The sequence below is a fragment of the Acetanaerobacterium elongatum genome (genome assembly GCF_900103835.1).
Lineage (GTDB): Bacteria > Bacillota > Clostridia > Oscillospirales > Ruminococcaceae > Acetanaerobacterium > Acetanaerobacterium elongatum.
Genome location: NZ_FNID01000016.1, coordinates 1 through 57,671, shown reverse-complemented (window position 1 = coordinate 57,671; position 57,671 = coordinate 1). Strand labels below are relative to the sequence as shown.

The window sequence follows — 57,671 nt, the reverse complement described above, 5'->3', positions numbered from 1 at the left end:
GGCACAAGAAGGGTATTACTACCGTAGAGCAGGCTATGCAGGAGAGCATGGAAAAGCCGCAGGCAGGCGGATTTACCCCCTCGCTGGACACGAATGCGATTGAGAACGAGATTTTGTTTAATACGCCAAAGATTTAGCGAGTAATCGATCTTGAACTCGCTTTTCAAATGAAAGGAATGGTTCTGACGGATGGGGTATTCTAAAGAAGTTTATACTGCGGTTCGATCAAGGCTCTCGCAGCGGCGCCAGTCGGTTCACAATATAGCTGAGAACCGCCGCCGCCAGCTTTACAGTGATATCCCGGAGCTTGAGGTGCTAGACCGCGAACAGCTTGAGGCGGGTGCAACAGCCGCAAAGGCTATGCTTATGCCGGGCGCAGACACCGAGGCTATTCTTAATGAGCTGAATAACCGCAATGTTGAAATAGATGCTGCCCGAAAGGAAATTTTTCTGGAATGCGGCATTCCCACCGATTATCTGGAGATACCATTTTACTGCCCAAGCTGCCGCGATACCGGCTATGTTGACGGGGTGATGTGCGAGTGTATGAAGAAGGAGCTCAAGGCGGAGGCATACAAACGGCTGAATGCGCTCTCCCCCCTCACCCTCTCGGGGTTTGAGCAGTTTAAGCTCGAATATTACTCTGATCAGCCCGATGCTTCTAAGGTGGTTCCCCGCGTAAAAATGCTGGAGATTTACAACTACTGCGTAAAATACGCCAACACCTTCTCGCTGCAGTCTCCCAGCATCCTGATGCTGGGTTCGGCGGGTCTTGGCAAAACGCATCTGTCGCTTTCCATCGCCGCAAAGGCCATCGACAAGGGCTACGGGGTGGTATACGGCTCTGCGCAAAATCTGCTGCGTTCGGTGGAGGTGGAGCATTTCTCCAAGGATTCCGACGAAAGCAACAGCCTTGCCTCACTGCTGGAATGCGACCTGCTGATTATGGATGACCTTGGCACCGAGTTTCAAACCGCCTTTACCTCTTCGGCGGTGTACAATATTGTAAACACCCGCATGCTTACCGGCCGGCCTACCATCATCAGCACCAACCTGACCTTCGACTTGATGAAAAAGGCGTACAGCGAAAAGGTGGTTTCACGGCTCGCGGGCAGCTACAGCATGCTGAGGTTTGTGGGCAGCGATATCCGTGATATTCTTCGCAGGGAGCGGCAAGGTACATAATATTGTAAGCAGGGTTTCTCTTATTACGCTGTGATGATAAAGGGGATTTTTACTCGTCATTATGGTACACCCGTGTTGTTGAAACCATCTGCTAAGTTTTATATAATGTTTACCATTTGTAAGAGTGTAAACAAAGCGGAATTATATAATTGGAGATGATTGATATGAAAAACCTATATCGCATTTATCAAATTGATTCTTTTACGAAAGAAAGGTTAACAGGTAATCCTGCAGGGGTAGTTACCAATGCGAATGGTTTGTCTGATCAGCAGATGCAGAAAATAGCACGCGAATTAAACAATTCAGAAACTGCCTTTGTTTTTAATTCTGAAGACGATACTTATGATGTAGAAGTTCGTTTTTTCACTCCCACTAAGGAAGTGCCGATTTGTGGACATGCAACAATTGCGGCACACTATGCTAGAGCGATTGAAAACCATCTGGGAACAACAAGAGTATTGCAAAAAACAGGCGCAGGCATTTTACCGGTTGATATCGTACAAGAAAACGATGACTACAAAATAGTAATGACACAAGGGAAAATCGAGGTAAGGGAAGCTCTCTCGCCTAAGGTACAACAAGCATTAGCCGCCGCATTGGGTATAAGTCTTAATGACATCATGGAGAACTGCCCTGTTGCAATCGCATCGACGGGACATTCCAAGGTAATGATAGGGATAAAAGAAATCAATATGCTGCATAGCTTACGGCCTAATATGGATATTCTTGCAAATTTGAGCGGTGAAATCGGATGTAATGGTTACTATGTTTTTACCATGAATCAGAATGAAACACCAATGATACATGGCAGAATGTTTGCACCCGCCATTGGCATTAATGAAGATCCCGTAACAGGTAATGCAAACGGTCCTCTTGGCGCTTACCTAGTTCATTATGGCCTTGTACCGCATAATGATACTCAATTCGCCTTCAATATTGTACAAGGCGAAGCTATTGGGCGGGCTGGTACAATGGAAGTACAAGTAAAAATCAAAAATAATCAGCCGATAGAAGTTAAAATAGCGGGCAATGCTGTTATTGCATTTTGTACAGAACTAGTGTTGTAATACAAAATAAGGGCTTTGATTTTGCGCATGCCTCAAGTAATGGAAACGCCCCTTGAACATCGCATAGCTTTTATAATCCAAAAATCAGCAGCCCCGCCGCCATCACAACTATGCCGAAGAGAACACCCAGCAGCGGGATACCGATCTTTACATTTTTGTAGGCGGAAGGTACGAGCTCGGCAAACGAGATGTACAGCATAATCCCAGCCACCACGCCAAAGGTAAAGCCCAGCACGGTGTCGGTGAGAAGCGGGCGCAGTAAAAACATGGCAAGCAGCGCGCCCAACGGCTCGGAAAGCCCCGACAGAAAGGCATAGCGCAGCGCTTTGCCTCTCTTCCCCGTTGCACAGTAAACCGGCACGGCAATCGAGATACCCTCGGGAATATTGTGCAGTGAAATCGCTACCGCTACCGAAAGCCCCAAAGACATCTGCCTGTACCCTGCCATAAAGGTGGCGACGCCCTCCGGCAGGTTATGCAGCACAATAGCAAGCGCGGTGACAACGCCTACCCGAAAAATACCCCGATTGTTCTGCCCGTCCTTAAGCCATGCGCTTTCGGACGGTACTTTTTTTTCAATCAGCGAGGCCAGCAGCATGCCTATCGACATGGCAAACAGCGCTATCAGCCCCGACGAAAGCCTTGTATGCCGCCCGATCAGCCTTGCCGCCTCGGGAAGCAGGTCGGCGGTAGAAACCATAATCATCACACCTGCCGCAAACCCAAGCGAGAAAGGCAGCACGCGCGGGTTTTCTTTTTTTACAAACAGTGCCACTAACCCGCCTAATCCCGTACACAACCCCGCGGCAAGCGTGAGCAAAAAAGGCGGCAGAACCTTCATAAAGTCCATCGGCTTTTCCCCTTTTGGCGCAGCAGACTCATACGCCTGACACAATATACGCGCCGCAGGTTTTTTATATGTTGTATATGGCTGAATTTCATCCGGCATCGTACTGCTCGCTTGCCTGCACAATAAAAACGTAATATAATAAAAACTGCTGATTGCTTTAGAATCTATCATTATCAGGAGGGCCGCATATGGCAGAGCTGAAACAAATTGAAATTTTCACCGACGGTGCCTGCAGCGGCAACCCCGGCCCGGGCGGATACGGCGTAATCCTGCGTTATGGTGATAAAGAGAAGGAGCTTTCGGGCGGCGAACACAGCACCACCAACAACCGTATGGAGCTGACCGCCGTAATTGAAGGGCTTGCGGCACTAAAGGAACGCTGCAGGGTTACACTATATACCGATTCCAAATATGTCGCCGATGCCATAACCAAGGGCTGGGCGAAAAAATGGCAAAAAAACGGGTGGAAGCGCGGAGGCAATGAGCCCGCTTTAAACCCAGACCTGTGGGAACGCCTGCTTGCACTGCTGGAGCAGCAGGAGGTTACCGTGGTATGGGTAAAGGGCCATGCCGGGCACCCGGAGAACGAGCGGTGTGACCGCCTTGCAGTTGCCGAAACCGAAAAACACCGAAACAAATAATTAATCGTTAAAAATTTATTAAGGGTATTGCATTTACTACCTAATTGGTATATATTATAGATGTTGTTTAATACTAAAGCCGTATAATTTAAAAGTCAGTAAGTATACCATAGTATATAGGTTATGATTGACTTTAGGAAAGGACCAGAACAGTACCATGAACTATATAAACGGCAAACCCTTTGTGTATGCGGATAACGCTGCCACCACCAAGATATCGGACGAGGTTTTTGAGGCGATGCTGCCCTACTTAAAAGAAAAGTACGGCAACGCCTCCAGTATATATTCCATCGGGCGTGAGGCGAAGATTGCGGTGGAGCATGCCCGCGCTACAGCCGCCAAGGCATTTAACGCCCAGCCGCAGGAGATTTATTTTACCTCCGGCGGCTCGGAGGCCGATAACTGGGCTATCAAGGGCTGCGCACACCAGCTTGCGAAAAAGGGCAAGAAGCATGTTATCACCACGGTGTTTGAGCATCATGCGGTGCTTCACACCATGGACACTCTGACAAAGGAAGGCTTTGATGTAACCTTTCTTCCCGTTGGAAAAGACGGAATTGTAAACCCCGCGGACGTAAAGGCGGCTATCCGTTCAGATACCGCACTGGTTACCATTATGTACGCCAATAACGAAATCGGCACCATTCAACCGATTGCCGAGATCGGCGCAATCTGCAAGGAGGCTGGGGTGCTGTTCCACACCGACGCCGTGCAGGCCGCAGGTAATGTGGAGATTGACGTAGTTGCTCAGAATATCGATATGCTCTCGATGTCGGCACACAAGATTCATGGGCCCAAGGGTGTAGGCTTGCTCTACTGCCGCAAAGGCGTTATTCTGCCGAACTATATCGACGGCGGCCAGCAGGAGCGCGGTAAGCGCGCGGGCACCGAAAACGTGGCGGGCATTGTGGGGCTTGCGAAGGCACTGGAGCTTGCGACACAAAACATTGAGAAAAAGGTTGCCGTTATTACACCAATGCGTGATAAGCTGATAGATACTCTGCTGAAGATTGACCGCACCCGCTTAAACGGCGACAGAACCCGCCGGCTATGCGGAAACGTGAATGTTTCGGTGGAGGGTGTTGAAGGGGAATCGCTACTGCTGATGCTGGATATGAACGGTATTGCAGCCTCCTCCGGTTCGGCCTGCACCTCCGGCTCGCTGGACCCGAGCCACGTTTTGCTGGCACTGGGCCTGAAGCACGAGGTGGCGCACGGTTCGCTGCGTCTTTCGCTCTCTGACATGACTACCCCCGACGAGGTGGATTATATCTGCGAAAAGCTCCCCCCGATTATTGAGCGTCTGCGCTCCATGTCGCCGTTGTGGGAGCGTATCTGCCGCGAAGGCAACTGATTTATTTGAAGAAAGGTTGATTAAAATGCTATACAGTGAAAAGGTTATGGATCATTTTGCGAACCCGCGCAATGTGGGCGAGCTTGCCGATGCCAACGGCGTGGGTGAGGTTGGTAACGCAAAGTGCGGCGACATTATGAAGATGTACTTAAAGATTAACAACGGCATGATTGAGGACGTGAAGTTTAAAACCTTTGGCTGCGGTGCGGCCATTGCCACCAGCTCGATGGCCACCGAGCTCATTAAGGGCAAATCGATGGACGATGCCTTAAAGCTCACCAACAAGGCGGTTATGGAGGCGCTAGACGGTCTGCCACCGGTAAAGGTACACTGTTCGGTGCTCGCCGAGCAGGCAATTAAGGCAGCGATTTCTGATTATTACACCCGAATGGGTGTAGACCCGCGACCGATTGTGGGCGATATCGGTGACTGCGAAGCCTGCCATACCGGTGATGGCGGCTGCGACCACCACTAAATAAGCATTAAAAAGGGTTGATTGTCGGAAAGAAATCAACCCTTTGTTTTATTGGGAGAGATTCATATGACAGTTAAAGAACATAGCCCAAAGGTATCACTGCGTTATATAACCGACGGGGAGCAGATTCCCGAGGTAAAAGAAATCTTTTTGGAGTATGCACGGTCACTGAATTTTAACCTATGCTTTCAAAGCTTTGAAAAGGAGCTGCAGGAGCTTTTAAAACGTTATGCCCCGCCCGAGGGTGCGCTGATATTAGCGGATGCCGACGGAAAAACGGCAGGCTGCGTGGCGATGCACAGGCTTGATGGCGATATCTGCGAGATGAAACGGCTGTATGTGCGGGAAACCTACAGAAATGCTGGGCTGGGAAAACGGTTGGTAAAGGCAGTAATTGCAAGCGCCAAAAACGCCGGATACAAATACATCAGGCTGGACACCCTCTCCTCGATGAAGGCGGCTCAGCGCCTTTACCTTTCCCTTGGCTTCTATGATATAGAGCCCTATGTTTATAACCCGCTCGAAGGCGCAAGATATATGGAATATAAAATTGATGATTAAGTCAAGACCATCCCTATTAAAGTCGGCGATGATAGCAAAACGTCCTCACTTATTAGTAAGGACGTTTTGTTGTTTTTTAGGCTTTTTGAAATTTAATAACTACCTTTACGGCAGCGAATTTACCGGAACCGTCATTTGCTTTTGCTGTAACTGTAAGAACCCTGCCGTTGGAGGTGACCTTTGTTCCTTCCGGAGTCAGGGTGACAAGCCCGGTTTGGTCTACCGCCGCATATTTCTGGTCGGCTGTACTCAGCAGCCATGTGACAGTATTATCAAACGGCTTGTAATCAGCAGATGGCCCGGAAGCATTTGCGGTAAACTGGATACCTTTCTTATCGGTAGATAGAATCTCAACGTTTGATTTTACAGGTTTCTCATCCTTTAGGATTGCAACTGAGGTGACATATTGCCTTACATCCAAATCGAGCATGTCTAAAGCACCGTTGTTGTCTTTGGCATACGCTACAACGGTAATGGTTCCGTTCTTGACCATTTTCTGAGTTGAAAGCTTACCTTTGTCGTCAATGGCAACACCCAGTTCCTTGCCCTTGGTAATCTCCCAATTTACGCCGGGAGTAACCGGTATTGCAGGGTAGGTTTCGGCACTGAGCTGCAGAGTGGAGCCATTATGGATAACAGGAGCTGTCGGTTTAATGGTTACCTCTGTAACACGTTTTCCAATATTCACCGTTAAGCTTGCTGAAACATTGGTTCCGTCGAGCATGGTTGCAGTAATAACAACACTCTTAACACTTGCGGCGTTAGCAGCAATGGTAAGTATAACAGAATCGCGGCCCGAAAAAGTAACAGCCTTATTTAAGCTTGCAACGGATGGATTGGAGGATTTCCAAGCAACTGCACCGGAACAATCCCCTGCCCCTGCTGCTAAAGCGGAAAGCTCATAAAACCGGTTGGGCTCACCTGTTAAGGTTGCCGGAAGTATCGCTACCTTTTTGGTTACCGGTGCTATGTAAACGTAAATAGGATTGCTTTCAGCAGCGGTAACCTTGTCGGTTGCCCTTGCCGTTACCTTTACAAATCCTTGGTAAACCGTTGCCCCTTTCGCGGTGGGTGCGGTTACCTTTAGTAAACCGCTCTTTTTATCTATGGTTACTCCATTAAATTCGAAATGGGTTTGCCCTGCATTATCTACCGGTTCTACCGAATATACAATTGATTTATTGGGTGCGCTGCTGGGCGTAACTGAAGCGGTAAACTGCATGCTTTTACCCTGCAGCAGTATTTGAGGATAGCTATCACCAGGTATCGTGCTGCACGCTCCATCCTGCAAGGTGGGGTTCTTACAGGCGGAATTGCTGATCATGATTTTCTCAACCGGCGCGCCCAGCTTTACGGTGATGGTCTTTAGCTTTCCGCTTCCGTCGGTTGCGCAGACATCTATCGTTACCGAAGCAGTAGTTCCAACATCTTTAGCGATAGTAAGATAGTTCTGCTCGCCGCTTTTTGTAATATTGTTTGTAAACCAGGCGATGCTTGGACTGCGTGAAACCCATTTGATGCTGCAGGCGGTTTTATCGCAATTCTCTCCGTTTGCCACAAGGATTAGTGATTCTCCCGGTTTGACAGATGGATTTTCAGGGCTTAATTGAATTGCGGTTGCCGCCGGGGCAACATAAAGCTTGATAGTGTCGGTTTTGCCCGAGCCGTCGGTGGCAGCTGCTTTTACCAGAATATACCCTGCACCGGCCTTGTTATCTGCCTTTACATTTCCCGCCGCATCTACGGTAACGCCGCTTACTGCCTTTCCGTCAATATCCGTTACACTATAAGACAATGTTTTATTAATGGCATTCGCAGGCGTAATCTGTGCATTAAGCTTCAGGCTCTTGCCTCTCAGTAATATCGGTGTGCCATTGGTTACAGAATCGCCGCTGATAACAGCTGCTGTGCTCTTTGGAGCGCTGAGAGCGATACCGCTAATATTTCCGGTATCTGCCACAACCACCTCCATGGATTTAAAAGCACCATTGCCGTCTTTGGCCTTGGCGGTAAGTGTGACTGTTCCGCAGTCATTCCCTGCGTATACCTTAATGGTACGAGGATTCGTGCCGCTCGGCATTATTATTTGCAAAACAGGCGTACCGTCATCCAACTTACCGAAGTTTGCGATATCCTTGCCTTTAGCAGCAGATTTAATTGACCAAATAACGCCGTTGTCGGTAATACTTGCTCCGGGTATCGGCGGTTTGGCCGACAGTACGGCGGTTACATCCAGTGACTCTTTGGGTTTTAAAGCAACCTTGGTGTAGTTTAACTCCAGCTTGTTAACCGGTACTGTGGCTGGCCCTACCGTTACCGTTGCTGTGGCCTTTGCACCGCTGCCGTCGAGGGCAGTAACGGTAATTGTGGCGGTACCTTTGCCTACGGCTATAATGTTACAGCCGTCCGCATCGGGCTGAACATCGGCGACTAATGGGTTGGAGGTTGTCCAAACCACATTGCGGCAGTAACCCTTATCACCCAACTCGCCGTTTTTGCACACCCATACCGCACGGGTAGTACCGCCATATGCAAGCTTTCCGCCATTAACGGGCAGATTAATCTTCATTCCCTGCACAGGGCTGTACACCTTAAAAATAGCATGATTGGATACGGGAGAACTGCTGCCCTGTTTGGCGGTAACTTCTACTGCAATGCACTTGCCGATATTCCCGCTATCCTTACCAACGAGCACGCCGGTTGCTGTAATAAGGTTCTTCATTTCAGATTGCCCGGATGTATATGCGCCGGTATTGTCGGCTTCGTAGGCATTCCATGCGCAGGTTATGCCGCTTGGTAGAGATTTTCCTTGGTTATACAATGCAGAAAGTGTTACGCTTTTGCCCACAAGAAGAATATTATTGTTGCTTTGATCTTTATAAACGGAGGTAGGAACCTTTACTTCAACCGCGGTTAGCTCACCCTTGGCGCTAACTGTCTTAAAGGTAAGCGGTTGTGATACTATGCCGGTATTTTCGGTGGAAGCGGCTTTGATTTGGAAATAGCAGCCTGGCAATGCATTGGGGGCAACGATAAAGGACTTGCCGTCTTTGCTTATGGTTATGTAGGTTGAGCCGGAATCTTCGGGTATGGCAGCTACTTCGAGCTTATAGCCTGAATTGGCGGGGGCCGTAGCAGCCGTACCGTTGTTAAAGGTAACAGCCGGAGTAACGGACGTACCGGACTTGGCCAACACATTGCCGTTCAAATCATGCTCCGATTTTGCAGGCTCTTTAAGAAGAATGCCATAAACCTTTTGGGTTGCCACCAATTGAATCGTATCTGATTTTCCTGAACCATCGGTTGTTGTGGCGGTAATGGTTGCTTTTCCCTTTGCATTAACCGTCACTGCTCCGTCTGGTCCCACAGACGCAACCTTACTGTCGGAGGACTTCCAAATAACCTCCTTCGACGCAGAATCAGGGATAGGCGCTGGCTTAAGCTGAACCGCAACAGGAGTATCCTTAAGGTCAACCGACACCGTGTCGTTCTTACTGATGTAGATTATACCTTTGCCTAGATCCTCTACCGCAGTAATCGCCACACTTGATGTAGCCGCTGATACCTTGACATCTACTTGGGCAGAACAACCGCTGCCGTCTGTTGCATAAGCAGTAACCTTTATGCTTTCATCACCTGTCGTCGGCTGTATACCTTTTAAAACGCCCTTTTGATCCACTGTTACATAGTCAGGGTTGGAAGATACCCACTTAAGTGTTTTATTGGTGGCCTCCGGCGGAGTAATCATAGCGGTAAGGCTTACGCTTTTACCAACGCCAACCGTTACTTTGCCGGAAGCAATTGTTACCGCCGCCACGGGAATTCCGCCGGTTGTAACCTTAACGCTCGCCTGTTTGTTACTGCCGTCAAGCGCACGGGCGGTAATGGTTCCCATACCGCTTGCTGAATCAAGAACCGTTATTGTTGCGGTGTTATTGCCGTTATCCCTTACATAAATACTGCTGGGGCCGGAATAGGAGAACGCAACTGCATTATAGGTGTTCTCATTCACTGCTGCACTGAGTGTGAACTTATTGCTGTTCAGGTAATCAAGTGCAACCGTACTATCGTTAAGCAGGCAACCGTTTCCTTCCTTTTGCAATGCTATGGTATTGACAAGACTGCCGTAAACCTTAACTCTTATCTGGGTTTCAAACAGCTTTTTCAGTTTTAAGTCGCCTGGGGCAACCTTTTCGTTTACTGCGGCGGTAACCGTCGCCTCTCCCGCACCAACAGCGGTAATTACCCCTGCACCGCTAACCTTAACAATATTGTTATCACTGCTGGTATAGTTAACCGCAACATCCTTTGATGCCGCGTCGCTAAGCATAAGTTTGGTTGGAACCGAAGCACCGAGCTTATTGTCGCCCTTGATAAGAATATACTGTCCGTCGCTGTTTTTGTTGACTCCCATTGAGAGTGATGCGCCCGTAAGATGTTGTTTTACGGTAACAACTACTTTTTTTGAAATATAACTGCCCGATGCATTCTTGTAATTCGTGGTTGCGATAATATCAGCGCTGCCTGCACCCACTGCTGTCACCAATCCGTCGGCATCCACCTTGGCAACCTTTTCATTGGAGGACTTCCATGTTACCGCCTTAAAGTGCTCCGAATCGGGCTTGGTATACACCATTGCTTGAAGCTTCTTGCTGCCATAATAAACCGTTCCATCTGCAGCAACACCCTTATCCAGCGTAAGCTTATCCACAACTACATTGTCAACTATATCCAAAGAATCGACAACCGCTGAAGGCTTAATGCTCAGATTGCAGGCTTCCTTGATGGGCGGGTAAAACGAGCGCCCGCTTGCATCCACCAGTTCTGCGGTGACGGTTACCTTGCCCTCCTTGAGCGCGGTATATTTTATTGTCGCTTTTTCGTTCACAACAGATACGGGGGCCGCAGTTTGCATAGCGATAAAACTATTCGCTGATATCAGCTTTCCGGAGTCGTCCTTCGCAACAGCGGTAAACCGAACTTTGGCATCTGTTACATTGGTATAAGCAGCCGCTTCAACGCTGCCCTTATCCAGGGTATATACCTCTGAGTCATCCTGAATGATAATATGGTTATGAATTAAGGTAAAGTTCAGTTCTTTGGGAATACCGTTTTCACCGTTCTTTATGTAGCGTGCTACAGTACCGTTCTCTTTCAGCTCATCGGCATCCAGCCACAGCACAAAGGTTTTTGTACCGGTTGCGCCCAATGCTACGGCTCTGTGAATATCCTCAGCGGTAAGTGCGCTCATCAAATTCGGGCTGGTGCCATAGTATAGATCGGTTACATCCGTATCGGTAGTAGTAACCAGCAGGCCAATCCATCTGCCCGCCTTTGGCTTCCAGTTATATTCAAAGTCATAACCGAATACCTCCAGTCTGCCGTTTGCGGTAATGGCGGTGTTGACCTTGTTACCGCTGTTATAAGAGGTATTCAATACAGAAAGCGTTGACTGGTTCTGCTTACTGCTTGCATCGGTTACCCGCTCTTTTGTTATCGCCGAGACATGTACCGTACCAATAGCAGGTGGGATATAGTTCAAATTTAACTTCACTACGGTACCATACTCACCGTTTTTGATATATCGGGCGGCGCTTCCGTCTTTAAATTCCTGCGTTTTAACCCATATAAGGAAGGTTTTATCCCCGGTGGCACCATAGGCTTTGGCAGTATTGATATCGGTTTGGGTTAGTTTCTTCATCCCTTCCGCAACGCTGCTACTGCCAAGGTAGAGATCGGTTACGTTCACATCGGTAGTAACCAAAATGCCTACCCATTTGCCCTCATCGCCGCCGGCAAGTTTATAGTCCTGCAATGAAGAATTCGCTTGAATATTGATATTCAGATAGTTTTTTACATAGGTGTTGGACCAAACCGTTACCGCGTTTTGATTTAATTTATAGGGTTGCGGTTGCTGTGAAACCGCAATTGGCGCGTCAGCGTTTGATTTTGCTGCATATGCGCAGGTAATGGCAGGAGCAACGAAATCGACATATTCTAGCTTTATTTCGGCAACAGTTCCCTTTGCGCCGTTTCTAATAAACCGCGAGATGCTATAGCCGTTTTTCGCCGTGTAATCGGAGCTCTTTGTCCAGATTACAAAGGTTTTAGACCCTTGCACGCCCAGATTGGCCGCCTCCTGAACAGCGGATTCCCCGAGCGGTAACATCTCGGCCTGGGTGGTGCCATAATACAGTTGGCTTACTTCCACATTGGTGGTAACAAGCAGACCGATCCATTGCTGACTGCCAAGCTTTTCACGGTCGGTTCCGGTTGCAACGAACGAGTTAAGCGGTTTATTCACCGTAATCTTTGCTGTTAAACTATTAGTGCCTGTACTGACAGTGATAGCACTCTGATTGAACTTCGAATCGGTATTTGAAACCTTCTCGGCGGAAATTGGGGAGATACTAATGATATTAATTGTTGGGTCGTAAACAGAAACTTCAACCGGCGCGCTTGTACTGGCTGAAAATACGGAGCTGTCGTTCGGGATAAAACCCGCTGAAAACACATAGTTGCCCACTTTATCAAAGGAAACTAGATCCTTTGCTATGCTTGCAGCACCGTCTGCCAATACTGCAGAGCCCCCGGGAATAACCTTCGCTTTCGATTCGCCGGGACGTTGGCAAAAGAGCTCAACGGTTCCTGAAGGCTTAGCGCTGCCGGATGCGGCAGCTACTGTGATGGTAACCGTTCCAAGTTTATCGTTAATCAGATAGTTTGAGTCGATACCGCTAATTGCGGTAGAAGTACCTATAGCTGGTGCTACTATATCCAATACAACCACATCTGCGGCATTACCGCTATTTACAGCGGAGGTGATATCCCTTGCGGTAATTTTATACCTGCCCACTGGTACATCCGCACCGATACTGATATGAACCTTTGTATCACCTGTAACAACAGGAACTTCCCCTAAAGAGAAGCTGATAGCTGTACTGCCGGGGGTTACTGAGGCATAATCGGTGCCGCCCTCATCTATGGCTGACCATCCTAAAGCTACCGCCGACGCGCCGATCAGCTCCTCCGGCATGGCTGCGCTTAGCGTTGCGGCCCCCTTAACAGCAGAAATACCGGGTACAGCACCGGTTACCGGCGGTTCTGGTTCAGCCGCATATACCGGTGAGAAAACCGTTGTCAATAACAATACTAAGGTTGCGATGAGAGAAACGGCCTTTTGAACATGCTTATAATTTGCCATAGTGGTTCCTCCAATAATGAATGTCAATAAAAATAATGGCAGCGGTTTTTAATTACAAATTAATAATTACAAAATGTTGTGGTATTATTACTCCTAATTATACCACTAATCCATAAAAGTACAATCACTTCGATATAATTCCCCATATTTTTACCATCAAACATTTTAAGAAAAATGCAAATAAAAACAACTATAATTCATGTGCACTGCATTTGGCTTTTTACTGCTTCTTCAGAATTATTTCTTTTGCCGATTAGGGTTCTCCGCTCTTTCGAAAAGTTCCTTCTCACAATAATTAGTTCAACTTGTTATTGTAATTTTCGTTGTGTTATAATATTTATTCAAGCAGAGAATTACGCCGAGTATGATGTAAACCGAAAGTAATGCCAAAAACTACATATAAAATTTGAAGAGGTACTTATGAACGAAAAAGAAGTTGCAGAAATTCGCCGTCGTTTTCGTCAAGACAAAAGCAATATCACCCACATTCGCGGGTGCTTCGTTAACGAAAAAAGAGAAATTGTATCTGAGTTCAATCAATCTCTTGCTTTGATGTCACAGGAAGAATCTGAAATGTTTCTCTCCGTAATCAAACGGACGCTATCCGGAACAATCGGAAAAAACCTGGTTGATATTTCGTTTACTACTCAGCAGGTCGTGGACAGCGAAGAACACAAACTGCTCATGGAACTTAAAAATTCGTCTTTAAAGGATGAGAATGCCGTACAGACTTTCTTTCAGCATGTGATTCAGGCGCTCGCCATCGAGGGTAACTATCTGATACTGCTGGCACATGATACTTATGACATTCCCTACCGTTCGCAAGACGGAGAAAAACAGGACGACGCCTCCTCTGAAGTGTTCTCGTATATTCTGTGCAGCATCTGCTCGATTAAGCCACCCCAACCTGCGTTGAGCTACTATGTTACCGAAAACGAATTTCATAATCGCAAGGCCGAATGGATTGTATCGGCTCCGACACTAGGCTTCATGTTCCCTGCTTTTGATGATCGCAGCGCCAATATCTACAACGCTCTTTATTACTCGCACGATATTGAAGACAATCACGCAGAATTTGTTGATGCCGTGTTTAAAACCGATATTCCGATGCCGGCTGCCGCTCAAAAAGAGGTATTCCAATCCCTGCTTGGAGATCTGCTTGCCGATAATTGCAGCTATGAAGCAGTGCTGTCTGTTCACGAGCAAATACGTCAAATGATTGAAGAACACAAGGCCAATAAAGAGGAGGAGCCTCTGGCACTCTCCAAAAGCACGGTTAAAAGTGTTCTGAAATCTTGCGGCGTCTCTGATTCCAGCATGATTGCATTTGATGAAAAGTATGATGCGGAGTTCGGGGCAGATACACAAATCAGCCCGCATAATATTGTCGATGCCAAAAAATTTGAGGTTAGAACCCCCGATGTGACTATCCATGTGAATCCGGAACGCGGTGATCTGGTTGAAACACGTGTGATAAATGGTACTAAATATATACTGATACGTGCTGATGAAGGTGTAGAGGTAAACGGGATAAACATTCATATCTACTAAGACGGAGTAGCAGGCGGGTTTGATGCCGAATACCGTGTGATATACTACCATATGTCCGCGCCAGAGGTTTCTGAATTTCGCGCAGTGAAAGAATAAATATACGGGCGGCTGTTTTTGCAAAACAGCAAAGACCACACTAAAGGTTTTATCCTTCGGCGTGGTCTTTATTTATTGGGCTAGACTTGAAGAGTGTCGATCAGAAATTACTTATTCTGAGTAACCCCTTTATATAATAAGTTCAAACCTGTTTTTTTCAAATTTGATAAGCCCTTCGTCACGCATCTTCGAGAGCTCGCTGGACATGGTGCTGCGGTTTACACAAAGGTACTCGGCAAGCTCCTCACGATTATAAGGAATTTCAAATCGGCTTGAGCCATAGTGCTTTCTTTGCAGCTGCAAGAAGATTAACAGCCGTTCGCGGAGAGAGTGGCTGGATAGAATCGCAATCTTCTCTTTTTGCATAAGGTTCTTTTGGGCCATGATCAACAGCATGTTTTCTACCAACCTTGAGTGAAAGCTGCATGCGGAGTTACAGCTTCTGATTACCTTTTTATAGTCAAAGAACATCACCTCACAGTCTTCGGCTGCCATTACAGTGACCGGGCTGTGAGTTATCTCGGCGCAGGCCAGCGATTCGGCAAACATCTCAGATTCAAACAGAATTGCGTCGATGCTTACATCGCCGTCGGCGGTTTCGTTTAGGATTTTTACGCTTCCCGACAAAACGATACCGATAAAATCCACCCTGTTGCCTGTAAGAAGAATAATTTCGTTCTTTGAAAAACGCTGTACCCTTGCCCCTATACAGGAATGCATCGTTTCAAACTCAGAAAGTGAGATATGATAAAATAATGGGCTGTGCTTTAAAACTTCAAAGAAATCTTTCATAACCATTCCTTTTGTTGTTATAACAACGTAATTGTTGATTTTATTATGATAAGATTACTTCATAAAGTCAAGAGGAGGTAACACTAATCACCCATAAAACCTAAAAATCTTCACAAAAACCATTAATCAAAACTTTTGATTGATTTTTTAAGGTTTTATAATCGTGATTAGTACAAGAACATGATACGCAAGATTATAAAAATCGATGAAGAAAAATGTAACGGCTGCGGGCTTTGTGTTACAGCATGCCACGAAGGCGCAATCGGGTTGGTTGACGGCAAGGCAAAGCTGCTGCGAGACGATTACTGCGATGGGCTCGGCAACTGCCTGCCCACCTGCCCCACCGGCGCAATCAACTTTGAGGAACGTGAAGCAGCCGAATATAACGAGGCAGAGGTAAAGAAGAACGCGGCCAAACCGGCAGCGCCGGCCTGCGGATGCCCGGGAACACAATCAAGAGAGATTAAGCATGCCGCCAGTGCGCAGGAGACCGCCGAACTGCCTGCCGCTTCGCAGCTCAACCAGTGGCCGGTGCAGATTAAGCTGGCACCGGTAAACGCGCCCTATTTCAACAACGCCAACCTGCTTATTGCGGCAGACTGCACCGCCTATGCCTACGGCAGCTTCCACAGTCGCTTTATGAAGAACCGCATAACCCTTATCGGCTGCCCCAAGCTGGACGAGGGCGATTATGCCGAAAAGCTTACCGAGATTTTAAAGAGGAACAGTATTAAATCGGTAACCGTAGTAAGGATGGAGGTTCCCTGCTGCGGCGGTATTGAAAACGCTGTGATGACCGCCCTTAAAAACTGTGGCAGGTTGATTCAGTGGCAGTCGGTTACCATTTCCACCGACGGGCGAATCTTAGAGAATTAAATTCTATACCATCTCAGAAGATTAATACTATGTGCCTGCTATAGCAGGCATCGGCTTACACAATAGAATGTAACTTTGGAGGAATAAAAGATGTCAATGTTTTGTTTTCAATGTGAGCAAACCGCAAAGGGTACCGGCTGCACAGTAGGCGGTGTATGCGGGAAGAAAGCGGATACCGCAAACTATCAGGATGAGCTGACCGGTGAACTGATTGCACTGGCCAAAGCGGCACAGAAAAATACTCCTGGCGTAAGTACCTATACCACTATTATTGACGGCTTGTTCACCACCATTACCAATGTCAACTTCGATAATGAGAGCCTTCAGCGAAAGATTAACAATATCCGAGCCGAGAAGGAGAAGCTGCTGCCCAGCTGCAGCGGATGCGCCGGTGGGTGTGTGAAAGCAGACGGCTACGATATGGGCGAGCTTTGGGGCGGCAACGAAGATATCCGCTCTTTAAAATCACTGATACTTTTCGGGCTTAGGGGTATGGCTGCCTATGCGCACCACGCCTATGTATTGGGAAAGAGCGACGAAACGGTAAACCGTTTCTTCTGCAAGGGACTTGCCGCTATTGGGAAGGATAGCTGCACGGACGAGCTGCTTGCACTGGTGATGGAACTGGGCAATGTGAACCTTAAATGCATGGAACTGCTTGATGCCGCCAACAACGAAACCTATGGCACCCCTGTTCCCACTGCCGTGACCACCAACATTGAAAAGGGCCCGTTTATCGTAATCTCCGGCCACGACCTGCATGATTTAAAGCTGCTGCTGGAGCAGACAAAGGGTAAGGGCATTAATATCTACACCCACAGCGAGATGCTGCCCGCTCACGGCTACCCAGAGCTGAAAAAATACCCCCACCTAAAGGGAAACTTCGGCACGGCGTGGCAAAACCAACAGGTGGAGTTTGAGAATATCCCCGCTCCGATTCTGTTTACCACCAACTGCCTGATGCCCCCAAAGGCAAGCTATGCCGACAGGGTATTCACAACCAGCGTGGTAGACTACCCTGAAATAAAGCACATCGGCGACGACAAGGACTTTACGCCCGTCATTAACAAGGCGCTGGAGCTTGGCGGATATGCCGATAATCACGCGATGACAGGCATTAACGGCGGCAGCACCCTGACTACCGGCTTTGCGCACGGTACGGTTTTATCGGTTGCCGATAAGGTAATCGACGCGGTGAAGGCCGGGGCAATCAGGCACTTCTTCCTTGTTGGCGGCTGTGACGGCGCGAAACCCGGCAGAAACTACTACACCGAGTTTGTGAGGCAGACACCCAATGATACCGTGGTGCTGACTCTTGCCTGCGGAAAATACCGTTTCAACGACCTTGACCTCGGTGAAATCGGCGGCCTGCCGCGTATGATGGATATGGGACAGTGCAATGACGCCTATAGTGCCATACGGGTGGCGGTGGCCTTGTCGCAGGCCTTCAACTGCACGGTAAACGAGCTGCCGCTGACGCTGGTGCTCTCATGGTATGAGCAGAAGGCGGTCTGCATCCTGCTTACCCTGCTAGCGCTCGGCATTAAGAATATCTTTATCGGGCCCAGCCTGCCGGCATTTATCTCTCCGAACATACTCAAGGTACTGGTTGATAACTACAACCTTACTCCGATTTCCACCCCTGAGGCGGATTTAAAGAAGATACTGGGGTAAGCAGTAAAAATTGATATATCCCTACAACGTCTGCGGTTTGATGCGCAGACGTTGTTTTCTTATATTATAGTATAATTGTAATCATCTTACATCTGGCTAATTATGTGATTCAATACAGTGTTTGACACCGGCAATGAGATACAGTATAATACTGGTACTATTTAAGGCTATACGTTCCTTACTGCTCCTCAAAAAGTGATAAGGAGGATTATTGTGTATCAAATACGCAAAGCTGTACCCGATGACGCATTGGGAATAGCCCTTGTAAAGGTATATACCTGGAAAACAACCTACACCGGATTGATACCCGACAATATCATTGACGAACTGATTCTTGCAATAAAGGCACAAGCCGAGAGGTTTAGCAACGACATCACACTATATAATAATGCTACTGTTGCGGCAGTGGAGAACACCATTGTCGGTTTTTGTGTTTATGGGAAGTCCAGAAACGAGGATTTTCCGGATGCCGGGGAAATTTACGCCTTGTATGTGTTAAAAGGGTTTCAGGGAATGGGACTTGGTGAAGCGTTGTTTGGAGCAGCAATAGACGAATTGCTTTTTCAGGGGAACAATTTCATGATTATTAACTGTTTAAAGGGCAACCCTTCCTTAGACTTTTATAAACACATGGGTGGTAAGGTTGTCGGCCAGCGGCAGGATGAGATAGCGGGCGCAAGCATTACGGAGGATATCGTCTTATATGATAATCTGCCGCAACTACGGAAAAAACGCAGACAATAGAGTTTACATTATATATAGAGAAAGAGGCAAAGGATATGATAAAGCCGAAACGATTGCAAAGCGGAGATAAAGTTGCTGTTGTAAGCCTATCCTGGGGCGGGCTTGGTGACAGTGCTTTCATCCACAAATATAATATCGCCAAGGAGCGGCTGGAAACCGAATTCGGCCTTGAGGTTGTGGCTATGCCTCATGCGCTTAAGGGCAGTGATTTTGTGGCAAAGCACCCGGAGCTTCGCGCGCAGGATTTGATAGAGGCTTTTAAGGATTCGTCTATTGCGGCGGTTATCTGTGCAATCGGCGGCGACGATACCATACGTTTGCTGCCATACATTGACTATGATGTGATAAAAAACAACCCCAAAGTATTTATGGGTTACTCTGATAGTACCATTAACCATTTCATGATGTTCAAGGCGGGGCTTGTTTCATTCTACGGCCCGTCGGTGATGTGTGAGTTTGGCGAATATGTTTCTATGTTTGATTATACAAAGAATGCCGTCAAAAATGTTTTGTTCGGTGATACGGCGGGTTATAAAATAATGCCGAGTTCTGAGTGGTCGGATGATTTTGTACCGTGGAGCAAAGAGAATATACATACCTCTAAAAAAATGAGGCCGGAGGAACACGGCTATGAGCTTTTACAGGGAACAGGTACAGTAAGCGGTCGACTGCTGGGCGGCTGTTTGGATGTTTTTACGATGTGTATCGGTACCGAGATCTGGCCGGCAATCGAAGCATGGAAGGGCGCAATCCTGTTTTTTGAAACCAGCGAGGACAAGCCCTCCCCCACCTTTGTAAAGTGGATGCTGCGAAACCTCGCAGCACAGGGCATTTTAAATATGTTAAGCGGAATTATTGTCAGCAAGCCGCAGGATGAGACCTATTATGAAGAATACAAGGCGGCGATTCTGGAGGTTGTGGCGGGGGAACAGCATTTAACGAATCTGCCGATACTCTACAATATGAATTTCGGCCATGCCGCACCGATAGGAGTACTGCCTTACGGTATTATGGCTAAGATTCACTGCGAAGAAAAAACGGTTACGCTTTTGGAAAATGCAACAGAGTAAACGGCAGTTTTTAAATTCCTAACTTTCTATCTAAAAGCTACCCGATAAGTATAGTACTTCATTGACAGATATATGCTATATTAAGTATATTAAGGTTTCCATCTACTCCTTTAAATAATCTATCGGAGGCAATAATAAATGAAAAAACTATTGGTTGTATTATCATCTCTTATGTTGCTTGTAACTTTAGCAGCCTGCGGCAACGGCACCCCTAAAAATGACGCCTCTGCCGCTGTTCCGAACCCTATTGCCCCAAGCACCGCAGAGGAGATTCAGTCAAAATTAGGAATAAGTATTGCTGTACCGAAGGATGCGACAGAGGTTGCTTACACCATTATTGCCGATAAAACCGCTCAGGCTGATTTTACACTGAACAATACTGCCTGCAACTACCGCATTGAAAAAGCCGACGCACTTTTGGATATCTCGGGTATGTATTATGAATGGACTACAAAAAAGGATTGTAAGGTTGGCTCTTATAACGGTCAGCTGCGTTTGATTGATGGCAAGCAGGGGTATTGCTCCTGGTTTGACGATAGTCAAAAGCTCTTACACAGTGTGAGTGTTGAGTCCGGTGCTTCGGAAGAATCCCTTCTGGCAGTTGCGAACTCGCTGCTTTAACCTGAAAAGCGCCCTGAAGCTATTGTTTTAAATGATTCTTTGGCTTGGACCGAAATGTATATTCCTATCAGGGATATGCCTCTCTTTTATGCCCCGCCGCTTCTTCTATAACCAGTCATAATTTGACAGATAAATTGCGCCGTCTTATAATAATATAACAAGCATTTCTGCTAAAGTGCTTAATTCATCCATTGCAGGACGTGACTTATGATTATTGATTTTCATACGCATATCTTCCCGGATGAGCTGGCCCCAAAGGCGCTCTCCGCATTGCTGTCGAATATAGACGGAATCTATCCCCCCGTAACCAACGGAACCAAAGACAGTCTTTTAAAGAATATGGACGACTGGGGCATTGATGTCTCGGTGGTTCAACCGGTTATTACAAAACAATCGCAAACACTAAAAATTAATGAGTGGGCAAGGAGCATCTGTTCTGATCGCCTGATATCCTTTGGCGGAATCTACCCGCATACGGATGATTATAAACGGGATATTGATTATGTTGCGGGCCTGGGCTTAAAAGGGTTAAAGTTTCACCCGGAATACCAGAGCTTTATCCTGGACGACAAGAGCATGCTGAGGATATATGATTACGCGCTGAGCAAGGGGCTTATCCTGTTTTTTCATGCAGGGTTTGACCCCGGCTTTCCCGCTCCGTTTAAGAGCAGCCCCAGGCAGTTTGCAGCGGTTGCCGATGCGATGCGAGGCGGCGTGATAGTTGCGGCCCATCTTGGCGGACACGCACAATGGGATGATGTTGAACGGTACCTGGTAGGGACAAATATTTACCTGGATACCGCAATGGGGTTTGACTATTACCCGCATGAACAGTTTTTGCGAATTGTAAACGGGCATGGCGCCGATAAAATTTTGTTTGCCTCCGATTCCCCCTGGAGCAGTGCCGAGAAGGAAATTACCGTATTACAATCACTGCCGCTCTCCAAACAGCAGAAGGAAATGATTCTGGGGCAAAACGCGAAACGGGTTCTAAGGATATAGGTAAAGCTAAAAGCAGTTTTGTATTTTTACTTAGTAAGATGATATCAATCACTTACTTTGGGAACTATCCAAAATTGCTTTTTTCTTTTGGGTTAAAAAATTCTAGGTATAATCTGCCTGTTGTGTGCAAATAATAATCTTTTTGCGTTTACACAAGTAATAAATTTACTATTCAAGCGCAATATAATCCATTGACAGCTTTACATAATGTAATATTATAAAAAATCGCGGTCAATTTTGTCCATTACCCGGCAGAATCTTTAACGTAAAAATCGCCTGTAATCAAGTAAATATAGTTCTATATCTTCGCAATAAACTCCATTGACCGTTTTTACTTTTAGTATTAAAATTTAGTACGGAAGCTAACAATCGACTATAACGTGTGCAGTTAAAATAAGCATAGTCTTTGTTATGCTTTTATTTTGCCATTCTATTGTGCTCGGGCACAAAATCTCCCTCTATTGGTGTTACTTTCAGGATTGTAATCTGACGGACATTCTCCGTCAGTAGCAATAAATAAAGAATCAGGAGTGAAAAGAATGAAAAAAGTTTTAGCAGTTCTTCTCGTGGCTATAATGATGCTTACATTAGCATCCTGCGCACAGACTCCTTCCCCTGCAAGTTCCGCAGCTGCTTCCGAAGCAGCCAGTTCCGCAGCGGCAAGTGAAGCTGCCAGTACTCCCGCAGCAGCAGCCGGCACCAAGATTGGTATCTCGATGCCTACACAGAGCCTGCAGCGTTGGAACCAGGACGGCGCCAACATGAAGGCAGAGTTTGAAAAGGCCGGATATACCGTTGATCTGCAGTATGCAGGCGACAACGATATCCCCACCCAGGTTTCCCAGATTGAAAACATGATCACCGGCGACTGCAAGGTACTTGTTATTGCAGCTATCGACGGTTCTTCTCTTACCGAAGTTCTTAAGACCGCTAAAGAGAAGAAGATCTCCGTTATCGCTTATGACCGTCTTATCATGAACAGTGATGCGGTTTCCTACTATGCAACCTTCGACAACACCAAGGTTGGTACCATCCAGGGCGAATACATCCGCGATACCCTGAAGCTTGACACCGAGAAGGGCCCGTTCAACATCGAGCTGTTCACCGGTGACCCCGCTGACAACAACGTTAACTTCTTCTTCGGCGGTGCTATGTCCGTTCTGCAGCCTTACATCGACAAAGGCGTTCTCGTTGTTAAGTCCGGCCAAACCACACTTGCTCAGTGCGCTACCCCCAGCTGGTCTACCGAGGAATCTCAGAAGCGTATGGAGAACCTGATTACAGCAAACAACTACGGCCCCAAGGGCACCAAGCTTGACGCTGTTCTCTCTTCCAACGACTCCGTAGCCAACGGTATCACCAACGCACTTGTAGCAGCAGGCTACACCAAGGATAACTTCCCGATTCTCACCGGTCAGGGCTGCGGTAAGCCCGCCGTTAAGAACATGATTGCAGGCCTCCAGAGTATGTCTATCTTCAAGGATACCCGTACATTGGCTTCCAAGGTTGTTGAGATGGTTAACGCTATCGTTGCTGGCAAAGAGGTTCCCGTTAACGATACCAAGACCTACAATAACGGCATTGCAGTAATTCCTTCCTTCCTCTGCGATCCTGTATTCGCTACCGTTGACAACTACAAGAAGCTGTTAATCGATAGCAAATACTACACAGAGGCAGATCTTGCTTAATCTCACCCTTAAAAGCTGATAAACGGTCACTTCTGGCCGATGTATTAGTCCTTAGGCAGGCGGGCGGAAGTTCTTCCTCCCGCCTGTTATTTTTCTCATTGGAGGGAATATCATTGTCAGAAACGCTACTTGAAATGAGGAATATCAACAAGAACTTCCCCGGTGTACGTGCGCTTAAAGAGGTTAACCTCCAGATTACCAAGGGGGAAATCCACGCCCTGGTGGGTGAAAACGGCGCGGGCAAATCCACTCTGATGAATGTTCTCAGCGGTATCTACCCTTTCGGAAGCTATGAGGGGGATATCATCTACGAGGGTGAGGTCTGCAGATTTAACGGTATTAAGGACAGTGAGCATAAAGGTATTGTTATTATTCATCAGGAGCTTGCATTGGTGCCCTACCTTACCATAGGCGAAAACATGTTCCTTGGGAACGAACGCGGCAGCAAGGCACGCATTGATTGGGATGAAACCTATAATAAGGCGGACGAGCTTTTAAAGCGTGTTGGTTTAAAGGATAGCTCCAGAACACTGATTAAGGATATCGGTGTTGGCAAGCAGCAGTTGGTTGAAATCTCTAAGGCGCTTGCCAAGAACGTGAAGCTGCTCATTCTTGACGAGCCTACCGCTTCGCTCAATGAATCCGATTCGCAGAAGCTATTAAACCTGCTGCTGGAATTCAAGACCCATGGCATGACCTCCATTATCATCTCCCATAAGCTCAACGAGGTATCCGGCATCGCCGACAAGATTACGATACTTCGCGACGGCGCTACCATAGAAACCTTAACCAAAGGAATTGACGATATCGGCGAAGAGCGGATTATCAAAGGCATGGTTGGGCGTGATCTGACCGATCGTTTCCCAAAACGTGATGTTAAAATTGGCGATGTGAGCCTTGCGGTTAAAAACTGGACAGTCTATCACCCAATATATGAAGGCCGGAAGGTATGCGACAATGTAAGTATTACGCTACATCGCGGTGAAGTTCTGGGCATCAGCGGGTTGATGGGTGCCGGACGCACCGAGCTTGCAATGAGTATCTTCGGCGGCAGCTACGGCAAGAATATTTCTGGCGAGATTCAAATTAATGGCAAAGATGTTAAGATGCGCAGTGTAAAGGACGCTATAGAAAACAAGCTTGCTTATGTAACTGAAGACCGTAAAGGGAACGGTTTAATCTTGGATATGTCTATTATACAAAACACAACACTAGCAAAGATGGATAAAGTCAGCCGCTACAATGTTGTGGACAAGGATTTGGAAGTTAATGCAGCTAACGAATATAAAGAGAAGCTCTCAACAAAATGCTCGAGCGTAGAGCAGAAGGTTGGTAATCTTTCGGGCGGCAACCAGCAAAAAGTCCTTCTTAGTAAATGGATGTTCGCTGACCCGGACATTCTTATTATGGATGAGCCGACGCGTGGAATTGATGTAGGTGCCAAGTATGAAATTTACTGCATTATCAACCAGCTTGTTGCTCAGGGTAAGTCTGTGGTGATGATCTCCTCTGAAATGCCTGAGATACTTGGTATGTGCGATAGAATCTATGTAATGAACGAAGGCAGAATCGTCGCGGAAATGACAAAGGAAAACGCCACACAGGAAGCGATAATGTCCAGCATCCTTCAATCCAGTAAGGGAGCATAAAGAAGTAATTCCCCCTCATTTCTGCAGAAAGGATTGGTCACATATATGCTCAACATAAAAGAGGCCTTAAGAAAAAACACGATGGTGATTGCACTCATCGTAGTTATGCTGCTGTTTCAAGTGCTGATTTCTATCAGCGGTAAGGGTTCGTTATTTGCCCCCTCAAACATTACCAACCTGATTTTACAAAACAGCTACGTTGTTATTCTTGCAGCAGGTATGCTGCTCTGCATCCTCACCGGCGGTAACATCGACCTTTCCGTTGGTTCGATTGTTGTGCTGGTGGGCGCTACGGCCGGTACCATGATTGTGAATATGAAGCTGAACATCTTCGTATCCATCTTTGTTTGCCTGCTGATTGGTGTTATCATCGGCGCATGGCAGGGCTTTTGGATTGCGTACATACGTATTCCCGCCTTCATTGTAACCTTAGCAGGTATGATGCTTTGGCGCGGCCTTGCACAGGTTCTTCTAAACGGCCTTACCATCTCCCCTTTCCCCGAAGACTATCTGCAATACTTTACAAGCTTTTTACCCAACAGCCCCAAATACACCATGATCGTTTCTGTAATAGTGGGCGCCGTAGTTTTCTTGGTATATGCAGTTCTTCAGATTCTTGGGCGTATTCAGAAAAAGCAGAAGGGCTATGAGGTTTCGTCGCTGCCCGGGTTAATTATCAAGCTGGTGCTGCTGTTTGCGGTTATTGCAGCCCTAGCATTCTTGTTGGGCGAACACAAAGGTATTCCGGTAGTGCTTATTCTTCTGGGTATTGTTGTTTTCGCATATGGCTACTTTACCTCTAAAACCGTACCCGGACGTCACCTGTATGCAATGGGCGGAAACGAGAAGGCTGCCAAGCTTTCCGGTGTTAACACCAATAAAGTGCTCTTCTTTGCATACACCAACATGGGCTTCCTTTCCGCGGTTGCCGCACTGGTTTGTGTAGCTCGCTTTAACTCTGCGGCACCTTCCGCCGGTACCGGCTATGAACTTGACGCCATCGGCTCCTGCTTCATCGGCGGTGCCTCCGCCTACGGCGGCACTGGTACCATCGGCGGCGCGGTTGTAGGTGCAATCTTCATGGGCGTACTGAATAACGGTATGTCAATACTCGGTATCGATGCAAACTGGCAGAAGGCCGTAAAGGGTATTGTGCTGCTGGCGGCCGTTGTATTTGATGTGCTTTCTAAGAAGCAGCAGAGTACTAAGGGTTAAAAATAAGCTAATCTCCTTTGTTTCTATAGGTCCTTTGCAAGAACCATCCGTCGGCTTAGCCAGCGGATGGTTCTTGCGTTGTTAAGAAGCGAGGCATATCCCCCGCTGCGGGAGATATGCCTCGCTTCTATCACAGTTGTTTATGGCGCAATATCCAAAAATTTCACCTTGGGGTTTTTCTCCTCCGCTCGCTGCATCACCCACTGGTTTTCAAACAGTACAACCGGGCGATTGAGATGATCGGTCACCCGAAGAGTTTCGCTGAAGTATTGCGGCAGTTCAGGCTCTGCATCCTCCGGGGTAATCCAGCGTGCATACTGAAAGGCGAGCGGTTCAATACGCATTTCTACACCATACTCGCCCAGCATACGGTAGGAGAGCACATCCAGCTGCAGCGCGCCAGCCACGCCGACAATATACTTATCCACACCATAGGAGTTGCTTTTAAACACCTGAATAGCTCCCTCAACAAGCAGCTGCTCTATTCCCTTCTGGAACTGTTTGCGCTTGTTGGTATCCTTAGCCGAAACCTCTGCAAAGTGCTCGGCGGGGAACATGGGGATTGGGTCGAATTTAAAGGCTTCCTTTTCCCCGCAAAGGGTATCACCCAAGTGAAAGATACCGGAATCAAACACGCCGATAATGTCGCCCGCACAGGCATCCTCCACCGCGGAGCGATCCTGCGCCAAAAATTGCTGTGGCTGGGCAAGGCGAATCTGCTTGCCTAGGCGGGTATTATACACGTTCATACCCTTCTCATACTGGCCGGAGCAGATGCGAATAAAGGCCAGGCGGTCACGGTGCTTCGGGTCCATGTTCGCCTGAATCTTGAAGATAAAGCCGGAAAAGCCCTCGTCCTCGGGCTTAACCGGGCCTTTATCGGTATTTCGATTGCCGGGGGCCGGGGCCATCTTGATAAAATCCTCAAGGAACTGCTGCACGCCGAAGTTGGTCATGGCACTGCCGAAAAACACCGGTGTGAGCTGCCCCGCAAGGATGCGCTCCATGTCAAACGTCTCGCCCGCCTCATCCAGCAGCGAAATATCTTCTTGCAGCGCCAGATAGGCCTCATCGCCGATAATCTCTTTCAGCTTGCTGTCGCTGAGTTCCAAGGTATAGGAGGTAAGCTTCTGCGCGCCGTGGTCACCGCCTGTTTCAAAAAGCTCCAGCCTCTTCAACGCGCGGTTGTAAACCCCTTTGAACACGCCGTCTACCCCCACCGGCCAGGTAACTGGGTAGGAGTTGATGCCAAGGGTCTGTTCCAGCTCGCTTAATAGATCAAACGGCTTTTTGCATACACGGTCGAGCTTATTTACAAAGGTGAAGATGGGGATACCGCGCATCTTGCACACGTGGAACAGCTTCTTGGTCTGCTCTTCCACACCCTTGGCGCCGTCCAGCAGCATAACAGCACTGTCGGCCGCTACCAAGGTTCGGTAGGCATCCTCACTGAAGTCCTGATGTCCCGGGGTATCAAGGATATTGATATGGTAGCCGTCGTAGTCAAAGTTCATGACGCTGGAGGTTACCGAAATGCCGCGCTGCTTTTCAATCTCCATCCAGTCGGATACCGCGTAGGTTTTTGCCTTGCGGCTTTTAACACTGCCTGCCTGATGGATAGCCCCGCCGTAGAGCAGCAGTTTTTCGGTGAGGGTGGTTTTGCCAGCGTCGGGGTGGGAGATGATGGCGAAGGTTCTTCGCCGCAGTATTTCCTGTTCTCGGTTTGCCACTGAATGATTACTCCTTACTGTATCGTGAATCAATTTCTATCGTTCATCGTTCTTTGCAGGCAGGCTGAGGATAACCAATCAGCCGTTTACCCAAACAGCTATTATTATAGCAGATTCAAGCAGAATAGGAAAGGAAAAGTTGTGCCATTTAACTGCCCGCTTAATAGTATAGTAAAAGTTGACACCTATTGGTTACAGAAGTATAATAAAATTTACTGTTTGTGTAAATATGGGAAATGGTTTATCTGCCTTATACTTATCCTGAAACGGAGAATAAAAATGAAGAAAGTTATAGCTATTCTTGCAGCAAGTCTTGTATTGCTGACCTCCTGCGTGATTGTTAAGCCCGTAGTAAACCAGACATCTTCCGAAAGCAGTTTGGCAACCGAGAGTATTTCGTCTTCTGAGCAGAGTGAGGTAACAGCAGACTTTGACTATAAAACCTATGCCAATGCCCGTTACGGCTTTACGGTGCCCTACCCCGATTACTTTACCTCGATTACCGAAAGCGATAACGGCGACGGCGCAACCCTTTCCAGGAGTGACACAGGTGAGGAGCTGAAGGTATGGGGCGCCTATAACATTGACAATCTTACCGGGAAAGCGATGCTTGAAGAAGCCAAAACCAGGGTATCGCAGATTGTAATGGAGGACGCTCAGGACGACAGCTTTTATATCTTATATCAGAGTGGCAACGACAATGAAGGCGGTACGATAAACTTTTTTGAGTACGGCTTGGTAAAGAATGATATGGTGGTACGGTTTTTGTTCCGTTACCCCGTAGAACTAGAAGAACAGTACGATGATATCATCAAACAGATGACAACGGAATTAAGCTTCGGTACCTCTGAAACAGCTAAAAGCTAAAAAAGGAGCGCGTAAGCAGGTTTACCTCCTATTTATGCATTTTTGGATTCATAAGCTTATTCGCTTTAAATGAGCCCCAGTGCCTTTACATAGGTTGGAATGCCGTATTCAAAGTTCACCCCAAAGCGCACATCAGTGCCCGCCTCTTTGGTACGCAGAATGCTGCTAACCGTAAAATCCACCGCGACTCTTGCGGCCTGAGAGAGTGCAAAACCATTTAACAGCGCGCCAAGCAGGGCACTTGCAAATATATCCCCTGTGCCATGATAGATTCCCGCCACACGCGGCGAGAGGATATAGTCAATCTTACCGGTTTGGGGGTCGTACGCAGCACAGCCAAGGGCGTTATCCTCCATGCATACACCGGTGAGCACCACCTTACCGGTAACAAGTTTACCCAGACCCCGGAGCAGAGCCTCGATATATCCTGTGGTATGCGGCCCTTCGCGGTATTCCAGGCCGGTGAGTAGCGCTGCCTCGGTAATATTGGGCACGATGACATCAGCCTTGCCGCACAGCTTTGCCATCCCCTTTGGAAAATCGGAGGAGAAAACCTTGTAGAGTGAACCGTTATCCGCCATCACAGGGTCTACCAGAACAAGGGTGTCCCCGCTCTTAAAGTCGTCTATCAGCCGTGCAACCAGCTCCAGCTGTTCAAACGAGCCCAGAAACCCGGTATACAGGCTGTCGAAATGCAGATTAAGCGTTTTCCAATGTGCCCCAATAGCCGGGATATCCTCGGTGAGGTCGCGGTAGGTGTAGCCGGTAAAGCCACCGGTATGGGTGGAAAGTACGGCCGTGGGGATTACGCTGGTTTCCACACCCGCGGCAGAGAGTATCGGCAACGCAACGGTTAAGGAGCACTTGCCAAAGCAGGAGATATCGTGAACAGCGCAAACCCTTTTTTGCGGCTTCAAATGCGGTCATTCCCTTCTTATACTAAGATTCGTCTGAGTCTTCTTTTCATTTTGCCGAGATTTTTTGAAAAATGCAAGGGGTTAAATAAAATATATCAATAAGCTATAGTTTTTCTCACTATTGGTATGAATAATTGATTCTGTTTTTATCCAGCCTATGCAACACGAAACTGATCTATTGTGTTACGACCGTTTAATATTTATAATCATCAATCTATAATTATCCACAAATAAGCGGGCGGCCTGAATAAAAAGCCGCCCGTTTATTTCATGATTGAATTATTCCCAGCGGAAGAATTTCAGTGACAGCACCACGCACACTACCGTTAGTGCGAGCATAACAATTACCGGAACCAGCATATTATCGGCTGGCAACCCGAGTGATGCCGCTTTTAGAAGCTTGATGCCCTGTGTAAGCGGAAGAAAGTCCATCGCCTTCTGCATAAAGCCCGGCATGATTTCGTAGGGCAGTGTCGCACCCGACAGCAGCAGCATTGGAAAGTAAAACAGACTGCACAAAAGGTTTGCGGTTTTGATGTTGGGCGCAATGCTCGCAATCATCATGCCGATGCTATAGATCGAAACAAGCACCAGCAGATAGGCCCCGGCAAACAACCAGACTGAGCCCCGGATTCTTACCCCAAAGCAGAGTGCACAGACCCCGTAAACCAATACCAGCGAGGCTAATGCGTAGATAAGGTTTACCACCAGCTGAACTACCAGCAGCTTCATGGGGCTTACCGGCGTAACCTGATAGCGCTTGAGTATCTTGCGGTGGCGGTAATCGGCCAGCACAATCGGCAGGCCCATGAGGCCGGTAGCCGCAATACCAATGGAGATAATTCCGCCGAACGACTGCTCCATAAAGCTGTAGGCTGCGCCGTCAAACGCGGGCTTGTTGCCCATAATCAGCCCCAGTACCACCGTGAACAGTAACGAGAACCCGATGCCGAAGAATAACAGGTTCATATCGCGTACAGAGAGAATAAATTCCGATTTAAATAAAGCTCTAAAGGACTTCATCTGTTGTTTCCTCCTCGCCGGAATACCATAGATAGGCTTCCTCCAGATTGCTGCAGGGGCTGTTCTGAATCGCCTCGGTGAGCGTACCCATGAATACCACCTGCCCTTTTCTCAGGATGCAGATTCTGTCGCACAGAGTCTGCACCTCGTCCATGTAATGGGATGTGAGCAGAATGGTAAGGCCATTGCCTTTGAGCGATTCAAGGTACTTCCACACATCCCGGCGCGCCTTGGAATCCAACCCCGTAGTAAGCTCATCCAAAAAAACAAGCTCGGGATTGGGGATGAGTGCCAGAATTACCGAAAGCCTCTGCCGCTCGCCGCCCGAAAGCTCGGTTACCATGCGTTTGTGCATACCTAAAAGACCAAACCGCTTCAAAAGCTCCTTCCAATCGGCCGGCTGCCTGTACAGTGAGCCGGTCACCTCGCACAGTTCTGAAACCGTAATCTTTTCGGGGTAGTTGTTGTGCTGAAACTGTACCCCCACCTTTTCAAACAACTGCCTGCGATTTTCAGCCGGGCTCAACCCCAACACCGTTACCGAGCCTGCATCATACCTTTTAACGCCAAGGATACATTCAATGCTGGTGCTTTTGCCCGCACCGTTATGGCCGAGCAGCCCGAAGATCTCACCCTTTTCCACCTTGAAGCTCAGCCCGTCAACCGCTTTTACCGGCCCATATGACTTTGTAAGGTTTTGAACAACCAACGCCGTCGACATACTCATATTCAACCCTTTCTCTATTCATGTGTCTTAATTTTAGTGGTTTGAATGCCTGAATTCTTGACAATCCTTGCGAAATGGGTATAAAAAAGCACCCGATGTATCGTCGGATGCTTGAAGTAACTTATGAATTGATCAGCTTATTTTACGAACCGGCCTTGCTTCGATGTACCCCCGATAACCCTGCGGCTCCAGTTGGAACCGGGGGGCTTCGTCATCTGCCCACCGAAACCCGAACACCTCGGGGTTGTAAGCATCAATGCTCTCGCTTACGCCCTCTATTATCTTAAAAAACTCGGCGTCTGCAAACGGCCTGCCCTGAAAGAACAGCATCTGGCAGGGCGGCAGATCGATTAAATCTAAGCCGTCCGGCACCACACCGCTGTAATCGGCGGGAACCTCTACCCCCTGTGCATAATAGGAAGTACCCTCCGGCCGGAAACGATGCGGCAGCCATAGGCCGATAGGCTCGTACAAGGCCTCTTTGACACTGCACAACAGCCCCCAGATATCACAATCTACCTCTTCGCAGTATTCAAAGTAATCGTTTGCCTTTGCGGCGCGTTTAAGGATAAGTTTTCGCGCGGGGCGTTCGATAACCTGTATGAAAAGCGACTGCGGCTCCGGCTTTGGCGTTGGCTCCGACCTATCTCGGTGATAGAAGGTGTATTCGTCTACAACGGGGGTTGGCAGAAACAGCTTGATGGGCGGCGGACTTTTGCTGTATTTTGCAGGTGTAATGCCAAACTCCCGCGAAAAGGCGCGTGTAAAGCCCTCGTGGGAATCGAACAGATAATCGAGTGCTACGTCCAGCACCTTGGGCTGTTCATCCCGAAGCTTTAACGCCGCCCGTGTCAGGCGCATGGCGCGGATATACTCAAAAGGCGTTTTACCGGTGAACTCTTTAAACATCCTCGCGCAGTGAAAGGGGGAATACCCCGCCGCGCGGGAAAGCTCCGAGAGTGTAATGGGCTCACACAGATGGTTGATGATATAGTCCTGCATAGCCTGAACCGCATTTACCTGGTCAATGTGTTCCATGTTGTCACCCCCACCGAATGATTATATCGTGTAAAGGCAAAAAAGTCTTGACCAAAATTGCGAACCTATAAATTTATTCTTTGAGTAAAAGGTTTGCAGATAAAACCTCCTGCATGTTGGGGATGGAAGCAACCGCCCCCTTGCGGGATACGGCAATGGAGGACGCAACCGAGGCAATGCGCAGTACCTCATCCATCGGCCGCTTCTGCAAAAGCTGTGAAACAAAATAGCCGGTAAAGGTATCGCCCGCCGCTGTGGTGTCCACCACCGGAACGTCGTAGATGCCATGGCGGTAAATCGCATTCTCGTGCAGGCAGAGCACACCGTTCCTGCCGAGTGTAAGCACAATGGTGGCGTTGGGGTAGCGCTTGTGCATGGTGGTTAGAATCTCCTGCGGCTCCTCGCAGCCGGTAATCTGCAGGCCCTCCACCTCGTTGAGCAGAAAAAGTGAAACCCTGGTAAGGTCGCACTGCTTAATAGCCTCATCAAACGGCGAGGGGTTCAGTACAATGTACAGCTTCTTCTCGTAAGCACGCTCAATAATATAGTCCACCAGATTGATCTCATTCTGTAACAGGATAACGTCCCCGGCATTCATGGCGGAGAGTGTTTCGTCCACAAACTCCTTGGTATTCTGCCGGTTGGCACCCGCAAAAAGCACGATACTGTTCTGCCCCTTGCCGCTGACCTGTATGATGGCGTTGCCCGAGCGCTGAGCGACCTTGCGGATATACTGCGTATTCACGCCATTGTTTTCGCAGGCCTCGATTAAAGCACCGCCGTCGCTGCCTACCATGCCTGCGTGGAAAACGGCTGCCCCCGCGCGTGCAAGAGCAACCGATTGGTTTAAGCCCTTACCACCGCAGAACATCTGCATGGAACTGGAGGTGATGGTTTCTCCCGGTGCTACAATGTGGTGTACGGAATAAACATAGTCGTAGTTCAAAGACCCGTAGTTCAATACCTTCATTAACTGACATTCCTTTCAGGAGCTTGCCCTGTTTCTTTAAAATTTCTTCTTTTACAATAACATAATTTGAGGAACGAGAAAAGGTCAAAAACTGCTAAAATCGCTGCTGTTTTTTATATCCGGCACCGCGAGGTTTTACCGATTACGCGCCTTTGCCCTTGGTTCCCTGCTCGAGGCTTGCCTTGAGCGCCTCCATCAGGTCGATGACATTGTTCTGCGGCTTTGGTGTTGCCGCGATAATCTCTTTACCCGCGATCTTCTGTTCAATTAGTGCTCTCAGACGCACCTGATATTCATCCTTGTGCTTTGACGGGCTAAATTCGGTATCCATAGAGGCAATGAGCTTTTTTGCCATGTCAAGCTCGGCTTCGTTTACCGGCGGTCGGGTATAGGGCTTTTGCAGTTCTTTGATTTCATCGGCATAAAACATCGTTTCAATTAAGATACCGTCTTCACGCGGGATGATGGCAAGAAGTGTTTCCTTCGTGCCCATAACGGTTTTGCCGATGGCGATCTTCTGCTCGGCCATCATAGCGGCGCGCAGCAGCTCAAAGGCCTTTTCGCCGCCCGCCTCGGGGATAGCCTGATAGGTTTTATCGTAGTAAACGGGGCTAATCTGGTTAAGGTTTGCGAAGTGCAGTATCTGGATGGTTTTGTCCTTCTCGGTTTTAATCGTCTCAAAATCTTCGTCGGTCACCACTACATATTTATCCTTATCGTATTCAAAGCCCTTGATGATGTCACCGAACGCAACCTCCTTACCGCAGTGCCCGCATACCTTTTTGTAGCGTACGCGCTGGTTGTCCTCCTTGTGCAGCTGGTTGAAGCTGATATCGTTATCCTGCGTTGCGGTATAAAGAGCCACCGGAATGTGCACCAGCCCGAACGAGATGGCGCTTTTATGAGATACAGGCATTGTTTTAACCGCTCCTTTCTGTAAGAAAATATAAATTACTATATATTAGATTTTCATTGCTTATTAAGCCTGTGTTTGTATTATTCTGCCCCATATAAGGCTAATCTCTCAATAAAAACTCGCTTAAAACAAGCAAAAAGCTGCCGGGCGCAGGCCTGACAGCTTAATTTGTTATATTGCTATCTTTTATAACAACCTTCCGGCTTTACTTCACCGGTGTGCCACCGGCTATCGAAGCTTTAGCCATACTTATTTTATTCGTAGACGATTTTAAAACCGGTATGCTCAATGCAGTTTTTAATCTGCATTTCAGTGGCAGGTTCGTTGTACCCCACCTTTACGGTGCCTTCTGCCAGATTCACCCCCACCTCCTGAACTCCCTGCACCTTATCCAATGCGTTCTTCAGCTGGGTTTTGCAGTTTTTGTTTTGCATACCGGAAACACTGCACAGAATAGTATTCATGATAAAACATATCCTTTCCTAAAAACATCTTTATTTTTAACGCTTATGATAAAGGAGTTTAATGACTTCCCTTTTCGCGTTTTGAGGCGTGTACCCCGACCTTGTTGCCGTCGATGATTCCGACATCGGCGTTCTCTTTGGGCTTCATCTTCCGCAGTTCAGGATTACTTTTGGGCCTGTCTTTCATTCGATTTTTGTTGTTATCCACACTACACCATCCTTTTATCATTAGTCTTTTTGTTAGTGTACTTCGCCAAAAAGGATTTATGCAGGCACAAACACTCCCGCTTTATTATAAAAAATTAACCTGCATATACACTTTGGTATATACAGGCCCAAGTTAATTATTTCATTCTTCATCAGGTAAAGCGGCAATCATATCGTAATTTTCCAAAAAACTATGCTTATCTCCGCCTTTACGATACCCGATGACCGCGTCAAGGTTTACATTGTGCGCACTTACAAAGATGTTCATGTCAATGTTTGGGTTAATACGTCGGAATTCCTTGATAAGCTGCTTCATCTCCTGACGCTTGGAGCCCATAACACTTTCAGCTTGCGCCTCACGTTCGGTAAAACTGCAGGCGCATTGGATAAACTGAAGCTCATTATAACGCTTCCACGCCAGAATGTCGGCCTCTTTGACCATATACAGCGGGCGTATCAGCTCCATGCCCGTAAAATTGGTGCTGTGCAGCTTGGGCATCATGGTACGCATTTCAGAGCCGTAGAGCATGCTCATGAGAATGGTTTCTACCACATCGTCAAAATGGTGCCCCAGAGCAATCTTATTACAGCCAAGCTCCTGCGCCTTGCTATAGAGGTATCCCCTTCTCATCTTCGCGCAGAGGTAGCAGGGCGAACGGTCGGTATTGTCGACCACATGAAAAATATTACTCTCAAAGATATGCACCGGAAGGTTTAAAAGCTGTGCATTTTCTTCAATTAACCTGCGGTTGGCAGGCGCATAGCCGGGATCCATAACCAGATAAACCGCCTCAAACGGAAAATCGCTGTGCCTTTGCAGCTGTTGTATGCACTTGGCCAAAAGCATCGAATCTTTGCCGCCGGAGATACAGACAGCAATTCTATCATTCCGTTGAATGAGCTGATACTCCTTAACTGCCGCAATGAATTTGTGCCAAATCTCTTTTTTATATTTCTTAATAATACTTCGCTCAATCAGTTCATATTTTTGCATACTTATCAATCTGCCTTCTTCAGAAATGCTATGATTTCTTCGTAATAATTCTCTTATGGTCTAAGTTTATCATAATCTCGTGAAAAATACAGCCTTTCATCCGGCAATTCTATAAGGCATAGCGAAAGCTGCCCCAGGTGGAATGAACCATTGGGGCAGCTTTTTACTGATTGAATTTAATTCGGGATATTTGCGAGAGCAGTTTTCCGGAACTCAAAACCGTTTTCGGTGGAAACACACACCACGCTGTCGCCCGGCTTCACGGCACCCTCCAGCATCTGCTCGGAGAGTTTATCCTCGATCTGAGTGGTGATGGCACGGCGTAACGGGCGCGCGCCGTAGATATCATCGTAGCCCACCGAGGCAATCTTGGTAACGGCGCTCTGGTCAAAGGTTACGGTAATGCCCAGCTTGTTTACCCGCTCGCTGAGGGTGGCAAGCATGTTAGCGGCAATCTTCTCTATCTCGGCGGAGGTAAGGCGGTGGAAGACGATGATATCGTCCACGCGGTTTAAAAACTCGGGACGGAAGGCTTTTTTCAGCTCGCTTAACACATTCTGCTTGATGCGATTCTCATCGTCGCTTACGGTGGGAGCACCCGCAAAGCCAAGGTTCTTAATCTTTTCGGTAAGCAGCCGCGCGCCGATGTTGGAGGTCATAATCACCACGGCGTTTTTAAAGTCTACCCTTCTGCCCTTACTGTCGGTAAGGATGCCGTCCTCCAGGATCTGCAGCAGCATATTGAATACATCGGGGTGTGCCTTCTCAATTTCGTCAAACAGCACCACAGAGTATGGTTTGCGGCGAATCTTTTCGGTGAGCTGGCCGCCCTCTTCAAAGCCTACATATCCCGGAGGGGAGCCGACTAAGCGGGATACCGAGAACTTTTCCATGTACTCTGACATATCCAAGCGGATCATTGCGTCGTCGTCGCCGAACAGTGCCTGCGCAAGCGCCTTGCACAGCTCGGTTTTGCCCACGCCCGTGGGGCCTAAGAAGATGAACGAGCCGATGGGGCGCTTGGGGTCTTTCAGCCCTACCCTGCCGCGGCGGATGGCGCGCGAAACAGAGTTTACAGCCTCATCCTGCCCGATTACGCGCTCGTGCAATATCGCCTCCATGTTTAAGAGGCGCTTGCTCTCCTCCTCGGTAAGCTGGCGCACATTGATACCCGTCCAGCCCGAGACGATTTCGGCAACCGTCTGCTCGGTAACAACACCGGTCTTGCGGCCGTTATCATCCTTCCACTCGTTCTTCTGGCGTTCGAGCTGTGCACGCAGCTCTTTTTCGTTATCGCGTATCTTGGCGGCAAGCTCGAAGTCCTGCGCGTTTACGGCGGCTTCCTTTTCCTCGTTTAGCGCCTTTAAGCGTTCCTCCAGCTCCTTTAAGTCGGGCGGAGCGGTGTACTGCTTGAGACGTATGCGGGAGGCGGCCTCGTCAATCAGGTCGATGGCCTTATCGGGCAGAAAACGATCCTGAATATACCGGGAGGAAAGGGTAACGGCAGCCTTCACCGCCTCATCGGTGATCTTCACCTTGTGGTGTGCCTCGTATTTATCGCGCAGGCCGAACAGAATCTGCTGTGCCTCTTCGGGGCTGGGCTCGTTGACGGTAACGGGCTGGAACCTGCGTTCAAGCGCCGCATCGGTTTCAACGTGTTTGCGGTATTCATCCAGTGTGGTAGCGCCCACCACCTGTATGTCACCCCTGGCAAGCAGCGGCTTAAGGATATTGGCAGCGTCCACCGCGCCCTCGGCGGCTCCTGCGCCCACCAGTGTATGCATCTCGTCGATAAACAGAATCACGTTGCCCGCGTTTTTAACCTCATCCAGTGCCTTTTTTATACGCTCTTCAAAATCACCGCGATACTTGGTTCCGGCAATCATGCCGCCGATATCCACCGACACCACGCGCTTATTCTTGAGTGTTTCGGGAATCTCTCCCGCAATAATCTTCTGTGCAAGCCCCTCTGCGATGGCGGTTTTGCCAACACCGGGCTCGCCGATTAAGCAGGGGTTGTTCTTGGTGCGGCGGGAGAGTATCTGTATCACACGCTCAATCTCGTTGGCACGGCCGATTACCGGGTCGAGCGCACCCTCACGCGCCCGCTGGGTAAGGTCGTTGGAAAACTGGTCGAGGGTGGGGGTTCGGGAATTCTGCGGGCGTTTGAGCTCCTTTGCGCTGCCGCCCGAGGAAAGGCTGCCACCGTTCTCGTTTACCCCTAAGGATTTGGCACACTGGTTGTAGATATCTTTCGGATCTACCGAAAGCTCGGTTAAAAAGCGAACGGCATAGCTGTCTTCTTCATTCAGCATCGCCATAAGGATATGCTCGGTGCCCACATAGCCGTGGCCGAGCGACTTTGCTTCGGCAACCGAAAGCTCCAGAATACGTTTGCAGCGCGGCGTAAAATCGGCGGGAGTAAGGCGCGTTGGAGAGCCGGAGCCTACCGTATCCACCAGCTTCTGCTCAATATCATCGTAGGTTACGCCGTTATGGGAAAGCACGATGGGCGCAACGCCGCTGCCCTCTTTAAGCAGCCCCATGAGTATATGCTCGGTGCCGATATAGGTATGCCCCAGCTTTTCGGCGGAGCTGATGGCGAGGTTGAGCGCCTCGTTGGCCTTGGCGGTAAAACCTGTGAATTTATACATTATCATCACCTTACCTTTCTGGCGCTTGCGCCGGAAAAGCACAAAACGTCATGAAAAATTGCGATGCGGCCTTGCCGCAGGAGGAGTTACACTCCGACAACAATTTTTCCTTAGTTTGAAAATTATTTTTCAAACTTATCACCTTGCCTTTCGTGGAAAGGGTATGAATAATCGTCTTTTAATTTTCGTTTAAGGAATACAAGCGTTCACGCACGATGGCGGCACGCAGTTTATCGCGTTCGCCTGCTTCCATGGCTCTGCCTTCCTGCGCCATGATGGTGGCCGGGCCGGTGGTGTTGATAAGGGCGTTAATCTCGCCGTAGCTGATACCCTTCAGGATACCCTGCGAAACACCCATGCGCAGAATGGAAACAAGCTCGATGAACTCGTCGTTTGTAAGGAGTCTTGCCGAGCTGAGCACACCGTATGCACGCCAAACCTTGTCTTCCATATAATCGCCCAGCTCGGCGCTGCGTGAGGCCCGCTCCTGCGCGATAATCTGAGAGGCAATGGCACGCAGATTTTCGATAGCGCCCTCTTCCGAGATACCGAGCGTTACCTGATTGGAAAGCTGGTAGAATGCGCCGTTTACGCGCGTACCCTCTCCGTAGGTGCCCCGGATTGTAAGCCCCAGCTTAGAAACCATCTGGGAGATGCGCCCGATAACGCCGTTTGCCTCCAGTGCGGGCAGGTGCAGCATTACCGACGCACGAAGCCCGGTGCCGAGGTTGGTGGGGCACTGCGTGAGATAGCCGAGCTTTTCATCAAAGGCATACAATAAAGAGGCATCTAAAATATCATCAATACGGTTAGCCGCCTGCAAGGTCTGTTTGAGGTTTAGACCGGAGCTGAGCGTCTGAATACGGATATGATCTTCTTCGTTAATCATCACTGCAATGCTTTCATCCGGTGAAAGCGCAAGGCCCGCATTCTTAGGGTTCTGCGAGAATGCCGGGCTGATCAGGTGCTTTTCCACCAGCGAGAAGTTCTGCTCGGGGGTGAGCTTTTCAAGCTCTATAAAGCCAAGCTCCATCTTCTCTTTGAGGCTTGCATTCTGCAGCAGGGTTTTCACATCGCTGAGCAGCTTCTTTTTCTGCTCGGGTGTCATGCGGTTTTCAAACGGATAAGCGCGCAAATTTCGCGCAAGGCGGATGCGTGTGCTTACCGCGATATCGTCGTCTGGGTTATGTTCAAGATACCACTTATTCATCGGCTTTATCCTCCGTTGCTTCAAGGTCCTTGATTCGGTCGCGCAGCACGGCGGCGCGCTCGTAATCCTGAGAGGCTACCGCTTCCTTCAGTTCCTTTTGCAGCGACTGAATCTCGTTGTGCAGCCTGTATTTCGGCCCCGCAGAGCTCGGCACCTTGCCCGCATGTTCGGTCTGCCCATGGATGCGCTGAAGCGAGGGCACAAAATCCTCATAGAAGGTGGCGTAGCATTCCGCACAGCCTGCCTTTCCGGAATTGCGGATATCGGCAAAGGTAGCCCCACAGCCCTTGCAGCGCTGCTCGGCTGGCAGCTGCTCTTTGGCGGGAGCAGTTTGTGCAAGCATAGAGCCCAGCATATCGCTGATGCTCATTGAAAACGGGTTCATCATTGCGGTGAAGCCCAGCTTGGAGGCACACTCGCTGCAGAGGATATACTCCTTGGCCTCACCGTTTATCACCTGACGCAGGTGTGTGGTGGCATGGTTCTTTTTACAGATTTCACATAACATGATGATTATCATCCCTTTCATGTCGCTTAGGAAACGTGAACTTTATAATATGGTCAGCAGCATATTTTTAAAGATGGAGGCTCGTACATTATCTCTCAGCTCCGGCGGAACCTCCCGCAGCGCCGAGAGGCTTAAGGCGCTCCACATCATTCTGGCGGTTTCTGCGGCGAGTATCTTGTCGTTGATAAGGTTTTGCAGTATTGCCCGGCAGGACCCTTCGTCCAGCCTGCTGCCGATGGTGTTAATCAGGTGCACCACCAAATCCCGCGGGTTGAGTGATATCTTGGAGATGCGGATATACCCGCCGCCACCGCGCTTGCTTTCAACCAGATACCCCTTTTCGGGGGTAAAGCGCGAGGTGATGACATAGTTAATCTGGCTGGGGACACAGCCTATTTTGTTGGCCAGCTCGTTGCGCTGTATCTCGGCCGTACCGTCGTACTCCTCCAGCAGCTTTAAAATCGATTGCGAGATAATATCGGAAAGATTCATGGGTTCACCCTCTTACCCTGCAGTACTTCCGCTATGTTTGACCTTGCTTGACCTTTACTCACTATTTTAACTAAAAGTCAATAAAAGTCAAAGTCAATTAAGGTCAGTTTAATTTATTCTAATCATTAATGCTGTAAAATATGCTGTATTATCTTTTCTTTGCTTTATGATTCTTTGAATTTCTTTAATTATCAGTTTATGCCTTCAAGCCGTAAAATATCAATAAATTCAATAATGATATTTTTTCTGTAACCACACTTTGCGTCAATACATAATATGTGTTGAAAGTAAATTTTAAGGAGGTTTTCTCATTATGTGTGGTAACAACGGTTTCGGCAATAACTGCTGCTGGTGGATTATCATTCTGGTTGTTCTGTTCTGCTGCTGTGGCGATGGTTTTGGCTGTGGAAACGGCTGTGGCAATAATGGCTGCGGCTGCTAATAATCCATCTGCAAATTACATCCGGCAAACATTCCTCTGCAAAAAAGGGTGCCTTAACGGCACCCTTTTTTGCGGGGGTTTATTTTAAGAAACTTATTGTTTCAGTACCATAGGGCGCCTGACCCAATTTTCATTTAGTGCAAAACAATAGAAGAATTGCACTACACCCATTCTGGATATTCTGAGCACTCCCCCGCGCATACAACGCTGGTTAAAAGAATATAATGGGACTGGCACTATGGCATCAATAATACTGCTTTTATTGCTATGTATCCTAAATGAGCGTAAAACTCAAGGTGCATCAATATTACAGGGGGGTTGTAAGGGTGAGACGTGAAACGCTGCCGGCCGAAAAGGGGCTGAGTGCACAGGAGGCCAGAAAGCAGCTTCAGCGCTTTGGGCCAAACCGGCTTGTGCAAGCTAAGAAGGTAAAGCCGCTGGTTATATTTGCCTCGCAGTTTAAGGACGCGCTGGTGGGCATTCTGCTGGCGGCGACGGTTTTATCGGTGGTGATGGGCGAGATCAGCGAAGCGGTAACCATTATGATTATCGTATTCTTAAACGCGCTGCTGGGCTTTATTCAGGAGTTCCGCACCGAAAAAACGCTGGAGGCGCTTAAGAAGATGGCAGCGCCCTCGGCGAAGGTGCTGCGTGGCGGGGTTGAGGAAAGCATCCCCTCCGATGAGGTGGTACCGGACGATATTCTTATTCTGGAGGCGGGTGACCGTGTAGCTGCCGACGCCATGCTGCTGGAAAGCGTAGAGCTGTATGCCGACGAATCGATATTGACCGGTGAATCGGTAAGCGTAAAGAAGGACGTGCGTTCCTCCGCCTTTATGGGCACCGTAGTTACACGCGGGCACGGACGCGCAAAGGTTACCGCCACCGGTATGCAGACCGAGATGGGCAAAATCGCGGGCATGATTGAGGAGATCGACGAGGAAATGACCCCGCTGCAAAAGCGGCTTTCACAGCTGGGAAAGTTCATTGGCATCGGCTGCCTGATTATCTGCGCGGTAGTGGCCCTCACAGGCATTGTGCGGGGCGAAAACCCGTTTGATATGCTGCTTACCGGTATCTCGCTTTCGGTGGCTGCCGTGCCCGAGGGGCTGCCTGCCATCGTTACCATCTCGCTGGCTCTGGCAGTTTCACGAATGCTGAAACGCAACGCACTCATCCGCAAGCTGGCCGCGGTGGAAACCTTGGGTTGTGCGGGGGTAATCTGCTCGGATAAAACCGGCACCATCACCGAAAACAAGATGACGGTTACCGCTGTTATCACGCCCAACGGGGTTTATGAGGTTACGGGTACCGGCTATGAAAAGAGCGGCGTGTTCCGCTCCATTAAGGGTGCCTCTCCCCGGCAGGACGAATGCCTTACCGAGCTGCTGCAAACAGCCGCGCTGTGCAACAACGCGCACCTTTACACTCAAGGAAGGAGCGCATTTCAGCGGTTAATCATTGAAAGCGATGACTTTTCCGCATCGGGTGAACCTACTGAAATTGCACTGCTGATAGCGGCGAGTAAAGGCGGCTTTTCAGAGCAAACCCTTGCGCGGCAGTTTACGCGCGAGGGTGAAGTTCCGTTTAGCTCGGAGCGCAAGGCCATGTCGGTACTGGCGCGTCTGCAGGATGGCCGAAACAAGGTGCTGATAAAGGGTGCCGCCGATGTGGTGATTAAAAAATGTGCATACATACAAAAGCGCGGCGCGGTGATGCCCATGGGCGACGACGACCTTTGCTGGGTGAATACCCAGACCGAGAATATGGCCAAAAATGCCCTGCGCGTACTGGGCTTTGCCTATAAATACAAACCCGAGGGCGGATTGAGCGAAAAGGATGAGCACAGCTTCATCTTTGTAGGCCTAACAGGGATGATTGACCCGCCGCGCAAAGAGGTTTACGACGCCATTCGTGTGTGCCGCCGCGCGGGTATCCGCCCGGTGATGATTACCGGCGACCATGCGCTTACCGCCGAAGCCATTGCAAGGGAGATTAAGCTGTTAACCCCCGGCGACGGAGTGCTCACCGGTGCTCAGCTCGACCGTATGGATGATGAGGCACTGGAGAAGGCGGCAGCCAAAACAGCGGTATACGCACGCGTTACGCCCCAGCACAAGCTTCGTATTGTACGCGCCTTAAAGAAGGCCGGCAATATTGTGGCTATGACAGGAGACGGCGTAAACGATGCTCCCGCCATCAAGGAGGCCGACATCGGGGCCTCGATGGGTATGAACGGCACCGACGTAACCAAAGAGGCCGCTTCGCTGATTCTGTTGGACGACAACTTTGCCACACTGGTTGCCGCGGTGGAGGAGGGGCGGATTATCTACCAGAATATCCGCAAGTTTATCCGGTACCTTATCTCGTGCAATATCGGTGAGGTGCTTACCATGTTTATTGGCATGCTGATGGGCCTGCCCGTTATCCTGCTGCCGATACAGATTCTGCTGGTGAACCTTGTGACCGACGGCCTACCCGCTATTGCGCTAGGGTTGGAGCCACCTGAGAATGATGAGATGACACGCAAGCCGCGCCCCAAAAACGAGAGCATCTTTTCAAACGGCCTGCTCACCACCATCATCTTTCGCGGCTGCATCATCGGCCTTGCAACCCTTGCCACCTTTGTAACCGTAACCAAGTATGGCGGCAGTGTAGAGGCGGCCAGAAGTGCTTCGCTGCTCACCCTTATCTTCAGCCAGCTCATCCATGTATTTGAATGCAAAAGCGAGAAGAAGAATCTGTTCCAGATTAACATCTTCAGCAACATCCGTCTGGTGCTTTCGGTGCTGCTTTCAGGTGTAATTGCTGCTGCGGCCGTTTACCTTCCGCCGCTTGCCGGGTTGTTTAAAACGGTCAGCCTTACGCCCTTTCAACTGCTGGCGGTATTGGGCTACACCTTTGCGGGGCCCGTTATTGCATGGATAGTATCATTATTTAAGCCCAAGCATACGACCATCGATCCGCCCGAACAGGAGGGGGTAGTTCCCCCTGCGCCCAAGCTGCTGCCGCCCGCAAGCGGGTATGATACAATTATTTAAAAACAGTATAAACAAATAGATGCAGAGATTTTTGAAATAAAAAACCTCTGCATTTTTCTTTTGATTAAAGCATTAAAACGGTTACGAAACAAAAACTAAATTTGTTTTTTATATTGTAATAATTTTAAGGGGCTTATCCCGTTTTAAGCACTCGTTTATTACAAAGCGCGTGCCGGGTGATTTCATATCCCAGAAAGCCAGCACCATATCGCTGTACTCTATAATCTCGAGATTGCGCTGCAGCGGGGCTAAACGGCCGTAGCGGGCGTAATCGGGTGTAATGCAGGTAAAGGGCAGCTTTAGGATAATCGCTGCGGATTCGGCCAGACAATCTATCCCCTGTGCGCCGCCGCTTACAATCTCGGTGCAGGTATGGGGCAGATTACGCAGAATAAGGTCTGTATCCGCGTTTTTAGCGCCACGGGAACCTATTACCGCCACCTTCATCCAACTGTCATCCCCTTAAGCTGATTTTTAAATTCAGATGAAATTTTACCGTTGAGAACTTTTTGACGATTAAACACCTTAAATACTGCCAGACTGAAATTATACGATATGTCAAAGCGCCAACGTGGGGGCGCTTATGAAGACCGGATTGTAAAATACTACATATGCATAGGGAAGTTGCGACAGTCGGCACTGTTTTTGCCTACAATAAAATATGTTGCGACGGCAAAGATAGTTTATGCAAAGCTTAATTGACGCTTTGCAATTGAAAGGCTGTGCTCCAAAGCACAAACCGGAAAAGCGCCGGAGATTATAATAAACCGGTAAAAACTATAGTAGTTTGTGCTTTCCCATGTGTTTAGCAACGCCGGAAAGGTAATAGAAAACAATGAAAAAGGTTGTTAGAATAACCAGCACGGTATGCTTTGCGATGGCTTTGGCGATTTTTACAGCGATAGCGGCCATCGCGCTGCAGCTGCCGGATGACTTTTTGGTGGAAACTGGACAGCAGCTTTATGTTGATGATAATATAAAAGCCGGAGTATTGCAAGATAAATTGTCCGGCCAGACAGCCGCGGCAGAAAAACCGTTATTAAACGGAAAGAGTTATAAAACCCAGCTAAAGATGTTTGGTATTATACCGATAAAAGATGTGAATGTATCTGTTGTCGAAACAAGGCGAGTGATTCCCTGCGGCACCCCTTTTGGTATAAAAATGTTCACGGATGGTGTAGTGGTTGTAGGGTTAACGGACATTGACAACGGATCAGCTTTAGTCAACCCCGCAAAGTGTGCGGGTATAAAACTGGGTGATATTATCACACATGTGAACGGAAAGGAGATCGGAAGCAACGAAGACCTTGCAAGAGAGGTTGTAAATGCAGAGGGTGAACCCTTAAATGTAACTGTAAGGCGCGGCAGTAGTTGCTTTGATACGATGCTTACCCCCGAAAAAGCCAAGAGCGACGGCAGATTCAAGGCCGGTATTTGGGTGCGGGACAGTTCGGCCGGTATTGGAACGGTAACTTTCTACGACGAATCTTCCAAGCTGTTCGGCGGGTTGGGGCACCCCGTTTGTGATATTGATACAGGGGGGATTCTGCCGCTTATGAGTGGTGAGGTAGTTGATGTGACCATTACCTCGGTGAATAAGGGGCTCCCCGGTTTGCCCGGTGAGCTTAGAGGCAGCTTTAATGGCAGCAAGGCGGCGGGGTACCTGATTACCAACAGTGAAACCGGCCTATATGGTATGCTAAACAGCAGCCCAAGCAGTCATAGCTCGGTTGAGGTTGCGCTCAAACAACAGGTTCACGAAGGTAAGGCTACGATACTAAGCACCATTGAAGGCAGCGAACCCATTGAATACAGCATTGTGATTGAAAAGGTGAACATGAATGACAGTAACCCCACCAAAAACCTGATTGTAAGAATTACCGACGAACGCCTGTTAAAGGCTTCCGGCGGTATCGTGCAGGGTATGAGCGGAAGCCCCATTCTTCAAGACGGTATGCTGGTTGGCGCTGTAACTCATGTATTCGTCAACGATCCAACGCGCGGTTACGGCATTTTCGCCGAAAACATGTTACTTTCTGCAGACAGCATCAGTGCAGACATTAAAAACAAGGCTTCCTAGGCAGCAATAATCAATCAAACGTTTTTCTACAATTTTCAACAAATTCTAACTAATAATTCTAAGTAAATGTTACAAAATAAACAAAACTTGTTTAGCCTATATTGATTCTTTCTACAAACAGTTATATAATAACATATATTGGTTGTTGATGAACCTGCATTGGTGAAATTAAAATCCAATTGTTTTGTTGTTGAGGTAGAATCATCCGTGTAATGTTAAAAAGAGGTAAATAATTGAAATTAAACCTTGCTATATTTAACAATATATGGTAATATTGGTTTAAACCAAAAGACATTAAGGAGGAAAGTAACATGGAGGGTTCTTTAAAGGTTCTAATTGCGGATGATTCCAAGGAATTTGGCGGTTTGTGCACCGAGATTCTGAAAGCACGCGGTTTAACACCAATTACCACGCCCAAAAACGGCAGCAAACTGGTGGAAAAGATTGAGGAATTAAACCCTGATGTGGTTTTAACCGATGTTTTCCTGCCTCACATCGACGCGATTGGTGTGATGAAAACTATTTTGAGCAACAAGAATATACTAAAAAAGCCTATGTTTATGATTATGTCCGGCTATGACAACCCCATGCTGGAGCGTGAGGTGCTAACCGCAGGTGCGGCTTTCTACTTCTTAAAGCCGTTTGATCTTGAGATACTGGCCGACCGCATTATGAACATGGCAGGTGCTGAAACCGGTGTAAAAACCACCTTGGGCGACACACGCGCCGTTCGTCAGCAGCCTATGGATTTAGAACTGATGGTAACCGATATCATCCTCCAGATCGGTGTACCGGCTCATATTAAGGGGTATCATTATCTTCGTGATGCCATTATGCTCAGCGTAAAAGACAGCGAGATGATTAACTCCGTTACCAAGCTGTTATACCCCACCGTTGCCAAGCACTTCGACACCACCTCCTCCCGCGTGGAGCGTGCCATCCGTCACGCCATAGAGGTTGCATGGGACAGAGGCGATATCGACACCCTGAATTCCTATTTCGGCTATACCATCAACGGTGTTCGCGGCAAGCCCACCAACTCCGAATTCATTGCGATGATCTCGGATAAGCTGCGGTTGAGAACGCGAAATGCAGTGTAAAAAACTTTAAAATAAAAAACTCCTTTGCTTTCATATTGTAAGGCAGAGGAGTTGTTTTTTGCATAAAGCAGGCTCTCCGTAATAACGGAGAGCCTGCTCATCTTTAATTAAGTTTAATTACTCGGCAACTTCAACGAATTCTTCAGTTGCGGGGGCATCGGGCAGCAGAGCCTTCATTGAAAGGCTGATGCGCTTCTTCTCGAGGTCAATCTCGGTAATCTTCGCTTCCACCTGCTGGCCTACCTTGAGCACATCATGCGGCTTTGCTACACGCTCGTTGGAAATCTGGGAAACGTGAATCAGGCCGTCAATGCCGGGGATGATGGTGGCAAAGGCGCCAAACTGGGTAAGTGAAGCAATTTTTACAGTTACGACGTCATCCACCTTAAAGTCACGCTTAAATATTTCCCAAGGGTTGTCCTCGGTCTTTCTGTAGCCCAGCGAGATGCGCTTGTTCTCTTTGTCGATACCCTTAACGAATACCTCGAGAACATCGCCAATCTTAACAACCTCAGAAGGATGCTTAATGCGGTTCCACGACAGCTCGGAGATATGTACCAAGCCGTCTACACCGCCGATATCTACAAACACACCGAAATTAACAATGGATTTTACAGCGCCCTTATAGGTCTGGCCTTCGGCAATCTCGTTCCAGATTTTCTCCTCAGCCTCTTTGCGCTCTTCCTTGGCAACGGAGCGGATGGAACCAACCGCACGGCCGCGCTGACGGTTTACCTCAAGGATGCGGAAGCGAACGGTTTTACGCAGCAGGCTTTCCAGCGGCTCATCCTTAGAAACGGTGGCCTGGGAAGCAGGGATAAACACGCGCACGCCGTTGGTGGTAGCAAGCACGCCGCCCTTAACAACCTCTAATACCTTACCTTCCAAAACCTCTTGGGTATCAACCGCGTTGCATACCTTCTCGTAACCGGCGATCGCGTCAAAACGTTTCTTGGAGAGCATAACGGTACCGTCAACATCGTTTACACGCACTACAATAAGGTCAAGCTCATCGCCCTTTTTGACAATATCCTCCGGTTTCAGACTCGCGTCGTCAGTAAGCTCGGAGAGCGGAACATAGCAGGCATGCTTCGTGCCGATCTCCACTGCAATTTCTGTAGGGAAGATGCCCGATACAGTGCCCTTTACTTTGTCGCCGTTCTGCACACTTTTAAGAGACTGTTCAAGAGCCTCTTCAAAGCTTACGTCCTCGGCATCGATATTGTTCAAAATTTCACTCATTGCTGTTTGTACCTCCTTAATTATGCAAGCCGGAGTAGAAGCGCCGGCAGTAACACCAATTTTATTTGCATTTTTCAAAATTTCGTAGGATAATTCGGCTTCTGTTTCAATAACAATTGTCCTGCAATTCTGAGAACAGATCTCACCAAGCTTGGCGGTGTTGGAGCTTTGCCTTCCGCCGATAACAACCATGAGGTCGACTTGCTTGGAAAGCTGCATTGCCTCTTGCTGTCGAAGTACAGTAGCCTTACATATTGTATCAAAAATTGTGAGATTTGTATACACTTTTTTCGCAGTTTTCAAGCATTTTTCGAAAATCTGCTGATTAAATGTGGTCTGTGAAACCAGAAATTTGTCTTTTCCTCCAAAATCGCCCTGATCGACAACTAACTGTTCAAGCTGCTGTTCATTTTGAAATACAAATGCACCGTTTGGGCAGTGCCCGACAATGCCCTGCACCTCCGGGTGCGATGGATCGCCTGCAATTAGAATGATACCGCCTTCGTGTGATTTCTCAGTTACAATGCGGTGTATCTTGGCCACATACGGGCAGGTAGCATCCACTATCGTGCTGCCGGTGAGGGCAAGTTCATTATAGATTTTCTGTGAAATGCCGTGTGAGCGAATCACTACCGTTTCTCCCGGCTGTGCCTTTTGAGGGGTTTGGATAATCCGCACACCCTTGCGCTGCAGTGAATCGATCACCTGTTGGTTGTGGATAATAGGGCCTAAGGTAGCCACCTTTTTCCCCTTACCAACCAAATCATCTACCATGTTTACCGCACGATCTACCCCAAAGCAGAAGCCTGCGGTTTTGGCAAGGATAATCTCTTTCATCATGCTCCATTTCAGCTGTCGCTCTGTTCGCGCAGCCTAAGTGTTTTTTCCCGTATGTAGGCTGCCGCTTCCTTTAGCTGCTGCGTGGTAAAATCTTCGGGGAGATTCAGATCGCTAAAGGGAATCAAATCGCCAAAACGCACGGTTACCCGCGAACGAAACCTCAGCTTTCCGCCCTCTGCCTGAATAGAAACCGGCACTACATCACAATGGGTTCTGGCAGCCACTACGGCGGCACCGGATTTATACGGCAAAAGCTCGCCTGTTTTGGAACGGGTACCCTCAGGGAAGATACCGAGTATTCTACCCTCTTCCACCAAATTAACTGCCTTTTCGATTGCCCCGCGATCACTCTTTCCGCGCTTTACGGGAAATGCACCCAGTGCTTTTAAGAGCAGCCCTACAAGAGGTATCTTCAATAGTTCGGCTTTCGCCATGTAGTTTACCTTGCGTTTTGACTTATATGCACCGAGTGAGAGAAAAATAGGGTCGTAATCAGAGATGTGGTTGCTGGCTAAGATAAAGCCGCCCTCACGCTTTAGTTTTTCCCCGCCCGTTATTTTAGTCTTGTAAAGCAGACCGGTAACACCAGTCATTAAGACGACTCCCAACGGATATAGGCTCATAAGATTTCAGATCCTTTCTTCAGGGCTTGAAAGCTATCATTTGAAGCTTTGTCGCAGATATCAGTGAATTCCCAAACGGGACTTAATCAGCGCAGAAATCTCGGCAATGGAATCCTCCAGCAGATAGCCGGTTGTATCAACAACAACTGCGTCGCCGGCCTTTTTGAGTGGGGCAATGTCACGATGAGAATCGTTGTAATCGCGTTCCTTAATCTCCTTGAGTATTGTTTCATAATCAATTGTCTGCCCTTTTGCCGCAAGCTCATCGCAACGGCGCATGGCACGGTCTTCAGGGGTAGCGGTAAGAAAAATCTTCACATCGGCATTGGGCAAAACCACGGTGCCGATATCTCGCCCGTCCATTATCACATTGTTTGCCGCCGCAATACTGCGCTGAAGGTCAAATAAAAAAGCACGCACCTCGGGGATGGCCGAAACATTCGAGGCCGCCATGGAAACCGCGTTTTCGCGTATACGCTGCGAAACATCCTCGCCGTTAAGGATGACGCGCTGCTCGTCCTTGACAAACCGCAGCGAAACATCTATCCGCTTGAGCAACGGCACCACCTGTGCGGGATTCTTGGTGTCTGCACCGCAGGTGAGCGCATACAGCCCAATAGCACGGTATAACGCACCCGTATCCACATAGATAAAGCCCAACATTTTAGATACAGCCCGGGCAATCGTGCTTTTTCCGGCTCCTGAAGGACCATCGATGGCTACAGACCTTGTTGAATTCATGAGTATGACCATTCCTTTCGGGCGTCTTGGCCAAAAAGGTCAAAACGCCATAACCAAAATGCTTGAAAGTAATCTGTAAACTATACAATATACTCAAAAACAATTCAGCCGCCTATTTATGCATTTCTTCCCGCCAGAACGCCCGTGCTGAAGGCAATCTGCAGGTTGTATCCGCCCGTAAAGGCATCCACATCAATAACCTCGCCCGCAAAATACAACCCCAGGCACAGCTTGGACTGCATGGTTTTGGGGTTAATCTCGGTCACCTTTACCCCACCGCTGGTGATAACCGCCTCCTCGATGGGGCGGAATTCCTTGGGCGTAAGGTTTACAGATTTTATGGTATCAACAAGGGTTTTGCGCATCTCACGGGTAAGCTGATTCACCTTGGTGCCGGGCGCAATATTGCATAGATATACTATAACAGGAATGAGCTTTTTGGGCAACAGGTCGCCAAGAGAATTGATAAAATCCTTGTTTAAATTAATGGAAAAATCCCGTTGCAGGCGCTTATCCAGCTGTTCCTCGCTCAGCCCCGGTTTGAGGTCAATCGAAAGGGTATAATCCGGAATGCGACGGGCATCCATGACGGAAGACGCACTGAGCACCAGCGGGCCGGATACCCCGAAATGGGTGAACAGCATCTCGCCCAGCTCACTGAATACAGGCTTGCTCTTGCCCTTTTCGTGCACCGTTAACGTTACGTTTTTAAGGGAAAGGCCCATCACATCCTTACACCAGCTCTCCTGTGTGACGATGGGCACCAACGACGGCGTGGGCTCAATAATGGTATGCCCCGCCTGGCGCGCCAGCCGATAACCGTCGCCGGTGGAGCCGGTAAGCGGATAGGAAAGCCCTCCCGTAGCTACCACCACCGAGGAGGCTTGTATTCTGCTGCCGTCTTCAAGTACAACGCCGCAGACGGCTTGGTTTTCAATCATCAGGCTTTTTACGGTGCCCTGAACAAGATGAACGCCCTGCTCTTTTACATATCGAACAAGGCAATCCACTACATCCACCGCCTTATCCGAAACCGGAAATACGCGGTTGCCGCGTTCTGTTTTGAGCTTGAGCCCATGCTCTTCAAAAAATGCGATGGTATCGCGCGGCGGGAACGTGGAGATGGCACTGTAAAGAAACCGCCCGTTGGTTTTCACCTTGGAGATAAACGCTGTTTCGTCGCAGTTGTTGGTGACATTGCAGCGCCCCTTGCCGGTAATCATCACCTTTCTGGCGGGGCGTTCATTCTTTTCGAGCAGCAGCACGCTTTTGCCAAGCTCCGCCGCCTGCCCTGCCGCCATCAACCCGGCGGCACCCGCGCCAATTACCAGTATATCGTATCGGTTGGCCATCCTTTATAATTACGCCCTTCCTTAAGTGATAAACAAAGCTAATCCATCTGACTTTCTTCGTTTAAGGTTACGTCGTTTTTCTCGTAAACGTGATAGGTATCCCATATATTTTCAAGCTTTGTGAAGGTTTGCGAGATTTCTTCCTTTTTAGATATTCCCACTGCGATAATCAGTGCGTTAATAAGGCTTAAGGGTGCTACCAGCGAATCTACAAAGCTGGCCATGTCGCTTCTGGCCAGCAGCAGATGGTCGGCGTTCGCGGCGAGCGGCGAAGCCTCACTGTCTGTAACAGCGATCACCTTCGCACCCGATTTGGAAGCATAGTTGCTGGCACGCACCGTTCTTTTGGAATAACGAGGGAAGCTGATGGCGATAAGCACATCCCCCTCACCGATGCGCAGAATCTGTTCAAACACCTCGCTGGCGCTGCTGGTGCTCACCATCCTTACATTGGGGAAGATAAGATTGAAATAGAAATTTAAAAAACCGGCCAATGCCGCAGCGCTGCGTCCGCCCATGATATAGATGGTCTTCGCACCGATGATTGCGTCCACTGCGCTTGCAAAATCCTTTTTAGAGGTTTTCTCCAGGGTGCGGCGAATCTTTTCGATATCGGAATTGAGCACCTTCTCCAGCACATCTCCGCTGCCGATCTGCTCGGTGGTAACCTCCATACGCTGAACGGCGGTAAGCTTGTTGCGAATCATCTCCTGCATGGCATGCTGCAGCTCAGGGTAGCCCTCGTAGCCAATCTCCGAGGCAAAGCGCACAACGGTAGACTCGCTAACCCCGACGGTTGCACCCAGCTTCGAGGCGGTCATAAAGGCGGCTTTATCGTAATGATCGGTCATGTAGGCGGCTATGGCGCGCTGCCCCTTAGAGAAATCACCCATCTTAAACTGAATATGCTGTAAAAGGTCAGTATGCATAAATTGTAAGCTCCATTCTATCCTTTACCTTGAGACAGATTCTATTATAATAAAATCAACATTGGATTAAATATTAAAACTATTCTAACAAAAATATTTTATCTGTTAAGTTTGAAAAAATCAATAGAAAAGAAAAGACCATTTTCTAATCATTTTACTCAATTAACAGGGATGGGTGAACCATAGTGAAGGGCAGACTAGCGTCTGCCCTCTTGCTAAACTTACACTTCGTAGTCGCAAACCGCGCGTTCGGTGCGAACCTCGGTAATAAAATCGCGAACCTTTGCGTGCTCAGGGTGTACCTGATAGCCGTTAAGCGCCTCTTTGGAGGAGAACTCGGAATACAGGCAGGCATCAAAGCCCTTTTCGTTAAAGCCGATGCCCACCTCGGCCTTTAACAGCCCGGGTACCACGCCTACAAGGGCTTCAAGGTCATGCTTCACCTTCGCCAGTATTTCGGGCTTGGTTAGGCCGTTTGCGTTTTCTTTAAAACTCCAGAATACGATGTGTCTGATCATAATTTATCATCCTTTCAACCTATTGGTTGCCAGTATTTACGGTCTAAGCTGCGGTATTGAATGGCCTCGGAGATATGCCGTGCCTCGATCTTTTCACTTTCGTCCATATCTGCGATGGTACGTGCCACCTTCAGAATGCGGTTGTATGCACGCGCCGAAAGCCCCAGCTTTTCAAACGAACGCTCAAGCATACGAGAGGCCTCGCTGCTTAATAGACATACCTCGCCTACCATCGCGTCCGGCAGGCGGGCGTTGCAGGTAGCGCCTGTTTTTTCGGCTCTTGAAAGTGCCACCGCGCGCGCCTTGTTTACCCGTGCCTTGATTTCGGCGGAGCTTTCTTCCTTCTGTGTGCCCGAAAGCTCGTTGTAATCCACGGGCATAACTTCCACATGGAGATCGATCCGATCTAACAATGGTCCGGAGATCCGTGAAAGATAGGCTGCGACCGCCTTGGGGTTGCAGCGGCAGGGTTTGGAGGGGTGCCCAAAAAAGCCGCAGGGGCAGGGGTTCATGGCTGCCACCAGTGTGATACTGCAAGGGTAGCTGAGTGTTCCGTTTACCCGTGCGATGGTAACGGTGCCGTCCTCCACCGGTTGGCGCATCACCTCAATAGCGGCGCGCGAGAACTCGGGCAGCTCGTCTAAGAACAAAATGCCGTTATGCGCCAGTGAAATCTCGCCCGGCTTGGGGATGGTGCCGCCACCCGAAAGTGCTGCGGGGGAAACGGTATGGTGCGGGCTGCGGAAGGGGCGTTCCTTGATAATGGATTGCTCTTTAGGCAGCAGGCCCGCGATGGAATGCAGCTTGGTGGTTTGAATCGACTCCTCGAAGGTCATGTCAGGGAGTATACCAATCAGCCGCTTGGCGAGCATGCTCTTACCTGCGCCCGGGCTGCCGATAAGCAGGACATTATGCCCCCCGGCAGCAGCAATCTCCAGGGCGCGCTTGGCTTCATGCTGACCTTTTACGTCTGCAAAGTCTAAAAACGGCCTTTGGGGCGGCTCGGGGTACTTTTTGCATTGAACCGTTTCAAGTGTCGCCTCACCGTTCAAATGATTAATAATCTCGGTAAAGGTGTTTACGGCGTAGATGTCTATCCCCTCTACCACCGAGGCCTCGGCGGCGTTTTCGGCGGGGATATACAGCGTTTGAATGCCCTCATGCAGCGCCTGTATCGCCATAGGGAGCACGCCGTTTACCGCCTTTACCTCGCCTGACAGAGAAAGCTCGCCTAAAAACGCGGTTTTCTCTTTTGGCAGCTCCATCTGGTCGGAGGCGCAGAGGATACTGAGCAGAATAGGCAGGTCGTATAGCGGGCCCGCCTTCTTAATATCAGCAGGCGCAAGGTTGACGGTGATTTTGCCTACGGGGAAATCAAAGCCGTTGTTCTTTGCCGCCGAGCGTACCCTGTCGCGCGACTCGCGGACAGAGGCATCCGGCAGGCCCACGATGTCAAACGACGGCATGCCGCGTGAAACATCGGCCTCCACCGTTACGGGGTAGGAATCCACTCCGAAAAGCCCTAAGCTGTCAAGACGTGCAAACAAGCTGTCACCGCCTTTACCGTTTTAATATGTCAATTTAATTACTTATGGTATTTTGTGTTTGCGTTAATGGAAAACGCTCGGTACACCTGCTCCAGCAGCATCACGCGCGCAAGCTGGTGGGGAAATGTCATGTCGGACATGGAAAGGCGAAGCGCGCAGGCGTTCTTTACTTCATCCGAAAGCCCGAACGAACCGCCGATGATGAATACAAGGCTGCTCTTTCCCGAAGCCGCAGCCGAGGCCATCCGATCGGCAAGGCGCTCGCTGGTGAAGCGCTCGCCCTCAATGCAGAGCGCTGCCGTATAGGAACCGTTGGGAATCTTGGCGAGGATGCTTTTGCCCTCTTCGGCAAGCGCTGCCGTTATCTGCGCCTGCGAGGGTTTTTCGGGCAGGCGGGCTTCGTTAAGCTCTACCACCGATGCCTTGCAGAACGCACCAAGCCTTTTAAGGTATTCCGCACAGGCGGCACGCAGATAATCCTCCTTCAGTTTTCCGACGCAGAGTATCGTAACACTAATCATAAATATTATATCCTAACTAAAGCGCACTAAAGCAGCATGGGGTGGCTGGGTGCGCTGCGGTTGGCCACCTCGAGCAGATAGTCCTCCCCAAGGGTTAAGCCTCCGCAGGCTAATTCGTTTACCGCCGTTTGCAGCGCAAGCTCGGGGATGTTATTCTCCTTGCTCAGGTGCGCCAAAAAGAAGCGGGTGGTGCCATTGTTGGCCAGATTCAAAAGCTCCTGCGCACAGTGTTCGTTAGAGAGATGCCCTGTTTTGCCGAGGATGCGCCTCTTTAAGGGATAGGGGTAGCTGCCGCATTCCAGCATATGCTTATCGTAGTTGGATTCAATCACCGCAAGGTCACAGCCGAGCAGGTATGAACGAACCTCGTCGGTGATATGCCCAAGGTCGGTGGCTACGCAGATGCGCCGCTCGTTACTCGTTTCAATCGAAAAGCCAAGGCTTTCGGCGGCATCGTGCGGTGTGCGAAAAGGGCGTACTACCATACCGCTTATGTATTCCCCTTCTGGGGACACCACCTCAACCGCGCTGCCGGGGGGAAGATAGTCCATCTTCTCAAGATAATCGAGCGTTCCGGCAGAAGCGAACACAGGGATGGAATAGTATTTCAGCAGTATCTTCAGCCCTCGGATATGGTCGATATGCTCGTGGGTAATGAAGATCGCCCTGATGGTTTCAATGCTCTGGCCGATGTCCTCAAGCGCTGTTTTAATGGATTTGCAGCTTACGCCGACATCTACGAGAATACCGCCCTCGCTGTTGCCAACAAAGGTGGCATTGCCGCTGCTGCCGCTGTATAAAGGGCAAACCTTTGCCATCCGCCCGCATCCTTCCTTATGTATAACGCTTTCGCGCATGTTCAACATTATTAACTAGAAAATCTTGACGAAATTCTTTTGATCCTTGCGATGGGAATAGCCGCAGGCTAAGTAGAACTGGTGCGCCGGCTGACGGTTAAAGCCCGAAGCCAGCCTAACGCCGCAGGCTCCCGATTCCTTTGCCCAAGCCTCAACGGCCTGCAGCAGCATCCTGCCCACCCCATTACCCCGCTCTCTTTCCTCAACCGCAACGGCCAAGATGTTTTTCAGCGGCTCGCTGTAGGTACAGTCATAATCGGCGGCATGAAGGTAGCCTATCACCTGCCCTGCGCGCTCCGCTACAAAGATATGGTTACTGACATTGGATAATATCTCAGCTAGGCGTTCGCAGGTTCTCTGCGGGTTGAATTCGTAGCCAAACGCATCACGGTTGAGCTTATAAATTGCCATACCGTCCTGCGGGTTTGCCGGGCGGATAAGAACCTCCTGCATCGCACACTGCCTCTTTTCATGATGTCAAAGATACTTAAAACCTTCTTCTAATTTTAGCACAAAAAGGACCAAAGGAGCAATACCTTCGGTCCTTTAACATTTTATATAGCTGTAGGACTACAATACATATTGGACAGTAGATAAAAAAAGATGAAAGATGAGGAGAAATCGGTTATTGTTGAGTTACCACACCTAACAAGCCGAAAGGAGACCTCATCTCTCATGAACAGCATAACACAAGACATGAAGTACAGACAATCCCTAATGAAGTATGTGGAGAAATATGGCGTGAGCCGAGCCAGCCGGAAATATAACAAAAGCCGATCGTATATCTATTTTTGGAAAAAGCGATA

General features: G+C 48.7%; 50 protein-coding genes and 1 pseudogene (1 of these 51 running past the window's edge). 22 read left to right on the top strand and 29 right to left on the bottom strand.

What is annotated here, in order from left to right; translation table 11 throughout:
- The 3 genes from BLR50_RS07440 to BLR50_RS07430 form a co-directional block, all read left to right on the top strand.
- Positions 1-137 carry the end of a DnaD domain protein gene (locus BLR50_RS07440; protein ID WP_092640139.1) on the top strand. The gene continues 871 nt to the left of window position 1, outside the view, so only the last 137 of its 1,008 coding nucleotides appear in the window; its start codon lies beyond the left edge, outside the window; it ends in the stop codon at positions 135-137.
- A 52-nt stretch (positions 138-189) separates the two neighbouring features.
- On the top strand, positions 190-1,185 hold the full coding sequence (locus BLR50_RS07435) for an ATP-binding protein (protein WP_092640137.1): 996 nt from the start codon (positions 190-192) through the stop codon (positions 1,183-1,185).
- Positions 1,186-1,349: 164 nt separating this feature from the next.
- A complete protein-coding gene (locus BLR50_RS07430) occupies positions 1,350-2,252 on the top strand; it encodes a PhzF family isomerase (protein WP_092640161.1) in 903 nt (300 codons plus the stop codon).
- Between the two features lie 70 nt (positions 2,253-2,322).
- On the opposite strand, the gene zupT is transcribed toward BLR50_RS07430, so the two are convergent.
- Positions 2,323-3,102, bottom strand: coding sequence for a zinc transporter ZupT (zupT, locus tag BLR50_RS07425; protein ID WP_162840363.1), 780 nt, complete (start codon positions 3,100-3,102; stop codon positions 2,323-2,325).
- A 188-nt stretch (positions 3,103-3,290) separates the two neighbouring features.
- Between zupT and rnhA the strand changes: the two genes are divergently transcribed.
- From rnhA to BLR50_RS07405, 4 genes are all read left to right on the top strand, one after another.
- Positions 3,291-3,743, top strand: a complete 453-nt coding sequence (rnhA, locus tag BLR50_RS07420) for a ribonuclease HI (protein WP_092640132.1) — start codon at positions 3,291-3,293, stop codon at positions 3,741-3,743.
- A 157-nt stretch (positions 3,744-3,900) separates the two neighbouring features.
- On the top strand, positions 3,901-5,097 hold the full coding sequence (gene nifS, locus BLR50_RS07415) for a cysteine desulfurase NifS (protein ID WP_092640130.1): 1,197 nt from the start codon (positions 3,901-3,903) through the stop codon (positions 5,095-5,097).
- A 25-nt stretch (positions 5,098-5,122) separates the two neighbouring features.
- The gene (gene nifU, locus BLR50_RS07410) at positions 5,123-5,572 is read left to right on the top strand and encodes a Fe-S cluster assembly scaffold protein NifU (protein ID WP_092640127.1); all 450 of its coding nucleotides are present in this window, start codon (positions 5,123-5,125) and stop codon (positions 5,570-5,572) included.
- 66 nt (positions 5,573-5,638) lie between these two features.
- Positions 5,639-6,133 (top strand): GNAT family N-acetyltransferase, encoded by a 495-nt coding sequence (locus BLR50_RS07405; protein ID WP_092640159.1) that lies wholly within the window; start codon positions 5,639-5,641, stop codon positions 6,131-6,133.
- 76 nt (positions 6,134-6,209) lie between these two features.
- Here BLR50_RS07405 and BLR50_RS07400 read toward each other — a convergent pair whose 3' ends face one another.
- Positions 6,210-13,337 (bottom strand): Ig-like domain-containing protein, encoded by a 7,128-nt coding sequence (locus BLR50_RS07400; protein WP_092640125.1) that lies wholly within the window; start codon positions 13,335-13,337, stop codon positions 6,210-6,212.
- A gap of 420 nt (positions 13,338-13,757) precedes the next feature.
- Here BLR50_RS07400 and BLR50_RS07395 point away from each other — a divergent pair, with 420 nt between their 5' ends.
- Positions 13,758-14,888 (top strand): DUF4317 domain-containing protein, encoded by a 1,131-nt coding sequence (locus BLR50_RS07395; protein WP_092640122.1) that lies wholly within the window; start codon positions 13,758-13,760, stop codon positions 14,886-14,888.
- Between the two features lie 225 nt (positions 14,889-15,113).
- Here the strand turns inward: BLR50_RS07395 and BLR50_RS07390 are convergent, their stop codons facing one another.
- Positions 15,114-15,776, bottom strand: coding sequence for a Crp/Fnr family transcriptional regulator (locus BLR50_RS07390; RefSeq protein ID WP_162840362.1), 663 nt, complete (start codon positions 15,774-15,776; stop codon positions 15,114-15,116).
- A gap of 180 nt (positions 15,777-15,956) precedes the next feature.
- On the opposite strand from BLR50_RS07390, the gene BLR50_RS07385 reads away from it, so the two are divergent.
- The 9 genes from BLR50_RS07385 to mmsB all read left to right on the top strand — a co-directional run bounded on the left by BLR50_RS07385 (position 15,957) and on the right by mmsB (position 26,315).
- Entirely contained in the window at positions 15,957-16,652 is a 696-nt protein-coding gene (locus BLR50_RS07385) for an ATP-binding protein (RefSeq protein ID WP_092640117.1), read from the top strand.
- A gap of 90 nt (positions 16,653-16,742) precedes the next feature.
- Positions 16,743-18,326, top strand: coding sequence for a hydroxylamine reductase (gene hcp, locus BLR50_RS07380; protein ID WP_341465415.1), 1,584 nt, complete (start codon positions 16,743-16,745; stop codon positions 18,324-18,326).
- 213 nt (positions 18,327-18,539) lie between these two features.
- Positions 18,540-19,070 (top strand): GNAT family N-acetyltransferase, encoded by a 531-nt coding sequence (locus tag BLR50_RS07375; protein WP_162840361.1) that lies wholly within the window; start codon positions 18,540-18,542, stop codon positions 19,068-19,070.
- Positions 19,071-19,105: 35 nt separating this feature from the next.
- Positions 19,106-20,140 (top strand): S66 family peptidase, encoded by a 1,035-nt coding sequence (locus tag BLR50_RS07370; RefSeq protein ID WP_092640111.1) that lies wholly within the window; start codon positions 19,106-19,108, stop codon positions 20,138-20,140.
- Between the two features lie 138 nt (positions 20,141-20,278).
- Complete coding sequence (locus tag BLR50_RS07365) at positions 20,279-20,761, top strand: hypothetical protein (protein ID WP_092640109.1); 483 nt, start codon at positions 20,279-20,281, stop codon at positions 20,759-20,761.
- Between the two features lie 207 nt (positions 20,762-20,968).
- The gene (locus BLR50_RS07360; RefSeq protein ID WP_092640107.1) at positions 20,969-21,763 is read left to right on the top strand and encodes an amidohydrolase family protein; all 795 of its coding nucleotides are present in this window, start codon (positions 20,969-20,971) and stop codon (positions 21,761-21,763) included.
- A 539-nt stretch (positions 21,764-22,302) separates the two neighbouring features.
- The gene (gene chvE / locus BLR50_RS07355; protein WP_092640105.1) at positions 22,303-23,451 is read left to right on the top strand and encodes a multiple monosaccharide ABC transporter substrate-binding protein; all 1,149 of its coding nucleotides are present in this window, start codon (positions 22,303-22,305) and stop codon (positions 23,449-23,451) included.
- A gap of 113 nt (positions 23,452-23,564) precedes the next feature.
- Complete coding sequence (gene mmsA / locus BLR50_RS07350) at positions 23,565-25,100, top strand: multiple monosaccharide ABC transporter ATP-binding protein (protein WP_092640103.1); 1,536 nt, start codon at positions 23,565-23,567, stop codon at positions 25,098-25,100.
- Positions 25,101-25,145: 45 nt separating this feature from the next.
- A complete protein-coding gene (mmsB, locus tag BLR50_RS07345; protein ID WP_092640101.1) occupies positions 25,146-26,315 on the top strand; it encodes a multiple monosaccharide ABC transporter permease in 1,170 nt (389 codons plus the stop codon).
- Between the two features lie 140 nt (positions 26,316-26,455).
- Here mmsB and BLR50_RS07340 read toward each other — a convergent pair whose 3' ends face one another.
- A complete protein-coding gene (locus BLR50_RS07340) occupies positions 26,456-28,045 on the bottom strand; it encodes a peptide chain release factor 3 (RefSeq protein WP_092640098.1) in 1,590 nt (529 codons plus the stop codon).
- A 279-nt stretch (positions 28,046-28,324) separates the two neighbouring features.
- Between BLR50_RS07340 and BLR50_RS07335 the strand changes: the two genes are divergently transcribed.
- A complete protein-coding gene (locus BLR50_RS07335; protein ID WP_092640095.1) occupies positions 28,325-28,912 on the top strand; it encodes a hypothetical protein in 588 nt (195 codons plus the stop codon).
- A gap of 65 nt (positions 28,913-28,977) precedes the next feature.
- Here BLR50_RS07335 and BLR50_RS07330 read toward each other — a convergent pair whose 3' ends face one another.
- From BLR50_RS07330 to BLR50_RS07275, 13 genes are all read right to left on the bottom strand, one after another.
- On the bottom strand, positions 28,978-29,829 hold the full coding sequence (locus tag BLR50_RS07330) for a pyridoxamine kinase (protein ID WP_092640093.1): 852 nt from the start codon (positions 29,827-29,829) through the stop codon (positions 28,978-28,980).
- A 279-nt stretch (positions 29,830-30,108) separates the two neighbouring features.
- Positions 30,109-30,852 (bottom strand): ABC transporter permease, encoded by a 744-nt coding sequence (locus tag BLR50_RS07325; protein WP_092640091.1) that lies wholly within the window; start codon positions 30,850-30,852, stop codon positions 30,109-30,111.
- Complete coding sequence (locus tag BLR50_RS07320; protein WP_092640089.1) at positions 30,839-31,573, bottom strand: ABC transporter ATP-binding protein; 735 nt, start codon at positions 31,571-31,573, stop codon at positions 30,839-30,841. Before BLR50_RS07320 ends, BLR50_RS07325 begins: the two co-directional genes overlap by 14 nt.
- A gap of 138 nt (positions 31,574-31,711) precedes the next feature.
- Positions 31,712-32,617 (bottom strand): helix-turn-helix domain-containing protein, encoded by a 906-nt coding sequence (locus tag BLR50_RS07315; protein WP_092640087.1) that lies wholly within the window; start codon positions 32,615-32,617, stop codon positions 31,712-31,714.
- A 73-nt stretch (positions 32,618-32,690) separates the two neighbouring features.
- A complete protein-coding gene (locus BLR50_RS07310) occupies positions 32,691-33,587 on the bottom strand; it encodes a ribokinase (RefSeq protein WP_092640085.1) in 897 nt (298 codons plus the stop codon).
- 142 nt (positions 33,588-33,729) lie between these two features.
- On the bottom strand, positions 33,730-34,503 hold the full coding sequence (gene ku, locus BLR50_RS07305) for a non-homologous end joining protein Ku (protein ID WP_092640083.1): 774 nt from the start codon (positions 34,501-34,503) through the stop codon (positions 33,730-33,732).
- A 254-nt stretch (positions 34,504-34,757) separates the two neighbouring features.
- Positions 34,758-34,967, bottom strand: coding sequence for a heavy-metal-associated domain-containing protein (locus BLR50_RS07300; RefSeq protein ID WP_092640081.1), 210 nt, complete (start codon positions 34,965-34,967; stop codon positions 34,758-34,760).
- Positions 34,968-35,025: 58 nt separating this feature from the next.
- The gene (locus tag BLR50_RS14470; RefSeq protein ID WP_162840360.1) at positions 35,026-35,175 is read right to left on the bottom strand and encodes a hypothetical protein; all 150 of its coding nucleotides are present in this window, start codon (positions 35,173-35,175) and stop codon (positions 35,026-35,028) included.
- 141 nt (positions 35,176-35,316) lie between these two features.
- Positions 35,317-36,168 (bottom strand): tRNA 2-thiocytidine biosynthesis TtcA family protein, encoded by an 852-nt coding sequence (locus BLR50_RS07295; RefSeq protein ID WP_092640079.1) that lies wholly within the window; start codon positions 36,166-36,168, stop codon positions 35,317-35,319.
- Between the two features lie 176 nt (positions 36,169-36,344).
- On the bottom strand, positions 36,345-38,822 hold the full coding sequence (locus BLR50_RS07290) for an ATP-dependent Clp protease ATP-binding subunit (RefSeq protein WP_092640077.1): 2,478 nt from the start codon (positions 38,820-38,822) through the stop codon (positions 36,345-36,347).
- A gap of 178 nt (positions 38,823-39,000) precedes the next feature.
- A complete protein-coding gene (locus BLR50_RS07285) occupies positions 39,001-40,032 on the bottom strand; it encodes a protein arginine kinase (RefSeq protein ID WP_092640075.1) in 1,032 nt (343 codons plus the stop codon).
- On the bottom strand, positions 40,025-40,540 hold the full coding sequence (locus BLR50_RS07280) for a UvrB/UvrC motif-containing protein (RefSeq protein WP_162840359.1): 516 nt from the start codon (positions 40,538-40,540) through the stop codon (positions 40,025-40,027). The genes BLR50_RS07285 and BLR50_RS07280 overlap by 8 nt, the downstream gene beginning before the upstream one ends.
- A 42-nt stretch (positions 40,541-40,582) precedes the next feature.
- Positions 40,583-41,032, bottom strand: a complete 450-nt coding sequence (locus BLR50_RS07275; RefSeq protein ID WP_092640071.1) for a CtsR family transcriptional regulator — start codon at positions 41,030-41,032, stop codon at positions 40,583-40,585.
- Positions 41,033-41,345: 313 nt separating this feature from the next.
- Between BLR50_RS07275 and BLR50_RS14785 the strand changes: the two genes are divergently transcribed.
- Both BLR50_RS14785 and BLR50_RS07270 read left to right on the top strand, forming a co-directional pair.
- Complete coding sequence (locus BLR50_RS14785) at positions 41,346-41,474, top strand: hypothetical protein (protein ID WP_278277985.1); 129 nt, start codon at positions 41,346-41,348, stop codon at positions 41,472-41,474.
- Positions 41,475-41,752: 278 nt separating this feature from the next.
- Complete coding sequence (locus tag BLR50_RS07270; protein ID WP_092640069.1) at positions 41,753-44,515, top strand: cation-translocating P-type ATPase; 2,763 nt, start codon at positions 41,753-41,755, stop codon at positions 44,513-44,515.
- A 108-nt stretch (positions 44,516-44,623) separates the two neighbouring features.
- On the opposite strand, the gene BLR50_RS07265 is transcribed toward BLR50_RS07270, so the two are convergent.
- Entirely contained in the window at positions 44,624-44,962 is a 339-nt protein-coding gene (locus tag BLR50_RS07265; protein ID WP_092640067.1) for a DNA-processing protein DprA, read from the bottom strand.
- 388 nt (positions 44,963-45,350) lie between these two features.
- Between BLR50_RS07265 and spoIVB the strand changes: the two genes are divergently transcribed.
- Positions 45,351-46,595, top strand: a complete 1,245-nt coding sequence (gene spoIVB / locus BLR50_RS07260) for a SpoIVB peptidase (RefSeq protein ID WP_092640065.1) — start codon at positions 45,351-45,353, stop codon at positions 46,593-46,595.
- A gap of 35 nt (positions 46,596-46,630) precedes the next feature.
- Here the strand turns inward: spoIVB and BLR50_RS14870 are convergent.
- Positions 46,631-46,783, bottom strand: a pseudogene (locus BLR50_RS14870) (hypothetical protein); the annotation flags it as partial.
- Positions 46,784-46,906: 123 nt separating this feature from the next.
- Between BLR50_RS14870 and spo0A the strand changes: the two are divergent.
- Positions 46,907-47,695, top strand: a complete 789-nt coding sequence (gene spo0A / locus BLR50_RS07255) for a sporulation transcription factor Spo0A (RefSeq protein WP_092640063.1) — start codon at positions 46,907-46,909, stop codon at positions 47,693-47,695.
- Positions 47,696-47,812: 117 nt separating this feature from the next.
- Here spo0A and BLR50_RS07250 read toward each other — a convergent pair whose 3' ends face one another.
- The 10 genes from BLR50_RS07250 to BLR50_RS07205 all read right to left on the bottom strand — a co-directional run bounded on the left by BLR50_RS07250 (position 47,813) and on the right by BLR50_RS07205 (position 57,318).
- Positions 47,813-49,774, bottom strand: coding sequence for a bifunctional 4-hydroxy-3-methylbut-2-enyl diphosphate reductase/30S ribosomal protein S1 (locus BLR50_RS07250; RefSeq protein WP_092640061.1), 1,962 nt, complete (start codon positions 49,772-49,774; stop codon positions 47,813-47,815).
- Between the two features lie 11 nt (positions 49,775-49,785).
- The gene (locus BLR50_RS07245) at positions 49,786-50,400 is read right to left on the bottom strand and encodes a lysophospholipid acyltransferase family protein (RefSeq protein ID WP_092640059.1); all 615 of its coding nucleotides are present in this window, start codon (positions 50,398-50,400) and stop codon (positions 49,786-49,788) included.
- A gap of 60 nt (positions 50,401-50,460) precedes the next feature.
- Positions 50,461-51,141 (bottom strand): (d)CMP kinase, encoded by a 681-nt coding sequence (gene cmk, locus BLR50_RS07240; RefSeq protein ID WP_092640057.1) that lies wholly within the window; start codon positions 51,139-51,141, stop codon positions 50,461-50,463.
- A 116-nt stretch (positions 51,142-51,257) separates the two neighbouring features.
- A complete protein-coding gene (locus BLR50_RS07235) occupies positions 51,258-52,493 on the bottom strand; it encodes a BaiN/RdsA family NAD(P)/FAD-dependent oxidoreductase (protein ID WP_092640055.1) in 1,236 nt (411 codons plus the stop codon).
- A 38-nt stretch (positions 52,494-52,531) separates the two neighbouring features.
- Positions 52,532-53,422, bottom strand: a complete 891-nt coding sequence (locus BLR50_RS07230; protein WP_092640053.1) for a MurR/RpiR family transcriptional regulator — start codon at positions 53,420-53,422, stop codon at positions 52,532-52,534.
- A 221-nt stretch (positions 53,423-53,643) separates the two neighbouring features.
- On the bottom strand, positions 53,644-53,940 hold the full coding sequence (locus BLR50_RS07225) for a Dabb family protein (protein ID WP_092640051.1): 297 nt from the start codon (positions 53,938-53,940) through the stop codon (positions 53,644-53,646).
- 14 nt (positions 53,941-53,954) lie between these two features.
- Complete coding sequence (locus BLR50_RS07220) at positions 53,955-55,487, bottom strand: YifB family Mg chelatase-like AAA ATPase (protein WP_092640049.1); 1,533 nt, start codon at positions 55,485-55,487, stop codon at positions 53,955-53,957.
- Positions 55,488-55,525: 38 nt separating this feature from the next.
- A complete protein-coding gene (gene rlmH, locus BLR50_RS07215) occupies positions 55,526-56,008 on the bottom strand; it encodes a 23S rRNA (pseudouridine(1915)-N(3))-methyltransferase RlmH (RefSeq protein ID WP_092640047.1) in 483 nt (160 codons plus the stop codon).
- Between the two features lie 26 nt (positions 56,009-56,034).
- Entirely contained in the window at positions 56,035-56,826 is a 792-nt protein-coding gene (locus BLR50_RS07210) for an MBL fold metallo-hydrolase (protein ID WP_092640045.1), read from the bottom strand.
- A gap of 54 nt (positions 56,827-56,880) precedes the next feature.
- Positions 56,881-57,318, bottom strand: a complete 438-nt coding sequence (locus BLR50_RS07205; protein ID WP_092640043.1) for a GNAT family N-acetyltransferase — start codon at positions 57,316-57,318, stop codon at positions 56,881-56,883.
- Between the last annotated feature and the right edge of the window lie 353 nt (positions 57,319-57,671).

Excerpts from the sequence above, each read along its gene's own strand:
- BLR50_RS07435 (WP_092640137.1), top strand. The coding sequence starts at position 190 with ATGGGGTATTCTAAAGAAGTTTATACTGCGGTTCGATCAAGGCTCTCG.
- BLR50_RS07430 (WP_092640161.1), top strand. The coding sequence starts at position 1,350 with ATGAAAAACCTATATCGCATTTATCAAATTGATTCTTTTACGAAAGAA.
- zupT (WP_162840363.1), bottom strand. The coding sequence starts at position 3,102 with ATGGACTTTATGAAGGTTCTGCCGCCTTTTTTGCTCACGCTTGCCGCG.
- rnhA (WP_092640132.1), top strand. The coding sequence starts at position 3,291 with ATGGCAGAGCTGAAACAAATTGAAATTTTCACCGACGGTGCCTGCAGC.
- nifS (WP_092640130.1), top strand. The coding sequence starts at position 3,901 with ATGAACTATATAAACGGCAAACCCTTTGTGTATGCGGATAACGCTGCC.
- nifU (WP_092640127.1), top strand. The coding sequence starts at position 5,123 with ATGCTATACAGTGAAAAGGTTATGGATCATTTTGCGAACCCGCGCAAT.
- BLR50_RS07405 (WP_092640159.1), top strand. The coding sequence starts at position 5,639 with ATGACAGTTAAAGAACATAGCCCAAAGGTATCACTGCGTTATATAACC.
- BLR50_RS07400 (WP_092640125.1), bottom strand. The coding sequence starts at position 13,337 with ATGGCAAATTATAAGCATGTTCAAAAGGCCGTTTCTCTCATCGCAACC.
- BLR50_RS07395 (WP_092640122.1), top strand. The coding sequence starts at position 13,758 with ATGAACGAAAAAGAAGTTGCAGAAATTCGCCGTCGTTTTCGTCAAGAC.
- BLR50_RS07390 (WP_162840362.1), bottom strand. The coding sequence starts at position 15,776 with ATGAAAGATTTCTTTGAAGTTTTAAAGCACAGCCCATTATTTTATCAT.
- BLR50_RS07385 (WP_092640117.1), top strand. The coding sequence starts at position 15,957 with ATGATACGCAAGATTATAAAAATCGATGAAGAAAAATGTAACGGCTGC.
- hcp (WP_341465415.1), top strand. The coding sequence starts at position 16,743 with ATGTCAATGTTTTGTTTTCAATGTGAGCAAACCGCAAAGGGTACCGGC.
- BLR50_RS07370 (WP_092640111.1), top strand. The coding sequence starts at position 19,106 with ATGATAAAGCCGAAACGATTGCAAAGCGGAGATAAAGTTGCTGTTGTA.
- BLR50_RS07365 (WP_092640109.1), top strand. The coding sequence starts at position 20,279 with ATGAAAAAACTATTGGTTGTATTATCATCTCTTATGTTGCTTGTAACT.
- BLR50_RS07360 (WP_092640107.1), top strand. The coding sequence starts at position 20,969 with ATGATTATTGATTTTCATACGCATATCTTCCCGGATGAGCTGGCCCCA.
- chvE (WP_092640105.1), top strand. The coding sequence starts at position 22,303 with ATGAAAAAAGTTTTAGCAGTTCTTCTCGTGGCTATAATGATGCTTACA.
- mmsB (WP_092640101.1), top strand. The coding sequence starts at position 25,146 with ATGCTCAACATAAAAGAGGCCTTAAGAAAAAACACGATGGTGATTGCA.
- BLR50_RS07335 (WP_092640095.1), top strand. The coding sequence starts at position 28,325 with ATGAAGAAAGTTATAGCTATTCTTGCAGCAAGTCTTGTATTGCTGACC.
- BLR50_RS07325 (WP_092640091.1), bottom strand. The coding sequence starts at position 30,852 with ATGAAGTCCTTTAGAGCTTTATTTAAATCGGAATTTATTCTCTCTGTA.
- BLR50_RS07320 (WP_092640089.1), bottom strand. The coding sequence starts at position 31,573 with ATGTCGACGGCGTTGGTTGTTCAAAACCTTACAAAGTCATATGGGCCG.
- BLR50_RS07315 (WP_092640087.1), bottom strand. The coding sequence starts at position 32,617 with ATGGAACACATTGACCAGGTAAATGCGGTTCAGGCTATGCAGGACTAT.
- BLR50_RS07310 (WP_092640085.1), bottom strand. The coding sequence starts at position 33,587 with ATGAAGGTATTGAACTACGGGTCTTTGAACTACGACTATGTTTATTCC.
- ku (WP_092640083.1), bottom strand. The coding sequence starts at position 34,503 with ATGCCTGTATCTCATAAAAGCGCCATCTCGTTCGGGCTGGTGCACATT.
- BLR50_RS07300 (WP_092640081.1), bottom strand. The coding sequence starts at position 34,967 with ATGAATACTATTCTGTGCAGTGTTTCCGGTATGCAAAACAAAAACTGC.
- BLR50_RS07295 (WP_092640079.1), bottom strand. The coding sequence starts at position 36,168 with ATGCAAAAATATGAACTGATTGAGCGAAGTATTATTAAGAAATATAAA.
- BLR50_RS07290 (WP_092640077.1), bottom strand. The coding sequence starts at position 38,822 with ATGTATAAATTCACAGGTTTTACCGCCAAGGCCAACGAGGCGCTCAAC.
- BLR50_RS07285 (WP_092640075.1), bottom strand. The coding sequence starts at position 40,032 with ATGAATAAGTGGTATCTTGAACATAACCCAGACGACGATATCGCGGTA.
- BLR50_RS07280 (WP_162840359.1), bottom strand. The coding sequence starts at position 40,540 with ATGTTATGTGAAATCTGTAAAAAGAACCATGCCACCACACACCTGCGT.
- BLR50_RS07275 (WP_092640071.1), bottom strand. The coding sequence starts at position 41,032 with ATGAATCTTTCCGATATTATCTCGCAATCGATTTTAAAGCTGCTGGAG.
- BLR50_RS14785 (WP_278277985.1), top strand. The coding sequence starts at position 41,346 with ATGTGTGGTAACAACGGTTTCGGCAATAACTGCTGCTGGTGGATTATC.
- BLR50_RS07270 (WP_092640069.1), top strand. The coding sequence starts at position 41,753 with ATGAGCGTAAAACTCAAGGTGCATCAATATTACAGGGGGGTTGTAAGG.
- BLR50_RS07265 (WP_092640067.1), bottom strand. The coding sequence starts at position 44,962 with ATGAAGGTGGCGGTAATAGGTTCCCGTGGCGCTAAAAACGCGGATACA.
- spoIVB (WP_092640065.1), top strand. The coding sequence starts at position 45,351 with ATGAAAAAGGTTGTTAGAATAACCAGCACGGTATGCTTTGCGATGGCT.
- spo0A (WP_092640063.1), top strand. The coding sequence starts at position 46,907 with ATGGAGGGTTCTTTAAAGGTTCTAATTGCGGATGATTCCAAGGAATTT.
- BLR50_RS07250 (WP_092640061.1), bottom strand. The coding sequence starts at position 49,774 with ATGAAAGAGATTATCCTTGCCAAAACCGCAGGCTTCTGCTTTGGGGTA.
- BLR50_RS07245 (WP_092640059.1), bottom strand. The coding sequence starts at position 50,400 with ATGAGCCTATATCCGTTGGGAGTCGTCTTAATGACTGGTGTTACCGGT.
- cmk (WP_092640057.1), bottom strand. The coding sequence starts at position 51,141 with ATGAATTCAACAAGGTCTGTAGCCATCGATGGTCCTTCAGGAGCCGGA.
- BLR50_RS07235 (WP_092640055.1), bottom strand. The coding sequence starts at position 52,493 with ATGGCCAACCGATACGATATACTGGTAATTGGCGCGGGTGCCGCCGGG.
- BLR50_RS07230 (WP_092640053.1), bottom strand. The coding sequence starts at position 53,422 with ATGCATACTGACCTTTTACAGCATATTCAGTTTAAGATGGGTGATTTC.
- BLR50_RS07225 (WP_092640051.1), bottom strand. The coding sequence starts at position 53,940 with ATGATCAGACACATCGTATTCTGGAGTTTTAAAGAAAACGCAAACGGC.
- rlmH (WP_092640047.1), bottom strand. The coding sequence starts at position 56,008 with ATGATTAGTGTTACGATACTCTGCGTCGGAAAACTGAAGGAGGATTAT.
- BLR50_RS07210 (WP_092640045.1), bottom strand. The coding sequence starts at position 56,826 with ATGGCAAAGGTTTGCCCTTTATACAGCGGCAGCAGCGGCAATGCCACC.
- BLR50_RS07205 (WP_092640043.1), bottom strand. The coding sequence starts at position 57,318 with ATGCAGGAGGTTCTTATCCGCCCGGCAAACCCGCAGGACGGTATGGCA.